This is a genomic window from Escherichia sp. WS3063, from assembly GCF_046486595.1.
Lineage (GTDB): Bacteria > Pseudomonadota > Gammaproteobacteria > Enterobacterales > Enterobacteriaceae > Escherichia > Escherichia coli.
Genome location: NZ_JBJQKY010000033.1, coordinates 1 through 54,814, shown reverse-complemented (window position 1 = coordinate 54,814; position 54,814 = coordinate 1). Strand labels below are relative to the sequence as shown.

Annotated in this window: 66 protein-coding genes, 2 tRNA genes and 2 pseudogenes; 47 read left to right on the top strand and 23 right to left on the bottom strand. The window is 49.7% G+C overall.

From position 1 onward, the window contains the following. Positions 1-97: hypothetical protein (locus tag ACJHYW_RS22550; protein WP_223963258.1), on the top strand; the 97-nt coding region annotated here is incomplete at its 5' end. Positions 98-151: 54 nt separating this feature from the next. On the opposite strand, the gene adhE is transcribed toward ACJHYW_RS22550, so the two are convergent. After that, positions 152-2,827 (bottom strand): bifunctional acetaldehyde-CoA/alcohol dehydrogenase, encoded by a 2,676-nt coding sequence (gene adhE, locus ACJHYW_RS22545; protein WP_000301638.1) that lies wholly within the window; start codon positions 2,825-2,827, stop codon positions 152-154. 392 nt (positions 2,828-3,219) lie between these two features. Here adhE and ychE (ACJHYW_RS22540) point away from each other — a divergent pair, with 392 nt between their 5' ends. Both ychE (ACJHYW_RS22540) and ychE (ACJHYW_RS22535) read left to right on the top strand, forming a co-directional pair. Continuing rightward, entirely contained in the window at positions 3,220-3,273 is a 54-nt protein-coding gene (ychE, locus tag ACJHYW_RS22540; protein WP_212735952.1) for a hypothetical protein, read from the top strand. 30 nt (positions 3,274-3,303) lie between these two features. Beyond that, entirely contained in the window at positions 3,304-3,951 is a 648-nt protein-coding gene (gene ychE / locus ACJHYW_RS22535) for an NAAT family transporter YchE (RefSeq protein WP_000616773.1), read from the top strand. Positions 3,952-4,108: 157 nt separating this feature from the next. Here ychE (ACJHYW_RS22535) and ACJHYW_RS22530 read toward each other — a convergent pair whose 3' ends face one another. Continuing rightward, on the bottom strand, positions 4,109-4,270 hold the full coding sequence (locus tag ACJHYW_RS22530) for a hypothetical protein (protein WP_000051908.1): 162 nt from the start codon (positions 4,268-4,270) through the stop codon (positions 4,109-4,111). Between the two features lie 418 nt (positions 4,271-4,688). Here ACJHYW_RS22530 and oppA point away from each other — a divergent pair, with 418 nt between their 5' ends. The 5 genes from oppA to oppF all read left to right on the top strand — a co-directional run bounded on the left by oppA (position 4,689) and on the right by oppF (position 10,275). After that, positions 4,689-6,320 (top strand): oligopeptide ABC transporter substrate-binding protein OppA, encoded by a 1,632-nt coding sequence (gene oppA / locus ACJHYW_RS22525; RefSeq protein WP_000182039.1) that lies wholly within the window; start codon positions 4,689-4,691, stop codon positions 6,318-6,320. Positions 6,321-6,405: 85 nt separating this feature from the next. Further along, positions 6,406-7,326, top strand: coding sequence for an oligopeptide ABC transporter permease OppB (oppB, locus tag ACJHYW_RS22520; protein ID WP_000911112.1), 921 nt, complete (start codon positions 6,406-6,408; stop codon positions 7,324-7,326). A gap of 14 nt (positions 7,327-7,340) precedes the next feature. After that, positions 7,341-8,249: an oligopeptide ABC transporter permease OppC gene (oppC, locus tag ACJHYW_RS22515; protein WP_000979659.1), complete on the top strand. Its 909-nt coding sequence runs from the start codon at positions 7,341-7,343 to the stop codon at positions 8,247-8,249. 11 nt (positions 8,250-8,260) lie between these two features. Then, on the top strand, positions 8,261-9,274 hold the full coding sequence (gene oppD, locus ACJHYW_RS22510; RefSeq protein ID WP_000110954.1) for a murein tripeptide/oligopeptide ABC transporter ATP-binding protein OppD: 1,014 nt from the start codon (positions 8,261-8,263) through the stop codon (positions 9,272-9,274). Further along, entirely contained in the window at positions 9,271-10,275 is a 1,005-nt protein-coding gene (gene oppF, locus ACJHYW_RS22505; protein WP_000994905.1) for a murein tripeptide/oligopeptide ABC transporter ATP-binding protein OppF, read from the top strand. The genes oppD and oppF overlap by 4 nt, the downstream gene beginning before the upstream one ends. A 52-nt stretch (positions 10,276-10,327) precedes the next feature. Here oppF and ACJHYW_RS22500 read toward each other — a convergent pair whose 3' ends face one another. Both ACJHYW_RS22500 and cls read right to left on the bottom strand, forming a co-directional pair. Next, a complete protein-coding gene (locus ACJHYW_RS22500; protein ID WP_000366959.1) occupies positions 10,328-10,657 on the bottom strand; it encodes an HI1450 family dsDNA-mimic protein in 330 nt (109 codons plus the stop codon). Between the two features lie 34 nt (positions 10,658-10,691). Beyond that, positions 10,692-12,152, bottom strand: coding sequence for a cardiolipin synthase (gene cls / locus ACJHYW_RS22495; RefSeq protein ID WP_000214516.1), 1,461 nt, complete (start codon positions 12,150-12,152; stop codon positions 10,692-10,694). A 142-nt stretch (positions 12,153-12,294) separates the two neighbouring features. Here cls and ACJHYW_RS22490 point away from each other — a divergent pair, with 142 nt between their 5' ends. Then, positions 12,295-12,468, top strand: coding sequence for a YciY family protein (locus tag ACJHYW_RS22490; protein WP_001309467.1), 174 nt, complete (start codon positions 12,295-12,297; stop codon positions 12,466-12,468). Positions 12,469-12,522: 54 nt separating this feature from the next. Here ACJHYW_RS22490 and kch read toward each other — a convergent pair whose 3' ends face one another. Further along, the gene (kch, locus tag ACJHYW_RS22485) at positions 12,523-13,776 is read right to left on the bottom strand and encodes a voltage-gated potassium channel protein (RefSeq protein WP_001361665.1); all 1,254 of its coding nucleotides are present in this window, start codon (positions 13,774-13,776) and stop codon (positions 12,523-12,525) included. Positions 13,777-14,075: 299 nt separating this feature from the next. Beyond that, positions 14,076-14,372: a YciI family protein gene (locus tag ACJHYW_RS22480; RefSeq protein ID WP_000967595.1), complete on the bottom strand. Its 297-nt coding sequence runs from the start codon at positions 14,370-14,372 to the stop codon at positions 14,076-14,078. 223 nt (positions 14,373-14,595) lie between these two features. Here ACJHYW_RS22480 and tonB point away from each other — a divergent pair, with 223 nt between their 5' ends. After that, positions 14,596-15,312: a TonB system transport protein TonB gene (gene tonB, locus ACJHYW_RS22475; protein ID WP_001357407.1), complete on the top strand. Its 717-nt coding sequence runs from the start codon at positions 14,596-14,598 to the stop codon at positions 15,310-15,312. A gap of 39 nt (positions 15,313-15,351) precedes the next feature. On the opposite strand, the gene yciA is transcribed toward tonB, so the two are convergent. The 4 genes and pseudogenes from yciA to ACJHYW_RS22455 all read right to left on the bottom strand — a co-directional run. After that, positions 15,352-15,750: an acyl-CoA thioester hydrolase YciA gene (gene yciA / locus ACJHYW_RS22470; RefSeq protein ID WP_000108160.1), complete on the bottom strand. Its 399-nt coding sequence runs from the start codon at positions 15,748-15,750 to the stop codon at positions 15,352-15,354. A 104-nt stretch (positions 15,751-15,854) separates the two neighbouring features. Continuing rightward, on the bottom strand, positions 15,855-16,394 hold the full coding sequence (locus tag ACJHYW_RS22465; protein WP_000808667.1) for a septation protein A: 540 nt from the start codon (positions 16,392-16,394) through the stop codon (positions 15,855-15,857). Positions 16,395-16,423: 29 nt separating this feature from the next. Next, entirely contained in the window at positions 16,424-17,167 is a 744-nt protein-coding gene (locus tag ACJHYW_RS22460; RefSeq protein WP_000028541.1) for a YciC family protein, read from the bottom strand. A 27-nt stretch (positions 17,168-17,194) separates the two neighbouring features. Then, a pseudogene (locus tag ACJHYW_RS22455) lies at positions 17,195-17,284 on the bottom strand (YkgJ family cysteine cluster protein); the annotation flags it as partial. A gap of 239 nt (positions 17,285-17,523) precedes the next feature. On the opposite strand from ACJHYW_RS22455, the gene ompW reads away from it, so the two are divergent. Beyond that, positions 17,524-18,162, top strand: a complete 639-nt coding sequence (gene ompW / locus ACJHYW_RS22450) for an outer membrane protein OmpW (protein WP_175097753.1) — start codon at positions 17,524-17,526, stop codon at positions 18,160-18,162. Between the two features lie 45 nt (positions 18,163-18,207). Here ompW and ACJHYW_RS22445 read toward each other — a convergent pair whose 3' ends face one another. The 9 genes from ACJHYW_RS22445 to ACJHYW_RS22405 form a co-directional block, all read right to left on the bottom strand. Further along, positions 18,208-19,338, bottom strand: a complete 1,131-nt coding sequence (locus ACJHYW_RS22445; RefSeq protein ID WP_000113696.1) for a phage integrase Arm DNA-binding domain-containing protein — start codon at positions 19,336-19,338, stop codon at positions 18,208-18,210. Further along, on the bottom strand, positions 19,316-19,564 hold the full coding sequence (locus ACJHYW_RS22440; protein WP_000113189.1) for an excisionase: 249 nt from the start codon (positions 19,562-19,564) through the stop codon (positions 19,316-19,318). Before ACJHYW_RS22440 ends, ACJHYW_RS22445 begins: the two co-directional genes overlap by 23 nt. Positions 19,565-19,628: 64 nt before the next feature. Next, entirely contained in the window at positions 19,629-22,100 is a 2,472-nt protein-coding gene (locus tag ACJHYW_RS22435; RefSeq protein WP_096001830.1) for an exonuclease, read from the bottom strand. A 95-nt stretch (positions 22,101-22,195) separates the two neighbouring features. Beyond that, on the bottom strand, positions 22,196-22,384 hold the full coding sequence (locus ACJHYW_RS22430; RefSeq protein ID WP_000199480.1) for a DUF1482 family protein: 189 nt from the start codon (positions 22,382-22,384) through the stop codon (positions 22,196-22,198). Further along, complete coding sequence (gene dicB, locus ACJHYW_RS22425; protein WP_000449172.1) at positions 22,381-22,569, bottom strand: cell division inhibition protein DicB; 189 nt, start codon at positions 22,567-22,569, stop codon at positions 22,381-22,383. The genes ACJHYW_RS22430 and dicB overlap by 4 nt, the downstream gene beginning before the upstream one ends. 567 nt (positions 22,570-23,136) lie before the next feature. Then, positions 23,137-23,355: a protein YdfC gene (gene ydfC / locus ACJHYW_RS22420; RefSeq protein ID WP_001171942.1), complete on the bottom strand. Its 219-nt coding sequence runs from the start codon at positions 23,353-23,355 to the stop codon at positions 23,137-23,139. A gap of 29 nt (positions 23,356-23,384) precedes the next feature. Then, the gene (ydfB, locus tag ACJHYW_RS22415) at positions 23,385-23,513 is read right to left on the bottom strand and encodes a protein YdfB (protein ID WP_000344928.1); all 129 of its coding nucleotides are present in this window, start codon (positions 23,511-23,513) and stop codon (positions 23,385-23,387) included. Position 23,514: 1 nt separating this feature from the next. Continuing rightward, positions 23,515-23,670 (bottom strand): DUF1391 family protein, encoded by a 156-nt coding sequence (locus ACJHYW_RS22410; RefSeq protein ID WP_000379575.1) that lies wholly within the window; start codon positions 23,668-23,670, stop codon positions 23,515-23,517. 265 nt (positions 23,671-23,935) lie between these two features. Then, positions 23,936-24,355, bottom strand: a complete 420-nt coding sequence (locus ACJHYW_RS22405) for a hypothetical protein (protein WP_000362153.1) — start codon at positions 24,353-24,355, stop codon at positions 23,936-23,938. 100 nt (positions 24,356-24,455) lie between these two features. Here ACJHYW_RS22405 and ACJHYW_RS22400 point away from each other — a divergent pair, with 100 nt between their 5' ends. From ACJHYW_RS22400 to ACJHYW_RS22340, 13 genes are all read left to right on the top strand, one after another. Next, positions 24,456-24,737 (top strand): transcriptional regulator, encoded by a 282-nt coding sequence (locus ACJHYW_RS22400; RefSeq protein WP_000391950.1) that lies wholly within the window; start codon positions 24,456-24,458, stop codon positions 24,735-24,737. Next, entirely contained in the window at positions 24,721-25,146 is a 426-nt protein-coding gene (locus ACJHYW_RS22395; RefSeq protein WP_000693888.1) for a toxin YdaT family protein, read from the top strand. Before ACJHYW_RS22400 ends, ACJHYW_RS22395 begins: the two co-directional genes overlap by 17 nt. Positions 25,147-25,168: 22 nt before the next feature. Further along, positions 25,169-26,131, top strand: coding sequence for a helix-turn-helix domain-containing protein (locus ACJHYW_RS22390; protein ID WP_000095673.1), 963 nt, complete (start codon positions 25,169-25,171; stop codon positions 26,129-26,131). Positions 26,132-26,171: 40 nt separating this feature from the next. Continuing rightward, positions 26,172-26,582 carry a DUF977 family protein gene (locus ACJHYW_RS22385; protein ID WP_096001831.1) on the top strand — a complete coding sequence of 137 codons (411 nt, stop codon included), beginning with the start codon at positions 26,172-26,174 and terminating at the stop codon, positions 26,580-26,582. Positions 26,583-27,158: 576 nt separating this feature from the next. Then, on the top strand, positions 27,159-29,270 hold the full coding sequence (locus ACJHYW_RS22380; protein ID WP_021548141.1) for an ATP-binding protein: 2,112 nt from the start codon (positions 27,159-27,161) through the stop codon (positions 29,268-29,270). Further along, positions 29,263-30,360, top strand: coding sequence for a DNA cytosine methyltransferase (locus ACJHYW_RS22375; RefSeq protein ID WP_024190764.1), 1,098 nt, complete (start codon positions 29,263-29,265; stop codon positions 30,358-30,360). The genes ACJHYW_RS22380 and ACJHYW_RS22375 overlap by 8 nt, the downstream gene beginning before the upstream one ends. A 115-nt stretch (positions 30,361-30,475) precedes the next feature. Continuing rightward, positions 30,476-30,754, top strand: coding sequence for a hypothetical protein (locus tag ACJHYW_RS22370; RefSeq protein WP_033868694.1), 279 nt, complete (start codon positions 30,476-30,478; stop codon positions 30,752-30,754). Position 30,755: 1 nt separating this feature from the next. After that, positions 30,756-31,802, top strand: a complete 1,047-nt coding sequence (locus tag ACJHYW_RS22365; RefSeq protein ID WP_096001832.1) for a DUF968 domain-containing protein — start codon at positions 30,756-30,758, stop codon at positions 31,800-31,802. 12 nt (positions 31,803-31,814) lie between these two features. Next, entirely contained in the window at positions 31,815-32,189 is a 375-nt protein-coding gene (locus tag ACJHYW_RS22360) for a RusA family crossover junction endodeoxyribonuclease (RefSeq protein WP_000904113.1), read from the top strand. Then, positions 32,186-33,007: an antitermination protein gene (locus ACJHYW_RS22355; protein WP_033868696.1), complete on the top strand. Its 822-nt coding sequence runs from the start codon at positions 32,186-32,188 to the stop codon at positions 33,005-33,007. Before ACJHYW_RS22360 ends, ACJHYW_RS22355 begins: the two co-directional genes overlap by 4 nt. 143 nt (positions 33,008-33,150) lie before the next feature. Next, positions 33,151-33,226 (top strand) — tRNA-Ile (locus ACJHYW_RS22350). Positions 33,227-33,326: 100 nt separating this feature from the next. Then, positions 33,327-33,403 (top strand) — tRNA-Arg (locus tag ACJHYW_RS22345). Positions 33,404-33,902: 499 nt separating this feature from the next. Then, complete coding sequence (locus tag ACJHYW_RS22340; protein WP_000562553.1) at positions 33,903-34,034, top strand: DUF3927 family protein; 132 nt, start codon at positions 33,903-33,905, stop codon at positions 34,032-34,034. Positions 34,035-34,118: 84 nt separating this feature from the next. Here ACJHYW_RS22340 and ACJHYW_RS22335 read toward each other — a convergent pair. Continuing rightward, a pseudogene (locus tag ACJHYW_RS22335) lies at positions 34,119-34,244 on the bottom strand (hypothetical protein); the annotation flags it as partial. A gap of 70 nt (positions 34,245-34,314) precedes the next feature. Then, positions 34,315-34,650 carry an anti-adapter protein IraM gene (locus tag ACJHYW_RS22330; protein ID WP_000871291.1) on the bottom strand — a complete coding sequence of 112 codons (336 nt, stop codon included), beginning with the start codon at positions 34,648-34,650 and terminating at the stop codon, positions 34,315-34,317. Between the two features lie 260 nt (positions 34,651-34,910). Here ACJHYW_RS22330 and ACJHYW_RS22325 point away from each other — a divergent pair, with 260 nt between their 5' ends. The 5 genes from ACJHYW_RS22325 to ACJHYW_RS22305 all read left to right on the top strand — a co-directional run bounded on the left by ACJHYW_RS22325 (position 34,911) and on the right by ACJHYW_RS22305 (position 38,845). Next, positions 34,911-36,764: an SASA family carbohydrate esterase gene (locus ACJHYW_RS22325; protein WP_033868697.1), complete on the top strand. Its 1,854-nt coding sequence runs from the start codon at positions 34,911-34,913 to the stop codon at positions 36,762-36,764. A 150-nt stretch (positions 36,765-36,914) separates the two neighbouring features. Beyond that, positions 36,915-37,130 (top strand): class II holin family protein, encoded by a 216-nt coding sequence (locus ACJHYW_RS22320; protein ID WP_000284510.1) that lies wholly within the window; start codon positions 36,915-36,917, stop codon positions 37,128-37,130. Positions 37,131-37,134: 4 nt separating this feature from the next. Next, positions 37,135-37,485, top strand: coding sequence for a YdfR family protein (locus ACJHYW_RS22315; protein ID WP_000193305.1), 351 nt, complete (start codon positions 37,135-37,137; stop codon positions 37,483-37,485). Positions 37,486-37,548: 63 nt separating this feature from the next. After that, positions 37,549-38,082 carry a lysozyme gene (locus tag ACJHYW_RS22310; protein WP_000992072.1) on the top strand — a complete coding sequence of 178 codons (534 nt, stop codon included), beginning with the start codon at positions 37,549-37,551 and terminating at the stop codon, positions 38,080-38,082. Positions 38,083-38,380: 298 nt separating this feature from the next. Then, the gene (locus tag ACJHYW_RS22305; protein ID WP_001082537.1) at positions 38,381-38,845 is read left to right on the top strand and encodes a lysis protein; all 465 of its coding nucleotides are present in this window, start codon (positions 38,381-38,383) and stop codon (positions 38,843-38,845) included. 307 nt (positions 38,846-39,152) lie between these two features. Here ACJHYW_RS22305 and ACJHYW_RS22300 read toward each other — a convergent pair whose 3' ends face one another. Further along, positions 39,153-39,563: a DUF1398 domain-containing protein gene (locus ACJHYW_RS22300; protein ID WP_000079508.1), complete on the bottom strand. Its 411-nt coding sequence runs from the start codon at positions 39,561-39,563 to the stop codon at positions 39,153-39,155. Between the two features lie 57 nt (positions 39,564-39,620). Further along, entirely contained in the window at positions 39,621-39,854 is a 234-nt protein-coding gene (locus ACJHYW_RS22295) for a YlcI/YnfO family protein (protein WP_001331705.1), read from the bottom strand. A gap of 387 nt (positions 39,855-40,241) precedes the next feature. Here ACJHYW_RS22295 and ACJHYW_RS22290 point away from each other — a divergent pair, with 387 nt between their 5' ends. From ACJHYW_RS22290 to ACJHYW_RS22205, 18 genes are all read left to right on the top strand, one after another. Then, complete coding sequence (locus ACJHYW_RS22290) at positions 40,242-40,790, top strand: terminase small subunit (protein WP_000867568.1); 549 nt, start codon at positions 40,242-40,244, stop codon at positions 40,788-40,790. Then, positions 40,762-42,690, top strand: coding sequence for a phage terminase large subunit family protein (locus ACJHYW_RS22285; RefSeq protein ID WP_033868701.1), 1,929 nt, complete (start codon positions 40,762-40,764; stop codon positions 42,688-42,690). Before ACJHYW_RS22290 ends, ACJHYW_RS22285 begins: the two co-directional genes overlap by 29 nt. Beyond that, entirely contained in the window at positions 42,674-42,880 is a 207-nt protein-coding gene (locus ACJHYW_RS22280; protein ID WP_000259002.1) for a phage head-tail joining protein, read from the top strand. The genes ACJHYW_RS22285 and ACJHYW_RS22280 overlap by 17 nt, the downstream gene beginning before the upstream one ends. After that, positions 42,877-44,469: a phage portal protein gene (locus ACJHYW_RS22275; RefSeq protein ID WP_014639157.1), complete on the top strand. Its 1,593-nt coding sequence runs from the start codon at positions 42,877-42,879 to the stop codon at positions 44,467-44,469. The genes ACJHYW_RS22280 and ACJHYW_RS22275 overlap by 4 nt, the downstream gene beginning before the upstream one ends. Then, positions 44,459-45,964: a S49 family peptidase gene (locus tag ACJHYW_RS22270; protein ID WP_001253990.1), complete on the top strand. Its 1,506-nt coding sequence runs from the start codon at positions 44,459-44,461 to the stop codon at positions 45,962-45,964. Before ACJHYW_RS22275 ends, ACJHYW_RS22270 begins: the two co-directional genes overlap by 11 nt. Positions 45,965-46,000: 36 nt before the next feature. After that, a complete protein-coding gene (locus ACJHYW_RS22265) occupies positions 46,001-46,348 on the top strand; it encodes a head decoration protein (RefSeq protein WP_000256823.1) in 348 nt (115 codons plus the stop codon). 57 nt (positions 46,349-46,405) lie between these two features. Further along, positions 46,406-47,434, top strand: coding sequence for a major capsid protein (locus ACJHYW_RS22260; protein ID WP_000522599.1), 1,029 nt, complete (start codon positions 46,406-46,408; stop codon positions 47,432-47,434). Positions 47,435-47,485: 51 nt separating this feature from the next. After that, on the top strand, positions 47,486-47,869 hold the full coding sequence (gpFI, locus tag ACJHYW_RS22255) for a DNA-packaging protein FI (protein WP_000201501.1): 384 nt from the start codon (positions 47,486-47,488) through the stop codon (positions 47,867-47,869). Then, on the top strand, positions 47,862-48,215 hold the full coding sequence (locus ACJHYW_RS22250) for a head-tail joining protein (RefSeq protein ID WP_001204533.1): 354 nt from the start codon (positions 47,862-47,864) through the stop codon (positions 48,213-48,215). Before gpFI ends, ACJHYW_RS22250 begins: the two co-directional genes overlap by 8 nt. Before the next feature lie 15 nt (positions 48,216-48,230). Beyond that, complete coding sequence (locus ACJHYW_RS22245) at positions 48,231-48,806, top strand: phage tail protein (protein ID WP_000975009.1); 576 nt, start codon at positions 48,231-48,233, stop codon at positions 48,804-48,806. Continuing rightward, the gene (locus ACJHYW_RS22240) at positions 48,803-49,198 is read left to right on the top strand and encodes a phage minor tail U family protein (RefSeq protein ID WP_000683079.1); all 396 of its coding nucleotides are present in this window, start codon (positions 48,803-48,805) and stop codon (positions 49,196-49,198) included. The genes ACJHYW_RS22245 and ACJHYW_RS22240 overlap by 4 nt, the downstream gene beginning before the upstream one ends. Before the next feature lie 7 nt (positions 49,199-49,205). Continuing rightward, positions 49,206-49,958 carry a phage tail protein gene (locus ACJHYW_RS22235; RefSeq protein ID WP_000235045.1) on the top strand — a complete coding sequence of 251 codons (753 nt, stop codon included), beginning with the start codon at positions 49,206-49,208 and terminating at the stop codon, positions 49,956-49,958. A gap of 13 nt (positions 49,959-49,971) precedes the next feature. After that, on the top strand, positions 49,972-50,403 hold the full coding sequence (gene gpG, locus ACJHYW_RS22230) for a phage tail assembly chaperone G (protein WP_000479111.1): 432 nt from the start codon (positions 49,972-49,974) through the stop codon (positions 50,401-50,403). 26 nt (positions 50,404-50,429) lie between these two features. After that, complete coding sequence (locus ACJHYW_RS22225) at positions 50,430-50,843, top strand: phage tail assembly protein T (RefSeq protein WP_000533402.1); 414 nt, start codon at positions 50,430-50,432, stop codon at positions 50,841-50,843. Then, the gene (locus tag ACJHYW_RS22220; RefSeq protein WP_033868704.1) at positions 50,824-53,394 is read left to right on the top strand and encodes a phage tail tape measure protein; all 2,571 of its coding nucleotides are present in this window, start codon (positions 50,824-50,826) and stop codon (positions 53,392-53,394) included. Before ACJHYW_RS22225 ends, ACJHYW_RS22220 begins: the two co-directional genes overlap by 20 nt. After that, positions 53,394-53,723 (top strand): phage tail protein, encoded by a 330-nt coding sequence (locus ACJHYW_RS22215; RefSeq protein ID WP_000847345.1) that lies wholly within the window; start codon positions 53,394-53,396, stop codon positions 53,721-53,723. The genes ACJHYW_RS22220 and ACJHYW_RS22215 overlap by 1 nt, the downstream gene beginning before the upstream one ends. Continuing rightward, complete coding sequence (locus ACJHYW_RS22210) at positions 53,723-54,421, top strand: phage minor tail protein L (RefSeq protein ID WP_001152612.1); 699 nt, start codon at positions 53,723-53,725, stop codon at positions 54,419-54,421. The genes ACJHYW_RS22215 and ACJHYW_RS22210 overlap by 1 nt, the downstream gene beginning before the upstream one ends. Before the next feature lie 4 nt (positions 54,422-54,425). Further along, positions 54,426-54,814, top strand: a 389-nt coding sequence (locus ACJHYW_RS22205) for a C40 family peptidase (RefSeq protein ID WP_410233381.1), incomplete at its 3' end; no start/stop codon positions are given.

Below are 54,814 nucleotides of genomic sequence, written 5' to 3'. Positions count from 1 at the left end.
ATTACCGACAAGAAGGGAAAGGGCCTTCCCGAGAGTGGTAAAGGAGAGGCCCTGGAAATACCCCACAGCCCCGAAAAAGAGCCAGTCAGTTGCTTAACTGACTGGCATTACCCCAGAAGGGACCGTTTATGTTGCCAGACAGCGCTACTGATTAAGCGGATTTCTTCGCTTTTTTCTCAGCTTTAGCCGGAGCGGCTTCTTTTTTCGCTGCAGTTTCACCTTCTACATAATCACGACCGTAGTAGGTATCCAGCAGAATCTGTTTCAGCTCGGAGATCAGTGGGTAACGCGGGTTAGCGCCGGTGCACTGGTCATCGAATGCATCTTCAGACAGTTTATCCACATTCGCCAGGAAGTCTGCTTCCTGAACGCCAGCTTCACGGATAGATTTCGGAATACCCAGTTCAGCTTTCAGCGTTTCCAGCCATGCCAGCAGTTTCTCGATCTTAGCAGCAGTACGGTCGCCCGGTGCGCTCAGACCCAGGTGGTCAGCAATTTCAGCATAACGACGGCGAGCCTGCGGACGGTCATACTGGCTGAATGCAGTCTGCTTGGTCGGGTTGTCGTTCGCGTTGTAGCGAATAACGTTACAAATCAGCAGGGCGTTTGCCAGACCGTGCGGAATATGGAACTGGGAACCCAGTTTGTGCGCCATTGAGTGACATACACCCAGGAAGGCGTTCGCAAACGCGATACCCGCGATAGTTGCTGCACTGTGAACACGTTCACGCGCTACCGGATTTTTAGATCCTTCGTGGTAGGACGCTGGCAGATATTCTTTCAGCAGTTTCAGCGCCTGCAGAGCCTGACCATCAGAGAACTCAGATGCCAGTACAGAAACATAAGCTTCCATGGCGTGAGTTACTGCGTCCAGACCACCGAAAGCACACAGAGACTTCGGCATGTCCATAACCAGGTTGGCATCGACAATCGCCATATCCGGGGTCAGCGCATAGTCTGCCAGCGGATATTTCTGACCAGTAGCGTCGTCAGTTACAACCGCAAATGGAGTGACTTCAGAACCTGTACCAGAAGTGGTGGTGACAGCGATCATTTTCGCTTTCACGCCCATTTTCGGGAACTTGTAGATACGTTTACGGATATCCATAAAGCGCAGCGCCAGTTCTTCGAAGTGAGTTTCCGGATGTTCGTACATGACCCACATGATCTTCGCGGCGTCCATCGGGGAACCACCACCCAGCGCGATAATCACGTCTGGTTTGAAGGAGTTTGCCAGTTCTGCACCTTTACGAACGATGCTCAGGGTCGGGTCAGCTTCTACTTCGAAGAAGACTTCAGTTTCAACGCCTGCTGCTTTCAGTACGGAAGTGATCTGATCAGCATAACCATTGTTGAACAGGAAGCGGTCAGTCACGATGAGCGCACGTTTGTGGCCATCAGTAATCACTTCATCCAGCGCGATTGGCAGAGAGCCACGGCGGAAGTAGATAGATTTCGGAAGTTTGTGCCACAACATGTTTTCAGCTCGCTTAGCAACGGTTTTCTTGTTGATCAGGTGTTTCGGACCAACGTTTTCAGAGATGGAGTTACCACCCCAGGAACCACAACCCAGAGTTAGGGAAGGTGCGAGTTTGAAGTTATACAGGTCACCGATACCACCCTGAGAAGCCGGGGTGTTAATCAGGATACGAGCCGTTTTCATTTTCTGACCGAAGTAAGAAACGCGAGCCGGTTGGTTATCCTGGTCAGTGTACAGGCAAGAGGTATGACCGATACCGCCCATAGCTACCAGTTTCTCTGCTTTTTCTACCGCGTCTTCGAAATCTTTAGCGCGGTACATTGCCAGAGTTGGGGACAGTTTTTCATGTGCGAACGGTTCGCTTTCATCAACAACGGTCACTTCACCGATCAGAATCTTGGTGTTTTCTGGTACAGAGAAGCCTGCCAGTTCAGCAATTTTATGGGCTGGCTGACCAACGATAGCCGCGTTCAGCGCACCGTTTTTCAGGATAACGTCCTGAACAGCTTTCAGCTCTTTACCCTGCAACAGATAGCCACCGTGGGTTGCGAAACGTTCACGTACTGCGTCATAAACAGAGTCAACAACAACAACAGACTGTTCAGAAGCACAGATTACGCCGTTGTCGAAGGTTTTGGACATCAGTACAGATGCAACTGCACGTTTGATATCAGCAGTTTCATCGATAACAACTGGAGTGTTGCCCGCGCCTACGCCGATAGCTGGTTTACCGGAGCTGTATGCGGCTTTAACCATGCCCGGACCACCAGTCGCGAGGATCAGGTTGATGTCTGGGTGGTGCATCAGTGCGTTAGACAGTTCAACAGAAGGTTGATCGATCCAGCCGATCAGATCTTTCGGAGCACCGGCAGCGATAGCAGCCTGCAGAACGATATCAGCTGCTTTGTTGGTTGCATCTTTTGCACGCGGGTGCGGGGAGAAGATAATGGCGTTACGGGTCTTCAGGCTGATCAGCGATTTGAAGATAGCAGTTGAAGTCGGGTTAGTGGTCGGAACGATACCGCAAATAATACCGATTGGTTCAGCGATAGTGATGGTACCAAAAGTGTCGTCTTCAGACAGAACACCACAGGTTTTTTCATCTTTATAGGCGTTGTAGATATATTCAGAAGCAAAGTGGTTTTTGATCACTTTATCTTCGACGATACCCATGCCGGATTCGGCAACGGCCATTTTCGCGAGTGGGATTCGAGCATCTGCAGCAGCCAGAGCGGCGGCGCGGAAGATTTTGTCTACTTGCTCTTGAGTGAAACTGGCATATTCACGCTGGGCTTTTTTTACACGCTCTACGAGTGCGTTAAGTTCAGCGACATTAGTAACAGCCATAATGCTCTCCTGATAATGTTAAACTTTTTTAGTAAATCATCTGCTCGAATACGAGAGTATAGTCAGTGCGGTGATGATTTGCTTAACCGATGGAAATCAAAAGCTTACTCGCGCTCACACTCACTGTGATTTACTAAAAGAGTTTAAACATTAGAGTTATTATCTCTAATGCGTCACTTCCAGGTGGCGTAAGCAAGATTACTCACTTCTGGGTACTGATTACGTGATCCAAATCAAAATTTTGCAAAGCTGACACCTTTCAGCATGGCTTTTCGCCATTATAGCTAACAGTTAATAAATTGTAGTATGATTTGTTGGCTACATTAGCATGTTTTGCACAACTAGATAACAATAACGAATGATAGCAATTTTAAGTAGTTAGGAGGTGAAAAATGCTGTCAAAAGGCGTATTGTCAGTGCGTCTTTTCAACCTTATTTATGGCTAACATTATCCGGCTTTTGCTTCGGAGCTAACCGTGATTCAGACCCTTTTTGATTTTCCCGTTTACTTCAAATTTTTCATCGGGTTATTTGCGCTGGTCAACCCGGTAGGGATTATTCCCGTCTTTATCAGCATGACCAGTTATCAGACAGCGGCAGCGCGAAACAAAACGAACCTTACAGCCAACCTGTCTGTGGCCATTATCTTGTGGATCTCGCTTTTTCTCGGCGACACGATTCTACAACTTTTTGGTATATCAATTGATTCATTCCGTATCGCCGGTGGCATCCTGGTGGTGACAATAGCGATGTCGATGATCAGCGGCAAGCTTGGTGAGGATAAACAGAACAAGCAAGAAAAATCAGAAACCGCGGTACGTGAAAGCATTGGTGTGGTGCCATTGGCGTTGCCGTTGATGGCGGGGCCAGGGGCGATCAGTTCTACCATCGTCTGGGGTACGCGTTATCACAGCATTAGCTATCTGTTTGGTTTCTTTGTGGCTATTGCATTGTTCGCTTTATGTTGCTGGGGATTGTTCCGCATGGCACCGTGGCTTGTACGAGTTTTACGCCAGACCGGCATCAACGTGATTACGCGTATTATGGGGCTATTGCTGATGGCATTGGGGATTGAATTTATCGTTACTGGTATTAAGGGGATTTTCCCCGGCCTGCTTAATTAATTCCTTTCAAATGAAACGGAGCTGCCATGCTCCGTTTACTTCGTCATTATTTTTACTTTGTTCCCGCGCAGTTATCAAAAGCAAAAGGAATAGGTAAAAATATTCTTCTCAAATTACAGTTAGTTATAAGGATTTCCCTAACTGCTTCTCCTCACCATCATGTTATTTTCGCCACATCATAATCCTGGGCTTGCTGAAGAATAATTGAAATGATATTAGTAATTCCACTGCCTTTGGTAGAGGAAAGTGCTAAATAATAATCAATTGTTAAATCATTGTGCATTTCACTACTGGAACTGTAATCAGAAAAGAGAGACATGCTTAACCAACCTCTATTTGATTGAATTGAAAGATGTTTGTTAAGGCATGGATGCAAGCTATAGATTCTGATACGGTCAATAAAAGAGAATTGCTTAACAATTTTGCAAAATGTATTGGCGAGTAAGAACCGCATTTGGTACTTTCCGGGCAACCGCCAGGCGATTCTTTATTGGTAATGAGAATAATTAACAATTAAAGATCGTCGCGAAAGAATAATGTGTCTCGACAGGGGAGACACAGTACGAATCGACATAAGGTGATCGTCTGAATCACCAGAATAAATAAAGTCGGTGATAGTAATACGTAACGATAAAGTAACCTGACAGCAGAAAGTCTCCGAGCCTGTGCAGGGTCCCAATCCGGGATTACACATGCTGGTTAATACCAGTAATTATAATGAGGGAGTCCAAAAAACAATGACCAACATCACCAAGAGAAGTTTAGTAGCAGCTGGCGTTCTGGCTGCGCTTATGGCAGGGAATGTCGCGCTGGCAGCTGATGTACCCGCAGGCGTCACACTGGCGGAAAAACAAACGCTGGTACGTAACAATGGTTCAGAAGTTCAGTCATTAGATCCGCACAAAATTGAAGGTGTTCCGGAGTCTAATATCAGCCGAGACCTGTTTGAAGGCTTACTGGTCAGCGATCTTGACGGCCATCCGGCACCTGGCGTCGCTGAATCCTGGGATAATAAAGACGCGAAAGTCTGGACCTTCCATTTGCGTAAAGATGCGAAATGGTCTGATGGCACGCCAGTCACAGCCCAAGACTTTGTGTATAGCTGGCAACGTTCTGTTGATCCGAACACCGCTTCTCCGTATGCCAGTTATCTGCAATATGGGCATATCGCCGGTATTGATGAAATTCTTGAAGGGAAAAAACCGATTACCGATCTCGGCGTGAAAGCTATTGATGATCACACATTAGAAGTCACCTTAAGTGAACCTGTTCCGTACTTCTATAAATTACTTGTTCACCCATCAACTTCACCGGTGCCAAAAGCCGCTATCGAGAAATTCGGCGAAAAATGGACCCAGCCTGGTAATATCGTCACCAACGGTGCCTATACCTTAAAAGATTGGGTCGTAAACGAACGAATCGTTCTTGAACGCAGCCCGACCTACTGGAACAACGCGAAAACCGTTATTAACCAGGTAACCTATTTGCCTATTGCTTCTGAAGTTACCGATGTCAATCGCTACCGTAGTGGTGAAATCGACATGACTTATAACAACATGCCGATCGAATTGTTCCAGAAGCTGAAAAAAGAGATCCCGGACGAAGTTCACGTTGATCCATACCTGTGCACTTACTATTACGAAATTAACAACCAGAAACCGCCATTTAATGACGTGCGTGTGCGTACCGCACTGAAATTGGGTATGGACCGCGATATCATTGTTAATAAAGTGAAAGCGCAGGGCGACATGCCCGCCTATGGTTACACTCCACCATATACTGATGGCGCAAAATTGACTCAGCCGGAATGGTTTGGCTGGAGCCAGGAAAAACGTAACGAAGAAGCGAAAAAACTGCTGGCTGAAGCGGGTTATACCGCAGACAAACCGTTGACCATCAACCTGTTGTATAACACCTCCGATCTGCATAAAAAGCTGGCGATTGCTGCCTCTTCATTGTGGAAGAAAAACATTGGTGTAAACGTCAAACTGGTTAACCAGGAGTGGAAAACGTTCCTCGACACCCGTCACCAGGGCACTTTTGATGTGGCCCGTGCAGGCTGGTGTGCAGACTACAACGAACCAACTTCCTTCCTGAACACCATGCTGTCGAACAGCTCGATGAATACCGCGCATTATAAGAGCCCGGCCTTTGACAGCATTATGGCGGAAACGCTGAAAGCGACTGACGAGGCGCAGCGCACAGCTCTGTACACTAAAGCAGAACAACAGCTGGATAAGGATTCGGCCATTGTTCCTGTTTATTACTACGTGAATGCGCGTTTGGTGAAACCGTGGGTTGGTGGCTATACCGGCAAAGATCCGCTGGATAATACCTACACCCGGAATATGTACATTGTGAAGCACTAATGGCAATACGTGGGGCAGGCGTGTCCTGCTCCACGGTGTCTGATTTTTATCGCATTACAGAAGGCACAGGCCAGAAGGTAGGGCAATGTTAAAATTTATTCTACGTCGCTGTCTGGAAGCGATTCCGACGCTATTTATTCTTATTACTATTTCGTTCTTTATGATGCGCCTCGCGCCGGGCAGTCCTTTTACCGGCGAACGTACTTTACCACCGGAAGTGATGGCCAATATCGAAGCGAAATATCATCTAAATGATCCGATCATGACACAGTATTTCAGCTACCTGAAACAACTGGCGCATGGCGATTTCGGTCCATCGTTTAAATATAAAGATTATTCGGTCAATGACCTGGTTGCATCCAGTTTTCCCGTTTCTGCCAAACTGGGAGCCGCAGCATTTTTTCTTGCGGTAATACTGGGTGTTAGTGCTGGCGTTATTGCCGCATTAAAGCAAAACACCAAATGGGACTATACCGTGATGGGGCTGGCAATGACCGGGGTTGTTATCCCCAGTTTTGTGGTTGCGCCATTATTAGTCATGATATTTGCGATCATTTTGCATTGGCTGCCGGGCGGTGGCTGGAATGGTGGAGCGCTTAAATTCATGATATTGCCAATGGTGGCGTTATCACTCGCCTATATCGCCAGTATTGCGCGTATTACCCGTGGCTCTATGATTGAGGTTTTACACTCCAACTTTATTCGTACTGCCCGGGCGAAAGGGTTACCTATGCGGCGGATCATTTTACGCCACGCATTAAAACCTGCTCTGTTACCCGTGCTCTCCTATATGGGGCCCGCATTTGTCGGCATTATTACCGGTTCTATGGTTATCGAAACCATTTATGGTTTGCCGGGGATTGGGCAATTGTTCGTTAATGGCGCATTGAACCGTGACTATTCCTTAGTGTTAAGTCTGACCATTCTGGTTGGCGCGTTAACCATTTTGTTTAATGCCATTGTCGATGTGCTATATGCGGTTATCGACCCGAAAATCCGTTACTGATACTGGAGCTCGCGATGATGTTAAGTAAGAAAAACAGCGAGACGCTGGAAAATTTCAGTGAAAAGCTGGAGGTCGAAGGGCGCAGCTTGTGGCAGGACGCACGTCGACGTTTTATGCATAACCGTGCGGCGGTTGCCAGTCTGATAGTGCTGGTGCTGATCGCGTTATTTGTCATCCTGGCACCGATGCTTTCGCAGTTTGCCTATGACGATACTGACTGGGCGATGATGTCCAGCGCCCCGGATATGGAGTCCGGTCACTACTTTGGTACTGACTCATCTGGTCGCGACCTGCTTGTGCGCGTTGCGATTGGCGGGCGTATCTCACTCATGGTCGGTGTTGCTGCGGCACTGGTGGCAGTGGTCGTGGGGACACTTTATGGTTCGCTTTCCGGTTATCTGGGCGGTAAAGTGGATTCGGTAATGATGCGTCTGCTGGAAATCCTCAACTCCTTCCCATTCATGTTCTTCGTCATTTTGCTGGTGACCTTTTTCGGTCAAAACATCCTGCTGATTTTCGTGGCGATTGGCATGGTTTCCTGGCTGGATATGGCTCGTATTGTGCGTGGGCAAACCCTGAGTCTGAAGCGCAAAGAGTTTATTGAGGCGGCACAAGTTGGCGGTGTATCGACGCCGGGCATTGTTATTCGCCACATTGTGCCGAACGTACTCGGTGTGGTGGTGGTCTACGCATCGCTATTGGTGCCCAGCATGATCCTCTTTGAATCTTTCCTTAGCTTCCTGGGGTTGGGGACGCAAGAGCCGTTAAGCAGCTGGGGCGCATTGCTGAGTGATGGCGCGAACTCGATGGAAGTCTCTCCATGGTTACTGTTGTTCCCAGCGGGATTCCTCGTGGTGACGCTATTTTGTTTCAACTTTATCGGCGATGGCTTGCGTGATGCCCTCGACCCGAAAGATCGTTAAGGAGTGCAGCCATGAGCGTAATTGAAACTGCAACTGTGCCGCTCGCACAACAACAGGCTGACGCACTGCTGAACGTGAAAGATTTGCGTGTCACCTTTAGTACCCCGGACGGCGACGTCACGGCGGTCAATGATTTGAATTTTTCCCTACGTGCCGGAGAAACGCTGGGCATCGTAGGTGAGTCTGGTTCGGGCAAATCGCAAACCGCATTTGCGTTGATGGGCCTGTTGGCTGCCAACGGACGTATTGGCGGATCGGCAACCTTCAATGGGCGTGAAATCCTCAATTTGCCAGAGCGTGAACTCAATAAACTGCGAGCTGAACAAATCTCAATGATTTTTCAGGACCCAATGACTTCGTTGAATCCCTATATGCGCGTCGGTGAGCAGTTGATGGAAGTGCTGATGCTGCATAAGAACATGAGCAAAGCTGAGGCGTTTGAAGAGTCGGTGCGGATGCTCGATGCGGTAAAAATGCCGGAAGCGCGTAAACGCATGAAAATGTACCCGCACGAATTTTCTGGCGGCATGCGTCAGCGAGTTATGATTGCGATGGCATTGCTATGTCGACCTAAGCTGCTGATTGCGGATGAACCCACTACTGCGCTGGACGTCACCGTACAGGCGCAGATCATGACGCTATTGAATGAACTGAAGCGGGAATTTAATACCGCCATCATTATGATTACCCACGATCTTGGCGTGGTGGCGGGGATCTGCGACAAAGTGCTGGTAATGTACGCCGGGCGCACGATGGAATATGGCAACGCGCGCGATGTCTTTTATCAACCCGTTCATCCTTATTCTATCGGTTTGCTCAACGCGGTGCCGCGTCTCGATGCGGAAGGTGAAACAATGTTGACTATTCCGGGTAATCCGCCAAACCTGCTGCGATTACCGAAAGGTTGCCCGTTCCAGCCACGTTGTCCGCATGCGATGGAAATTTGTAGTAGCGCACCGCCGCTGGAAGAGTTTACGCCTGGCCGTCTGCGTGCTTGCTTTAAACCGGTGGAGGAACTGTTATGAATGCTGTAACCGAAGGAAGAAAAGTCCTCCTCGAAATCGCCGATCTGAAAGTGCATTTTGAAATCAAAGATGGCAAGCAGTGGTTCTGGCAACCGCCGAAAACGCTCAAAGCCGTCGATGGTGTCACGCTTCGCCTGTATGAAGGGGAAACATTAGGTGTGGTAGGGGAATCGGGATGCGGTAAGTCCACCTTTGCTCGCGCCATCATCGGTTTGGTCAAGGCGACCGACGGTCATGTTGCCTGGTTAGGTAAAGAGTTGCTGGGCATGAAGCCCGATGAATGGCGTGCCGTTCGCAGTGATATTCAGATGATTTTCCAGGATCCGTTGGCATCGCTGAACCCGCGTATGACCATCGGCGAGATCATCGCTGAACCACTGCGTACTTATCATCCGAAAATGTCACGCCAGGAAGTTCGCGAGCGCGTGAAGGCGATGATGCTGAAAGTCGGGTTATTGCCTAACCTGATTAACCGCTATCCGCATGAGTTCTCTGGTGGGCAGTGCCAGCGTATCGGGATTGCACGTGCACTTATTCTTGAACCGAAGCTGATTATCTGTGATGAGCCGGTGTCGGCGCTGGATGTGTCAATTCAGGCGCAGGTGGTCAACCTGCTCCAGCAGTTACAACGTGAGATGGGATTGTCATTAATTTTTATCGCTCACGACCTGGCCGTGGTAAAACACATTTCCGATCGTGTGTTAGTGATGTATCTCGGCCATGCGGTAGAACTGGGGACCTATGATGAGGTCTACCACAATCCACTACATCCTTACACCAGGGCATTGATGTCGGCAGTCCCCATACCTGATCCGGATCTGGAGAAGAACAAAACCATCCAGTTACTGGAAGGGGAATTACCGTCGCCGATCAACCCGCCTTCCGGTTGTGTTTTCCGTACCCGTTGTCCGATTGCCGGTCCGGAGTGTGCCAAAACACGTCCTGTGCTGGAGGGGAGTTTCAGACACGCCGTGTCTTGCCTGAAAGTCGATCCGCTTTAAACACAATAAGGGCTGACAGTTGTCAGCCCTTTTTCACTCCAAAAGCGATTATTTATTCCCGCCAGATGATATGGCAAAGTTTGTGATCTTTTTCGCGGCATAGCAGAATGCGGGCGAAAACATCGTTGATTTCACCATCTTCACTGTCCGCCAGACCAATCACCACTTCGGCAAAAAAGTCCGGGTTCAAATCGAAATCAACATGTTCCTGCCAGTCTTCTGCCGGATCGAATAACTCCGCGCCGCCGCGCTCTTCAAACTGAAGATTGAACAGCAGAACATCAGCTGGATCGAGATTGTCGGCAGCCAGTTCGAGAAAAATATCGTAGGCCTGCTCAAGCGTTTCATCTTCAGTCAGGCGATTGTTTAGATCCATATCCATAGTCACTACCTGTTTAACCTCTGTTGGCGACGTTTTACAGCAACGGGCTGAAGAAGTAAAACAGTCGCTCGGCGACACGTTGCCATAATGGACGTTTTAGCCATAAACGGGCATCGAGCAGACGAGAACGCGAAATATAATCGTCCTGAACGGCGGCGAGGTCTGCACCAAAACCTTTATCGTCGATTGCCAGGGTAATCTCGAAATTTAGCCACAGACTACGCATATCAAGGTTAACGGTGCCAACCAGACTTAGTTCACCATCGACCAGCACGCTCTTGGTATGCAGTAACCCGCCTTCAAACTGATAAATTTTAACCCCAGCGGCCAGCAGTTCCGTAAAGAATGCGCGACTGGCCCAGCCGACCAGCATCGAGTCATTTTTTCGCGGAAGGATAATACTGACATCCACCCCGCGCTGTGCCGCCGTGCAAATCGCATGAAGTAAATCATCGCTTGGCACAAAATAGGGCGTTGTCATGATCAAATATTCACGAGCCGAATAAGCAGCAGTCAATAATGCCTGGTGAATGAGATCTTCCGGAAAGCCGGGGCCAGAAGCAATTGTGTGAATGGTGTGACCGCTGGCCTGCTCAAACGGCATAATATTGACATCTGGTGGCGGCGGCAGAATACGTTTTCCGGTTTCAATCTCCCAGTCGCAGGAATAAATAATCCCCATCGCGGTGGCGATGGGGCCTTCCATACGCGCCATCAGATCAATCCATTGCCCTACGCCCGCATCTTGTTTGAAGTAGCGAGGGTCGACCATATTCATGCTGCCGGTGTACGCGATGTAATTATCGATCATGATCATCTTGCGATGTTGGCGCAGGTCCATACGGCGTAAAAACACACGCATCAGATTGACCTTTAAGGCTTCGACCACTTCAATACCGGCATTACGCATTAGCTCGGGCCACGGGCTGCGGAAAAAAGCCACACTCCCGGCGGAGTCGAGCATCAATCGGCAATGAATACCACGCCGTGCAGCGGCCATTAATGATTCAGCCACCTGGTCCGCCATGCCGCCGGGCTGCCAGATATAAAACACCATCTCAATATTATGGCGCGCGAGCTGGATGTCGCGGATTAACGCCTGCATCACATCATCTGACTCGGTCATCAGTTGCAGCTGATTCCCTTTGACCCCAGCGATCCCCTGACGACGCTCGCAAAGCTTGAATAATGGCGCAGCGACACTGCTATTTTCCTCGGCGAAGATATGCTTACAGGCTTTAAGGTCGTTAAGCCACTTTGCGGTGGAAGGCCACATCGCTCTGGCGCGCTCAGCGCGGCGTTTGCCTAAATGGAGCTCGCCAACAGCAAGATAGGCAATAATTCCGACTAACGGCAGAATGTAAATAATCAACAGCCAGGCCATCGCGGAGGGAACTGCGCGTCGTTTCATTAGAATGCGTAAAGTTACGCCTGCAATGAGCAACCAGTATCCCAGAATGGCCAACCAACTCACCAACGTATAAACGGTTGTCATAGATTAGAAATCCTTTTGAAAGCGCATTGTTATGAGTTTACGCATATGGATTCATCTGGCAAATAAAAACGCGGGAAAAGCACTGGTCAGCGTCGGGGGTGGGGGTATAATGACCATTCTGTTATTGCATAGAGTAGTTAACATGAAGCGGAGTAGAACGGAAGTGGGGCGCTGGCGCATGCAGCGTCAGGCTAGCCGACGTAAATCGCGTTGGCTTGAGGGGCAGTCGCGCCGAAATATGCGTATCCACAGCATCAGGAAGTGCATTCTAAACAAACAGCGTAACTCGTTATTGTTTGCGATCTACAATATCTAAATGTTCTGGGCACCATTGCGGTGCCCAATAAGTTTACTTTTCCGTCTTTAAACTCTATCTTTGCGCCGATTCTTTACTTTCAGCTTTCGTTTCTTGTTCATCGTTATCGCTGAAAATGCCATGACCGGAGTTCAACAACATTGAAACGAGCATATCATTATTAATCTCTTCACCATTTAAAACTCGCGCCAGAATTTCGCTGCCAAACAGTTGTGGTGAGAGAATGATATCCGGATGTACCATCTTAATCTTATTCAGGTTTTTGCTATCACTGACGGCGAGAACTGTTTTGACATCACTGCTCATATCTTTTGCTGAGAGTACAACAAACGCGTTATCTGCATCGTTATCACTCAGCGCCAGAATGGCCCGGCAACGATCGATTCCCGCTTTCTTTAACACTGAACTGTCATTACTGTCACCGGGGATAACATCGGCGTTATCGCCTAAGCGTTGCTCAAGTTGCTTGATATCATCTTCAGGCAAGTTGCTGATAACCGTTACGTTTTGTCCGCGTTGATTCAGTTGCAGAATCGTATTGATGGCGAGAATCGAATGTCCGCAAACAATAAAATGATCTTTACGATGCATTGTATGATTGTTTCCTTTTACAAGTTTGTTGAATCCCCCGCGGATAAGCGGACCAAAAATTGAGGTCATAGAGGTGGCAAAAACGGTAATGCCGGAAATAATGACCGAAATAGTGAACAATCGTGCTGATTCAGAAACAGGGACAATATCGCCATAGCCGACGGTTGACATGGTTTCTATCGAAAAATAGAACGCGGTCATCAAACTTTCTATTCGCGGATTAAAACCTTCGCTTAAATAAAGCGCACCGTAGGTGGAGTAAAACAGTAACGTCGTGAAACTAATAAATGCGAAAATTGTGCCGGCTGCGGCGCTACTGTGGGAGAAGTCTTTGCGCAGTATCAGCAAAAACACCAGCGTAAAAATGCAAAATCCAATACTAAATTTCAGCCAGGGATAAAAATGCAGAGTGTAAATTAGCGCTATCAACAACAAAATGATACTGATTGCCCATGCGAGCTTTGCCCGGAACAGTAAGCCAATGGAGTTCAGGACAAGAAATACGCCGAGCATAAATAGTGGGGCGTTTGCCAGCAAGGAGAGATCCAGCTCTGAAAATGCTTTGATATGGAAAATATCAAGCAAATTGACTGACATACCATAGATTGTTTTAAAAATAAGCAATCCATTTAAAAAGACGGCCAGCGCGAGAATGTCGTGCCGTAGGGTCACCCATAACTTTGTTGCTGTTTGTTTGAATGTAGTCCAGTGACTCACTGATACCTCTGTAACCACAATTTTGTTTAATTATCTCAACGTGCACATTTTCTGAACATACATGCAGCGCGTGAATGTGTTAAACAATAGTAGATGACTTTATCCGCAGTAATCAAAGGTTTTGAGTGAGCAACTCTGCGTCAGGAAAGGGCATTTTCCTGAATATGTTCACATCATATAAAGAAATACAGATAAAGTTATTATCTGCTTGTGGTGGTGAATGCACTGACCGACCTATAAGGAAAGGCCAAACAAGAACACGGTTGCAAAAACCGTGCCCTTAAATATTGAATTTCTATTCAGAACACTTTCTTAAATGGTTTCACTGAAACGTGTTCATAGACTCCTGCCGCTACGTACGGGTCAGCATCGGCCCAGGCCTGAGCTGCTTCCAGCGACTCAAATTCAGCAATAACGGTTGAGCCAGTAAATCCCGCAGCCCCTGGATCGTTACTGTCTACTGCTGGCATTGGACCGGCGGTCAACAAACGACCTTCATCATGCAGTAACTGTAAACGTGCTAAATGTGCCGGACGAACGGAAAGGCGTTTTTCGAGGCTATCAGCTTTGTCTTGAGCGTAAATAACATACAACACAGGCACAACTCCTTGTTCGGGAAAGTTGTAAAGTACGTTATTTGAAAGGGCGAAGATCTGCAACGGAAAGATGATGTCTTTGTTAATACCATGCATAAAGTAAGGTCAATTACGCCAAAAATGACATTTTCACTGATCCTGATCGTCTTGCCTTATTGAATATGATTGCTATTTGCATTTAAAATCGGGGCCTGGTTTTTCTACTGAAATGATTATGACTTCAATGACCCTTGATTTACCTCGCCGCTTCCCCTGGCCGACGTTACTTTCGGTCTGCATTCATGGTGCTGTTGTGGCGGGTTTGCTCTATACCTCGGTACATCAGGTTATTGAACTACCTGCGCCCGCGCAGCCGATTTCTGTCACGATGGTTGCGCCAGCGGATCTCGAACCGCCACAAGCCGTTCAACCACCACCGGAGCCGGTGGTAGAGCCAGAACCGGAACCTGAGCCGATCCCTGAACCGCCAAAAGAAGCTCCGGTGGTCATTGAAAAGCCGAAGCCGAAACCTAAGCCAAAACCGAAGCCGGTGAAAAAGGTGGAGCAGCCAAAACGCGATGTCAAACCCGTAGAGTCGCGTCCGGCATCACCGTTTGAAAATACGGCACCCGCGCGCCCGACATCAAGTACGGCAACGGCTGCAACCAGCAAGCCGGTTACCAGTGTGGCTTCAGGACCACGCGCATTAAGCCGTAATCAGCCGCAGTATCCGGCACGAGCACAGGCATTGCGCATTGAAGGGCAGGTTAAAGTTAAATTTGATGTCACGCCAGATGGTCGCGTGGATAACGTACAAATCCTCTCAGCCAAGCCTGCAAACATGTTTGAGCGTGAGGTGAAAAATGCGATGCGCAGATGGCGTTATGAGCCGGGTAAGCCAGGCAGTGGGATTGTGGTGAATATCCTGTTTAAAATTAACGGCACTACCGAAATTCAGTAAGCATAAAGTCAAAAGCCTCCGACCGGAGGCTTTTGATTATTACTCAACAGGTAAGGCGCGAGGTTTTCCTTCAGGATCAACCGCGACATACTTAAATAATGCTTCTGTCGCTTTATAGCGTTGCCCGATGGGTTCAGACGCGACTTTTTTCACCCACACTTCAATATTAATGCTAACCGATGTCGTCCCTTTCTGGACACAGCGTGCATAGCAGCACACCACATCGCCGACCGCAACCGGCCGCAAGAAAGTCATTCCTTCAACCCGCACAGTCACTACGCGACCGTGGGCAATTTCTTTCGCCAGAATAGCGCCGCCAATATCCATTTGTGACATTAACCAACCACCAAAGATGTCACCATTGGCATTGGTATCGGCGGGCATGGCTAAAGTACGTAAAACAAGATCGCCCTGAGGGACGTTATGTGTTGTAGACATGGTAAAACCGACTTAAAAGGAAAATCACAGGCGCGATGCTACTATGATTTTCCTGAGGAGAACAGAGGAGATACAGCGCCAGCCCCGAAGGACTGGCAGTCTGGTTAGGATTTATCTTCCTGCGGCATGTGGCGGTAGATATAGATACCGCTTAACAATGTGAAGATTAAGGTAAGGGCGGTCAGGCCAAAGACTTTAAAGTTGACCCAAATATTTTGCGGCAGCCAGAATGCGATGTAGATGTTTGCCAGACCGCAAAGGATAAAGAAAACAGCCCAGGCCAGATTCAGCTTCGACCATACCGGTTGCGGCAGGGTGAGTTCTTTACCCAGCATCCGCTGAATTAGCGGCTTTTTCATCACCCATTGGCTGACTAACAGGGCACCTGCAAACAGGGCATAAATGACAGTAACCTTCCATTTAATAAACTCATCATTGTGGAAGAACAGGGTCAAGCCACCGAAGACGACCACCAGAACAAAAGTGATCAGGGCCATCTTCTCAACCTTACGAAAGCGAACCCAGCTATATATAAGCACAATCGCCGTGGCGACGATCAGCGCCGCAGTAGCCGCATAGATGTCATAAATCTTGTAAAACGCGAAAAAGACAACCAGCGGTAAAAAATCAAGAAACTGCTTCATTTTACGATTCCGTAATCAAATGCTTAAGGTTATTGGCGAATCAACATATACAGGCGGAACAGATAGATGAGCAATACGGCTGAAATCAGGTTGCTCAAGGTGTTCGCCAGTACGGCACCAATTTCCGGGGTTAATGCGGCAAAAGAAGAGGCAAAAAGCAGCAACAGTGTTTTTGCCAGCAACCAGCTCAGTACTGCGGGTGCCACCAGACGCATATTCGCCCATGTCAGCCGCATACTGCTACGCATCGAGGCAAAAATGCCCATTTTGTCCTGTACCAACATCACCGGTGCCAGAGCCAGTAAAATGGCCATGATAATTCCCGGAACGACCACCAGCATGATGCCAATCTGTACTAAAAGGGTAGTCAGAAAAATCAGAATAAATAACTTTGGCAATATCGGCGCACTGGCACCAATAGCTCGAAGCGCACTGACTCTCTGACCCGCAGACACCAGCTGGATAATTAATATTACGCCTCCGGCGAGAATGGCGTTACCGATTAATCCTGAAAAAGTGGACGCCGCTGAAGCCTGCAGCAAAATTTGTTGCTGTTCAGGTGACATATTCTGAACCAGGTCGAACAACCCACTACTGCCGCTAACGGGCACGCCGTCATTGAGCTGCGCAAGCTGTGCATCACTGGGTGAGAAAACATGCCCTAACACCACTGTGATAAACGCACATAGCAACGATACCAACAGAATGGTCATAAATTGATTACGGAAGAAATTTCCGGTGTCACGGTATACGGACTGCGCCGTGATAGACATGCACTCTCCTTGAGTTTTATGCAGGTGTTAATTAGCGGGCAATTGTACCCTGGTTAAGCCTCGGGTGGCAGCATCAGGTCTTGTATGGAAAAGCATATCTTTGTAAAGCGGAGGTAATAGCTGGCCTTCAGGCGTGGGCAAACCGCGGCAAGTGGCGAACGAGTTAATATTTGCGTAGCGAAAATATTTAAAAATTGATTTAAATCACATTAACCAGGATTCTCAATGCAACTTCTAAATTAATCCAGATCAATAAAGGGTGAATTACCATATGTAATGTGATCTGTGTAGGATCATTTGTTACCCCAATGTGGGTATATTCGTCACGTTTTTATAACCATAACGACGGAGCGGATATGAAAAAGTTAACAGTGGCGGCTTTGGCAGTAACAACTCTTCTCTCTGGCAGTGCCTTTGCGCATGAAGCAGGCGAATTTTTTATGCGTGCAGGTTCTGCAACCGTACGTCCAACAGAAGGTGCTGGTGGTACGTTAGGAAGTCTGGGTGGATTCAGCGTGACCAATAACACGCAACTGGGCCTGACGTTTACTTATATGGCGACCGATAACATTGGTGTGGAATTGCTGGCAGCGACGCCGTTCCGCCATAAAATCGGCACCCGGGCGACCGGCGATATTGCAACCGTTCATCATCTGCCGCCAACACTGATGGCGCAGTGGTATTTTGGTGATGCCAGCAGCAAATTCCGTCCTTACGTTGGGGCAGGTATTAACTACACCACCTTCTTTGATAATGGATTTAACGATGATGGCAAAGAGGCGGGGCTTTCCGATCTCAGTCTGAAAGATTCCTGGGGAGCTGCCGGGCAGGTGGGGGTGGATTATCTGATTAACCGTGACTGGTTGGTTAACATGTCAGTGTGGTACATGGATATCGATACCACGGCTAAGTACAAATCTGGTGTTACTACCGTAAAAGACTCGGTACGACTGGATCCGTGGGTGTTTATGTTCTCCGCAGGATATCGTTTTTAATTTTCTCTGCAAAACCTCTGCAAAACCCCTCTGCAAAACTGGTCATCAAATGACCAGTTTTTTCCATTCCTTACCGCGTGCGTCGTTGTAAATATCGGTCATTTTTTGATTCGAATGGCCCAGCAAAATTTTGGTATCAACCCCCTGCTCTCTGAACAATCGCTCTGATAAAGATCTCTGCTCATGGAAAGAGGGTGGGGTGCCATTAGCACGCCAGTTGTAATCCACAGAATCCCGGGCTTTTTTAAATGCAACGGTTAATGTTGCTGGCTTAACCATCCCGCCGCGCTTAGCTGTCCCTTTCGCGTGATGGTGGTGCAATAGCCACGGACTAAGAACGCAATCGCGGCAGGATGACACCACATCATCCAGGGTGAGATTTAATTTATCGCAACGCAGAGCCAGAGGGATGGCAATCCGGGTTCCTGTTTTTTGCTGTTCGACATGAAGATAACCATCCCGGATATCCGAAAATTGCATTTTGCAAATATCTGAAAGGCGCTGGCCTGTCATCAGTGCCAGCAGCATACCGCGCTGTAAAAAGTAACCATCCTTTTCCGCTGCGTTATAAATCATCATCCACTCATCAAAAGTCAGTCGCTGTCTTGATATCCGCACCTGCGGTTTTTTTGCCGATTCTGCAGGGTTAAAGCCTGGCGGGACATCGCCCGTTTGCTGAGCTTCCCGGAAAACATCGATCAGTACCTTCCTGAAAATTTGTCCCATTCTGTTATGTCCTCTGGCCTTGTACTCTTCCAGTACTGATACCACATCTTTTACGGTTATGGCATCTAACGGTCTGGTGCCAAAACGTTCATCAAATACCCTGAGAGGGGCCGCTTTCTGTTTCAGCGTGTTGAGTTTGATCTCGCCGTTTTCATATCTTTCCTGTTGAATTTTTCTGTAATTATTCAGAAAAATGGTAACGGTTGATGAACCGCCGGTATCACTAATAATTTTCTCCTGCAGACTGAGCATTTGTTCCATTTGCTGCCGGGCAATACGGCTGTTCGCTTCTGCTGCAATAGTTTCTGCCAGTTTCTGGTCAATACTGCCGAGACCGTGATTTTTGCCTGTTATGGGATGCCTGTAACGCCAGTAAACTTTGTTATTTCTTTTGTCAAAATACGGAGATAATCCCGGAACATTGGTTTTATATTTTCGCGGGCGCGCCATCTTCCAGTATCCTCTTCAAAGCAGGGTGATCTGTGGCGATCACCTCCGGCTTGTTTACCATTCCGACAAAGCGAGCTTGCGGATCCACTCGCCAGCGTCTTCCAACTTTTTTGGGGAGAGGAAATATCATTCCGGCTTTAGCGTATTTACTTAACGTACTCGGAGTTGGGACCGGTTCACTGAATTCCTCTTTTGCCCACTCAGTGAGCAGAATAAGTCTTGCCATGAGCGTCGTTCGCTAATCATGGTCGCCGCCACTATAGCTGGTGGGCAACGACCGGGGTTGAACATTAAAAATCAGCCTGATTCGGGATCAGTTTTTGCCAGATAACTGAAACGTATTTTGCCTGGTAACGGGCGTCATCAAGTGCATTATGGCGCTCACCTTCGAATGGAATAGCCGTTCTGGCATCGAAGTCTATGGCTTTCCCCAGCTCAACGATTGTGCGTACATCGCGATCGTTGTAGTAACGCCACGGGCAGGGGATCCCCTGCCGTTCGTATGAACGGCGCAAAATCGTGTTGTCGAAGTTGGCTCCATTTCCCCAGACCTGAACAAAAAATTCACCGGAGTTTTCGTCGATAAATTCCCGCAATTGTAACAGTGCATCATCTAACGGGATTTCATCGGTCATAATGGCAGATTGCGCTTCGCGTGATTGCTTAAGCCACCATTTAATGGTGTCCCGATCAATGACTCCGCCAGCAGTTTCCAGATCGATAGTCTTACTAAATTCCGGTCCCATATCTCCGGTTTGCGGATCGAAAAATATTGCACCTATTGAGATGATCGGGGCATCAGGATTTTTTCCCATGGTTTCAAGGTCGATCATTAGATGGTCACACGTCCTGCTGGTGGATGTGATAACGTGATGACCGTTCACCGTAATTAAGGGATCTGCCGTCTCGCCAGTTTCACTATCGCTGGCGTGGTCCTGAGCGCTGCCAGCATTCTCCTTGTGTGGATGTTCAGCGCCTTCCATTTTCTCCGGATCATCTTCCTGAACTTCAACCTGATACTCTTCATCGAATGTTTCCTGGTATGTTGCGTCGCCCATCACCGCGCCACAATCAGGGCAGTTGCCGCCGCCGGTCTGACCGCAGGCGGTGCAGACTTTTTCCGGTTCCTGTTGCGCTACTGGTTCAGGCTGTTTCGTTTCTGGCTCGTTTTGTAACGCATTTGGGCTGTTTTGTTCCGCTTTTTGGTAGTTCCGTTCCGATTCATGCTGGTTCTGGTTTACAGAATCGCGGGTCTGGATCCCCTTAACCCATTTCGGATCATTCGGGTCGCTAATCCCTGCAACAAATTCTCCGCGAGAGGCAGCAAGCAACTTATCGGCGTCAGGCTGGCTGATATTGGCTGCCTGCATAATTTTGTTTACTTCGTCAGCGGTAACTTTTACCGGCTCTGGTTGTGCGGTCGTGTCAGATGCACCAGTATTTTGTTGTGAACCTGAGTATGTACCGTTTTTGCGGGCGAAATATTCTTCTTTCGTGATTTCAGTAGCCCCTGCAGCCAGTGCCTTATCCAGACCAGAAAGTTTGTTTGCGCGACCGTATTTTTCGCTATCCTTGTCGGTGAAGAGGAAGTAGAACGGCCCTTCACGCTCTACAGATGGTTCGACTTCCACTTTGCATTCGGTTTTTTCGTTGTCCGGAATTGCCGTTTCCACTGCATCAGTTTCTGGTACTGGCGACGAGAGAGTATCAGTTGCGCTCTGATTTCTTCCTTCATCTTCAAACACGCCCTTTGTAGTCAGGTATTCAGTAATGTATTTGTTCAGTGCCACAGGGTCTTTGTGAATGTCGATCGGACGTTCACGGACAAGGCCAAAAATAGTCTGGCGGTCGTAGCGAAGGGCATCAGGCTGTTTGCGCATTGATGCCGAGATACGCTTCCAGTCTTCGCGGTCGTTGTCGATAACTTCATTTTTTGCCCAGCGATGGATGCTGCCGTCAATGTTTCCGGCATCCACATCACCAGGCCAGAGAGCGTAGGCCAGTTCGTCATCCAGTGTTTTCCATGTCTGCTTGTATTCGCGATGAGTGGCAGCAATGACCGGGCTGATTTTTCCTGTTGAATTTTCAGTGTTCTGTTGATTGGCTCTGGCGCGGGCGAGATCAACAACAGACGTGTATTTTCCAGTCTCTTTGCGCTCTGCGTCCTGCCGTTTTTTCCAGTTACGTAATTCAGCCTGAATTTCGGGCCATTTGGCACCCGGATTACATTTGTGTTTAACCCATCCGATAGCGAACAGTTTGCGTTCCGGATACATAGCGTTAATTTCAGGCGTTTTCATCAGTGCTTCAACGATATGCCCGTCAAAGGTAGCAACGTCTTCCTGCAGTAATTCCTGCGCGTCAATCGCCATATCAACGGTGATGTTTTCACATGTACCGAACTTAACCAGGACCGCGTTCTGTACTTCAAGGGACAGCTTGTCAAAATTGACGTTCATCGGATCGGATTCTGGTTCGACCGGAATAAAGGAAGCGGATTCCTCATCCCAGCGGTTTTCCTGCATATATTCAGCATCCCAGGAATCGAGGGCAGGGCGGGGTATACCGGGTTTATCCTCGCAGACAAGAAATTTATAAGCGCAGTCCTGAGCAGCCGGATAATGTTCCAGGAATTGCCAGTGAAATTTTGCGCGGGCGCGACGTTCATCACCGGCTTCAATGGCAGTGGCTACAGCGACGGCACCTTCTTCCTTTATTGCCTGTTCGTCCGGAATGGCGGCGCAAATAAAGACTTTACTCATTTTGTTTTAACCTCATTACAGATTTCAGGGTGAACGAATCCCTGCCATTGCTGGCATTTTTAATCCGTTGGTATGGCGTTAATATGGCTGGCGGGTTATCCAGCCGGTATTTCGTTATTCAGGTTCAGCGATACTTTTTTTAACGGGAGGCATTCACCGGGGATTTTTTGTTCGTCCCTTACCTGAATGCAGGATGACTTACTGTCATAAATTCCGGTAATCACATTTTGTGGCTCACCCGTTATAAGAAAAACGGTCATCACCAGTGCAAATGCTGAAGTCACTGCTGTTCTCCGATAATACCAAGTTCAAGAAGGGCAATTCTGGAAAGTATGGAATTATCATTGAGAAGATAAGGTTCATATTTTCTCATCTTAATGGCATCTTCCGTAAACTCCCGGTTACTGAGCAGAACACCAATATCAAAACAACCTTCAGACGTATTAACGTTTGGTAATAACGTTTCCATTATCGCGTCCTCAACAATGAATTTTGTGATGCAGTGCCTGGTGCCTCCAGGTGACGTTAACCAGTTAACAATTAACGCCGGATACAGAGAGTCCACCCATAACACTGTTTTTGGTTTTAACTGTTCCGCGTGCGCTGAGCCGCATTCACCGCATCACAAAATTCACTTTAAAAAGGGCGGCAGAGCAGTCACGGAGTAAAACTGATACCGCCAAACGTCACCAGAAAATTGATAACAGAGGGCGTTGCAGCGGGGTTGTCGCTTAAGCGTATGGTCAACCTGGCAACCCGGTGTCCTCAACGGGGAAGGAATAACCCCGCCATACTTACCGCCGCGCCATTTCGCGGGTTGCCACAACCGGAAGCGCACGGTCGACGAAAATTTAACGACAGGCTATCTATGAACCAGCTACCTCGCCGTGCGCTTTCGCGTTATGGTCTGACTTTTCAGGGAAATATCCTTTCAGTAAACTGTCAGTGCCGGATGCTCACCCGTGTCCGGCGCACGCACTCCACCTCACCCGTGGAGAACTCCTTAATTACCAACCTTAGCTTCGTTGGTTAGCTATTAACGCGGGTATGTAATCATTCTGGCAATGCTTAATGCCGCTGCTTTTTCCAGATTGGTGATATCCTGCTCCAGAGCGGACAGATTTTCAGCCTGCTTAGCCCTGGCTTCATTAGCCCATTTCAGATCCTGCGCTGCATTAATTTTCTGGCGCATCCACTCATAAAGTTCATCATCGGTATAGTCTGGCGCGATTATGACGGGTTCTCGTTTCTGCATACTGATTCCTCGCGGTGCTACTTCGCTTATCAGCCGTTAGATTTTGCCGAGCTGGAAAGCGCCTGTTTAAACTCACTGAAGCTGAGAGCTTCTTCGCCTTCGGCAAGGTCTTCGAAGTATTCTTCGTAAGCCTTTTCCATGATTGTGTCGAAATCCATATCACTCACCTGAGTTTCTTTCCAGCCAGCGACGGGCACCATTTTCGGTTTTAAACGTTTTGCTTTTGGTATACGTCATCGCGGTGAACGTGCCGTCCTGGTTGGGAAACACGCCGTACACCAGAGATTCGTTGTTGCCAAGATCGATAGTATCCATGCTGACCTCATTTCCCCTTAACGCCGGGGTAGCGGAACAAAAACCTGCTGCATAGTTATTAAAGTTGAACCCTGCCGTCATGTTCTTACGCCTCGGGCTGGCTACTTAACCCCTGACCACTGCCTGGTAACTCGAAGTATTGCCCTGCATTCTGTGGGGCGGGGTGGGTTGGTATGAAAAGAAGGATACCCATAGGTATTTAAAAAGTAAATACCCATGGGTAAATTTTTGCGGTGTCTTAACTGGTGACTAGTTGTTTGGTGAGCTATGATGCGTTTTGTGCTTTCTTTTTACGGATTTCTTCGTAGATCATATTGTAATACTGTTTTTTCTCTTCAAGAGTTTTTAATAATTTATCCGCTTCACTTTCTGGCAGTTCGTCTAAGAGATCTAAAAAAATACGTTGTCGTGGCGTTAGAACCCTTGTTTCATAACTGGAGGCTGTGTTCGTTGATGATGAAACGATACCATCCATCCATCCCCGGGGTAACCCAAAGGACTCTTCGATAATCTCCACCATATCATCAGCGATCCGTTTTTTTCCCTTTTTCCCCTCTGGGTACAACATTCTTGATACATAAGAAGGCTCGCGCCCGATCTTTCTGGCCACGTTAACCGCTTTACCATCGCATTTCTCATCACGAATTTTGATGAGTTGCTGTCGTCTAAATTCATATTTGTCCATAGGTAAATAATAGATGCGATTACCGCAAGGTAAACAACCTGTGGGTATTGACTTTTGTTTACCTGTGGGTATTCTTTGCTGTGTTTACTAAGGAGTAGCTATGGAAGAATTAAGAATATTTCTCAATTCTCTTTCGTCAGATGAACAGCGTATGTTTGCATGCGAGTGTGGTACCAGCATCGGTTATCTAAGAAAGGCATTGAGTAAAGGTCAAGTGTTAGGGGCATCGTTATGTGTCCTTATTGAGCGAGCCAGTAATGGTGAAGTTACACGTCAGCAACTAAGGCCTTTTGATTGGATGAATATTTGGCCCGAGCTGGAAGATACCAAAACGTTAACACAACCACTTTCTAGGAGCTTGATTCATGAAAATCAAGCATGAACACATCCGCATGGCGATGAATGCCTGGGCGCGTCCTGATGGCGAAAAAGTTCCAGCAGCTGGAATAACCCAGGCTTATTTTGAGTTGGGTATGACGTTCCCAGAACTGTATGACGACAGCCATCCGGAAGCCCTGGCTCGCAATACCCAGAAAATTTTCCGCTGGGTAGAGAAAGACACCCCTGATGCTGTTGAAAAAATGCAGGCTCTGTTACCGGCGATCGAAAAGGCGATGCCGCCTTTGCTGGTGGCCCGTATGCGCAGCCACAGTTCTGAATATTACCGTGAGATCGTCGAACGGAGGGATCGGCTGGTGAAGGATGTCGATGATTTTGTTGCGTCAGCGGTTGTTTTGTATGACCAGATGAATCGCGGCGGCCCGGCAGGGAATGCTGTGGTGATGCACTAAAAGCACGGTGTTCGGGGGTTTTATGAGCAGCAAGCTTCATGGTCTTGTCTGGGAAGGGTGCGCCTTCACCGGCATGATCTTATCCAGGGTGGCGGTTATGGCCCGTCTTGCAGACTACAGCAATGACGAGGGCGTGTCATGGCCTGCCATTGAAACTATCCGGCGTCAGATCGGTGCAAGAAGTGAATCCACAGTGAAATCGGCTATTGCAGAACTGGCGAAAGAGGGCTGGCTGACGAAGGAAGAGCGTAAGGTCGGTGGGCGTAATGTAAGCAATATCTATCGGCTTAATGTGGAAAAACTCGAAGCAGCTGCGGCGGCGGCGCGTGAGTCATATAAACCGAAAAGAAAAATTAGCCCGGCAAAAAATGACCCGTTAACAGTTGACCCGTCAAATATTGACCCCTCAACGGTTGACCCGTCAAATTTTGATGGATCAACTGTTGATAAAAAACTGCCGATTAGGGGGGCGATGATTGACCCCGATCCGTCAGTATTAAAACCTGATCCGTCAGATAAAAGATCTTCTTGTCCGGACGCTTCGCAACCGGACCCGCAGACGGCTGAACAGGATTTTTTAACCCGACACCCTGACGCGGTTGTGTTCAGTGCGAAAAAACGCCAGTGGGGAAGTCAGGAAGATTTGGTGTGCGCACAGTGGATCTGGGGACGAATCGTGAGTCTTTACGAGCAGGCGGCCAGCTATGATGGCGAGATCACTAGACCGAAAGAACCCAACTGGACAGCATGGGCCAATGACGTTCGCACAATGCGGATGCTGGATGGCAGAACTCACAGACAAATTTGTGAAATGTTTGGGCGTCTCCAGCGGGATTCGTTCTGGGTAAAAAACATCATGAGTCCGGCAAAACTCCGGGAAAAATGGGATGAACTGGTTATCCGCCTGGGGCGTTCGCCTGCGCAGCGTTGCGTGAATCACATTTCTGAACCGGACACTGAAATTCCGCCGGGCTTCAGGGGGTAAGTGTTAATTTCTGGTCATGAGGTAATTTTCAGGAGGGCTTGTGGCAAAAGTTTTTACACAAGAAGAGCGGGAAAAAATTAAAGGGCAGGTTCTTGAACTCGTACGCCAGAGTGGGCGTGAGACGTTACGACAACTGGAAGCTAAAACTGGGGCAACAAGATATCTGATGAGCGTTCTGGCCAGAGAGCTGGTTGCCAGTGGCGATGTATACAACTCTGGTTACGGGTTATTCCCGCCTGAACAGGCGCGTAAGGACTGGCAAAATGCCCGTAAAAAGCTCTCAAGGGCAAAGCTGAAGAAACCATCTGCGGTTGATCCGGACCTTATCTGGTCATTACCTGATGGAGAAATACGTCGTTATGACAGGCGTCAGAACATAATCTGTAGCGAGTGCCGGAAGAGCGAAGTTATGCAGCGCGTGCTGGCGTTCTATCGGCGACGTTTTAGGTAGCGTTACATTGAGCAAACGGTGCAGAATTGAAATAATAGCAATTCGGAAGTATGCCGCTACGATGATGGTTGAAAGCATAGGTAAGTTGACTGGGAAGGTTGTTACTGCAGTGAGCTCAGTCCGTGTATATAACCCATCATTGCCTGAAGGTGAGCAACAATCAGGTGCAACCGAAGTTAACGGCAAGAAGCTATGGCTGATAATGGTTATGCAAATGCCAAACCGTTAGTGATTTCCGGAGAAACAATGTGGAAGGATATGGCAAAGGTAAAAAGTGTCTGTGAAAGATGCAAAATATCTAAACCATACATACAACCTCCTACCATGTAATAGTGTCGATGCCATTTCAATACACGGTAGCTCAGGAGAGGGACGAAAACAGCGGATACCCATTTATCAGTACTGGTTTCTCAATCCTCAGGTTTACCCAAAACTCAACACTAATCCAGCTGGTTATGTGAACCAGGTAAATTCTTTTGGTGTGAACCTCTTGAAGATGAAAGTTTTTTTGCTATGTTAGTCAAACATAAACTTCCCCTTTTTGAGCAAAAAATACTCTTTTAGAAGGATATTTAAATGGCGCGTCAATATGAAATGCAGATATCAAGGATGACAGTAGATAAATTAGGTGTGAAATTATATGACAGGGCTTATGCTGTTATAGCCGAATTAGTATCTAACAGTTACGATGCAGATGCGACTAATGTCACTATAAAAGCACCTATGGGCCAATACTTGGCTGTTAGACAGGATGGTGTTGTCAGGTCAAAAAATGTCACAATAGAAGTAGAAGATAATGGCGTCGGAATGGCGCCTGATGAACTACAGAACTTTTATTTGGTTGTTGGCAAAGAAAGACGTAAGGATCCAAAAAGAGGTGAAACCTCGAAGGTGTTTCACCGCAAAGTCATGGGACGGAAAGGCGTTGGGAAATTAGCACCTTTTGGTGTTTGTAAAAGGGTCGAGATTATAAGTGCCGGTGGGGAAAAAATCAGTCGTGATGGAAAGGAAGGGTATGAGGTTGCTCATATTCAGCTAGATAAAGAAAAAATAATGGATGATACTGCAGTGTCTTATAAACCGGAAACTGGGGATTTAGACGGCACACTAAGTGACAGGACCTATACTAAAATAATATTAAGTGATTTTGAATATAGAAAAATTAGCGAAATAAAAGATTTATCTCGGCAGCTTTCACAACGTTTTGGAGTGAAGAGTAAAAACTGGAATATTAAACTGATTGATACTTCGAAAACAAAGTCTAATCCTGACTATGAAGTTGAGGTCGGAGAGTTTACTGTTCCTGTTATGCCTAACTCTAAAATTGAATTTCGTTCCATGAGTGGAAGTATTGCGACAGATTCTTGTACGGATTTAAGTGATTATACGGCTTTTAATCCTGACGGCACGCGTTCATCAATTGTTAAGGCCGGTTTTGAACATGAAGGGAAAGCTTACCCGATATTAGGTTGGATTGCATACGCGAAAGAGCCTTATAAGGACGAGTTAATGGCAGGTGTTAGAATTTATTGCCGAGGTAAGTTTGCTGCGCAAACAGCAGTTTTTAATAGAAAAGCTGGTTTTACTGGAGAGCACTCTATACGTTCATATTTGGTAGGTGAGTTGCATGCTGACTGGTTAGACGAAAAAGAAGATCTTATCCAAACTGATAGAAGGGATATTCTATGGTCTGATGATTTAGGAACGCAATTTCAGAATTGGGGGCAAGAAGTTATTTTACTTGTGGGTAAAATAACTCGCGACCCCCTTAGAAATAATATGATGAATCAATTCTTCGAATTAGCGCAAGTGGAGGATAAGGTCGAGCAAGCATACCCTGGAGCCGGTCAAAAGGATATGCGAGCACAGGCTAAAAAAATAGCCAAGTTGTTGGGTAAATCTTTACGAGGTGATGAATTACATGATCCTGATGCACTCGAGAATTTAGTGCAGTTAAGTATTATGTTAGCACCATTACAATCCTTAGATGAGAAGTTAATAGAAGCTTCCAGTAAAGCGGATACACCGCTCAATGTTCTCAACGATATTTTAGCAACGGCTCAACTAGCTGAAACCGTTAGTTTTGGTCAAAAGGTCAAAAAGCGTCTTCAGATTATTGAGCGTCTCGAGTCTTTAAAAGACGCAAAGGATACAGCAGAAGATGAGTTACAAGATCTAATTGCATCCGCTCCGTGGCTAGTTAACCCTCAATGGGTCCCAGTTACAGCAAATAAAACGTTGTCCACGCTTAAAAGGGAATTTCAAAAATTTTATAAAAAGAAAACTGGTGAGGAGATATTTCTTATAGATTTTGATAAAAAAAATAAAAGACCAGACTTTGTATTGTTTAGTCAGGATGGAAAATTACAAATAATTGAAATAAAAAAGCCACATCATTATATTTCCAATGATGAAATGGATCGTATTATTAATTACTTCGAAACATTCGAGGAGTTTTTGAACGATGAGAGACATAATGATTTTAAATCAATAGCATCTGATTTTCACGTTACGCTGGTAAGTGATGGGGAGCGCTTGAGTGGGGCACGTCGTAAAGCTTATACTGCATACATCGAAGAAAAACGCCTAACACCCGTTGATTGGGCAGGGTTCTTGCTGAGGACAACTCAAACTCACCAAGAATTCTTGGATGAGGCAGAACAGTTGAAGTTGGGAAATAATGAGTGAGAAAACAGTGACCAGTTTGAATGCAGTTGACCTATTTAGCGGTGGTGGGGGACTAACCATGGGACTAAAAATGGCCGGGTTTGATGTCAAAGCTGCCGTTGAACTGGACGCACATGCCGCCGCTACTTTCCAAGCAAATCATCGTGAGACAAAACTCTTTGTTCAAGATATTCGGTTTGTAAAGGGGAGTGATATCCTAAATCTTATCCCTGAGCAACATTTAGATCTTTTATCTGCGTGCCCGCCATGTCAAGGATTTACTAGTCTCACTGCCAAGTATAAAAGGGAGGACCCTCGTAATTTATTGATTAACGAGATGTTACGGTTGGTTGAAGAAACCAATCCATCAGCAATCATGATGGAAAATGTTCCTGGATTAGCTTCCCGGGGAAATCATCTTCTTTCGCCAGTAATTGAGAGATTGAAAAAACTTGGTTACATAGTTAATTATGGAGTTTTGCAAGTAGCTGACTTTGGTGTACCACAGTTCAGAAAAAGGCTTGTTCTGTTGGCAGGAAAAGGATTTGCCATCCCATTGCCTGATGGATCACACTCTAAGGATGGAAGAGAGAAACCCAAATGGGTAACTGTTAAAGAAGCTATTGGAGATATGCCAAAACCCTTAACTCTTTCACAGGCTAAGAAGCAAGGGAAGTTTCCATTGTCGAGTTGGCATATTGTTAGGGATTTGTCTGAGATCAATATAAAGCGGTTACAAGCGGCTGTTCCAGGGATGTCTTGGGAGTGTATTCCCGAAGAACTCCGTCCAGATTGCCATAAAGGCGACTATAAAGGATTTAGTAATGTTTATGGTCGTATGCTTTGGGATGACGTATCGCCTACGATTACAGGTGGGTGCACAACTTTAAGCCGTGGGCGATATGGACATCCTGAGGATACGCGTACTATTTCTGTTCGAGAAGCTGCTAGACTACAGACTTTTCCTGATAACTATGTGTTTGATACAGCTTTGATGGATAAAGTATGCGTCATAATAGGAAATGCACTTCCATGCAAGTTTGCAGAGTATTTGGCTAACCACTGTAAAAATTATATTAATAAAGCAAGAACAGCTGGATTAATACCATAATTCTATATGTACAAAAAACCCGCTTCGGCGGGTTTTGTTTTTTCCTGGCATTCTGGTTTACAATTCGCACGCCAGCCTGAACAACTGGCACCTGCTGCGCCAGCAGAGACAACCGATGGCGCACGATACCAAATTACACAATTCTGATGATTCTGCCGTCTTTGCCAGCAGGCACGGGCGGCGTTCCCGCACTTTCAAATCTGACTGGTTCCAGCATCCCCCATGCACTGAAGAACAGGCCGAGTGGCTAATTCAGTGCTACCGCAGACACGGATACGAGATTAAGAAAGCCCTCAGCCTCGATTATCGTCACTGGATAATCTACGTCAGACTCCCTTATTCCGAACGCCCACCGCGTCCGTCCCGCACATTCCAGCAACGCATCTGGAGGTAACGTGCGGGTATTACTTCGACCTGTTCTGGTACCGGAACTCGGGCTGGTGATCGTTAAGCCGGGCCGTGAATCCATGCCGGTATTCCACAATACCCGGGTACTGGTGGAGCCGGAACCGAAAAGCATGCGTAATCTGTCGTCCGGGGTCGTTCCTGCCGTTCGCCAGCCGCTGGCGGAGGATAAATCATTACTGCTATTTTTCAGCGACGAACGAGTGATTCGTGCTGCTGGTGGCGCTGGCGCATTGTCTGACTGGTTACTGCGCCATGTTAAATCCTGCCAGTGGCCACACGGCGATTATCACCACAGTGAAACCGTCATTCACCGTTATGGTACCGGCGCAATGGTGTTGTGCTGGCACTGCGACAACCAGCTGCGCGACCAGACCTCCGAATCACTCGGGCAACTTGCTCACCAAAACCTGTCTGCATGGATGATTGACGTCATACTCCATGCAATGAATGGCTCGCAGGAACGGGAATTATCGCTGGCTGAATTATCCTGGTGGGCGGTCCGCAATCAGGTGGCGGACGCGCTACCGGAAGCGGTATTACGTCGTTCGCTGGGGTTGCGTGCGGAAAAAATCCGCTCAATGTACCGTGAAAGCGACATCGTACCGGGAGAGCAGACCGCCACCAGCATACTGAAGCAGCGCACAAAAAATCTTGCGCCGCTGCCTCACGCCCACCAGCAAAACCCGCCACAGGAAGAGACGGTGGTCAGCATTGCCGTTGATCCTGAGTCTCCGGAATCTTTCATGAAACGACCTAAACGTCGCCGCTGGGTTAACGAGAAATACACACGCTGGGTGAAGACACAGCCGTGTGCGTGTTGTGGTAAGCCAGCCGACGATCCCCATCACCTGATTGGTCATGGTCAGGGCGGAATGGGGACAAAATCTCACGATATTTTCACGCTACCGCTGTGTCGGGAGCATCACAACGAGCTTCATGCGGATCCTCTGGCGTTCGAAGAAAAGCATGGTTCTCAGGTTGATTTAATTTTTCGTTTTCTTGATCACGCCTTTGCAACTGGCGTGCTTGGGTAAAAGAGGTGACTGATGCTCATAGATTTGGTTTTACCTTACCCGCCGACGGTGAACACTTACTGGCGACGCCGTGGCAGCACATATTTTATCTCGGAGGAGGGAAAGCGTTATCGCCGGGCTGTGGCGCTTATTGTTCGCCAGCAGCGGCTGAAATTAAGCCTGTCCGGAAGGCTGGCGATAAAGGTGATTGCAGAGCCACCGGATAAGCGTCGTCGCGACCTGGACAATATCCTGAAAGCACCGCTGGATGCGCTGACGCATGCGGGAGTGTTAATGGACGATGAGCAGTTTGATGAAATCAATATCGTTCGTGGTCAGCCAGTATCTGGTGGACGTCTGGGGGTGAAGATTTACCCCATAATGCTTGAAGGGCAGGTCAAAAAATGAAACTGGAAGATTTACCGAAATACTACTCCCCAAAATCCCCTGGCCTGACCGATGCATCGGCCTCAACGTCAAAAGATGCGCTGAGTATCACTGATGTGATGGCCGCGCAGGGCATGACACAGAATCGGGCTGAGATGGGGTTTTCTGCGTTCCTGGGGAAAATGGGCATCAGTATGAATGACAGGGCGCGGGCAACAGAATTACTGGCAGATTATGCACTCAGTCGGTGCGATCGTGTGGCGGCGTTGAGAAAACTTCCGGCAGAAATAAAACCGGTAGTGATGCGCATTATGGCTTCGTATGCGTTTGAAGATTATGCCCGTAGCGCGGCGAGCAAAAAACAGTGCCCCTGCTGTCACGGAAAAAAATTTATTGAAAGCGAGGTTTTTACAAACAAGATCCAGTATCCGGATGGTAAGCCACCAGTGTGGGCAAAGTGCACAAAAGGCGTGTATCCGTCTTACTGGGAAGAATGGAAAAAAGTCAGGGAGGTGGTAAAAGTTGCCTGTCCGGAGTGTGGCGGAAAGGGTGAGGTTTCCACCGCCTGTAAGGATTGCCGTGGGCGTGGTGTCGCCCTTTACCGTGAAGAGTCGGTAAAACGTGGTATGCCTGTTATCAGAGACTGCCAGCGTTGTGGTGGTCGTGGCTATGAAAGACTACCATCAACGGAGGCATTTAATGCTATATGCGAGGTGACAAACCAGATAACACGCGCGTCATGGGAAAAAACAGTTAAGAAATTCTATGATGCGCTGGTGACCCGGTTTGATATTGAAGAAGCATGGGCTGAGCGGCAGTTAAAAAAGGTAACTAGGTAACAAGGTTGATTTTTCCGGAATCTGTGGTAAATTCGTCATAACGATGGGCTTTTTATGCCTGACGTTAGAAGAGTTTCAACAACCCGCCGCCGAGTGGGTTTTTTATTGTGGAATTAATTACGGACCGTTATTATTCTGCTCCCGGCCCTTTAGCTCAGTGGTGAGAGCGAGCGACTCATAATCGCCAGGTCGCTGGTTCAAATCCAGCAAGGGCCACCATCACAAACCGCCATTAGCTTATCAGGAAGAGCAGACGACACGATAACAGGGTTGTTGGTGCGGGGGCGGGTCCCCGATGGCGGTCCATTATCGGTATTCAGCGTTGTTAGCTCAGCCGGACAGAGCAATTGCCTTCTAAGCAATCGGTCACTGGTTCGAATCCAGTACAGCGCGCCATATTCATTCTTCCAGATTCCTTCCGGCAGAGCCTTATACTGAAATATACCTGGCTCAGGATATTGTTGAAAATATTATATGTTTGTCAAAAATAAAAGTTCTGTTAAGTGTTGATTGAGTGTTTGTTATACGGTCTAATGGTTTTTTCAGCATTAAATATTTATCATTCATATGGTGTGGGTAGAGTGAATATTGATGAGGCGTCGGGGTGTTTCATCCTTAGGCAGCGTATTGATATAGTCAATGCAGCACGAGCAAAGGCCTTCAGCCGTTTGACAGTTTTGTTCTGTACTCCTGATCGTCTTTCGGGAAGAGACGTTATTATTCTGAATAGTGATGCTATACAGAGGGTTTGCGATGAGTTCATGGTGGCTAATTCAGAATTATTTGCTCTTGTTCAGGAGTACAACAGAATAGCCAGGACCTGTGGTATGGATGAACTTCGGATTACTCATCTGGGGTAGATACATATCTGGATTATCACCGGTTACGGTAAAAAGTGATTGCTTACTGTTTTTGTGAATGGCATTGCAGCAGCCGGATAATGTCAGTGCTGGCTGACGGTGTGCTGGTGGCGGGTGTGGTGGTTGTTGCTTTCCCGTTGCTGAAAAAGAAAACGCCAGACTGTTAGCCGGGTATCAGTTAGCGGGAGAAATTTTTAAATACTTCACAATTCAGGCGGTTGATTGTTGTCTGGTTTGCGGGGAGTTTGTTAAAAGAAACTGGCATGGTGAATCCCCCTGTGCGGAGGGGCAATCAGCGAGTAGGTATATGGGATAATCGCGGATTCAGGTGCTGGTACTGAATTCACCGGGAGGCACCCGGCACCATGCAATGGCACATAGCGCCACTCTCCAGCCCCTCTCCGGAGGGGCTGTTTATATTGATTTTGTCAGATGTGAGTAAACTCCTTATGGACTTTGTTGTTTTAGTCCATAAGGACATATTTGCAGAGTGCAACGGTTATTAAAGCATTCATTCAATACGTTATCTGTATTTGTAGGGCATTCCTGGCTGTTTTTGATTAAATTCCAGAATGTTTTATTGAATGGTACTACGTTGTAAATGGTTACAGGTAGCACTTTGTTATTGAGCATGATGCCTGTGTGAGTCAGTGTAAATATACTTTCAGGAGGTAAGAAAGCATCCGATTGATACCAGATTATTAATTTTATTTTACTCCATATGACTGAAAAAGATATTCCGCATGATGGCTGGATAACTGTATCAATCACAATCCACTTCATTTAGTTTCCTTGTTTATGCCTTGCTGGTGATGTTCTGAAAAGTATAAATGATATTTTTGATTGTAAACCATAGAGCAGAATTATTTTTCTGATGTTGTTTATTGTTTATTTAAATGCAGGGTGGTTTATATCTCGTCTTGTAGTTTATCCATGCATATCTGCTTGATGATGAGGTTTTTATTTAAGGTATGGTTTTGTGTTTTTTCTGTATTACATGTCAGGTATTTTAAAGAATCATTTTTCAGATGGTGGAAAGAACCATGGCATTTAAACACTATGATGTTGTCAGGGCGGCGTCGCCGTCAGATCTTGCGGAAAAGCTGACACATAAACTGAAAGAGGGCTGGCAGCCGTTTGGTAGTCCGGTGGCCATAACCCCTTATACCCTGATGCAGGCGATTGCAGCAGAAGGTGATGTGGTCGTCAGTGGTGCAACTGAGCCGGAGTGGTACTACGTCATCGTACTGGCCGGGCAATCCAATGCCATGGCTTACGGTGAAGGGCTTCCGCTTCCGGATTCATACGATGCGCCCCATCCGCGCATTAAGCAACTGGCCCGTCGTAACACAGTGACTCCCGGTGGTGAAGTATGCGTATTTAACGACATCATTCCTGCTGACCATTGTCTGCATGATGTTCAGGATATGAGTACGATTAACCATCCCCGGGCTGACCTGAGCAAAGGGCAGTACGGCTGTGTCGGACAGGGCTTACATATTGCCAAAAAACTGCTTCCGTATATCCCTAATAATGCGGGGATCCTGCTGGTACCATGCTGTCGTGGTGGTTCGGCATTCACCCAGGGCACGGAGGGGACATTCAGCGAGTCCACGGGAGCCAGTCAGGATTCGGCTCGCTGGGGAGTGGGTAAGCCGTTATATCAGGATCTGCTTTTCCGCACGAAGGCAGCATTGCAGAAAAACCCGAAAAACGTTTTGCTGGCGATATGCTGGATGCAGGGGGAATTCGATATGACGAATGCCAGTTACGCCCAGCAGCCAGCAGCATTTCTTGCAATGGTACAGCAGTTCCGTGCTGACCTTGCCGGGCTGGCAGCGCAGTGTCACGGTGGAAGTCCGGCATCAGTCCCCTGGATTTGTGGCGACACGACATACGCGTGGAAACAAGAACACGGTACGCAATATGAAGTGGTATATGGTGCATATAAAGGTAAAGAATCCCAGCAGATTTATTTTGTTCCCTTTATGACCGATGGTAGCGGAGTTAATACACCGACAAACAACCCGTCAGAAGATCCTGATATTGCCGGGTCTGGTTATTACGGTTCGGCATCCCGAACGAACAAAAACTGGGTATCATCAAATCGCCCGACGCATTTCAGCTCATGGGCGCGTCGTGGCATTATTCCCGATCGTATGGCAACTGCTATTCTGAACGTAGCCGGTCGCACCTTAGCCTTCATTAGTGGTAAGGCACCGGAAATCAAACCCTCGCCCGGCGGCGACACGCCATCGGGGCCGTCTGAAGATGCATCCGTACGCACAATCTCCCTGTTGCCGACAGCCGGAGATGCTGCTGCGCAGGGCTGGAGCATTAAGAATGGCGGAATTCAGTTGTCAGATGGTGTATTTAAGATCACCAAGCAGAGCAATAAAGCCTGGTCCCTGACGCGCCCGGTGGATGACGCAGTCTCCCTGCTGACACGGGGTGGCAGACTGAGCTGTAAGTTTCGACTGTCAGGCGCACTGACCAACAACCAGTTCGGTCTGGGAATTTATCTGTATACCGATGTAGCGTTACCTGACGTCGTGGCGATGACCGGGACTGGTAACCCGTTCCTGATGTCGTTCTTCACCCAGACCACAGACGGCAAACTGAATCTGATGCATCACAAGAAAGCCGGAAACACAAAGTTGGGCGAGTTCGGGAATTACAGTAACGACTGGCAGACGCTGGAGCTGGTGTTCACCGCCGGCAGTGCCACGGTTACTCCGAAACTGAATGGAGTGGCTGGCCCGGCATTCCAGGTCATAAAAGACAGTCTGACACTGGGGCTGAATGCGCTGACGCTGACGGATATTACCAAAAATGCAGCGTATGGCGTTGAGATAGAAAGTCTGGTGCTGGAGATAAATGCACCGGCATCATCATAAAAAGTGAGCCAGTCAAATGGAAGGTATCGTTAAACTCACCGGTAGTGTCAGTGGGTCGTCTGAGATGCCTGCATGAGTTATCAGAGCCATCAGTACTTAACTGGTGGCTTTTTTTATTGTTGTCAGCTTCCGGATAACGGGAGACGGGGTATGTACCAGATGGAAAAAATCACAACAGGTGTGTCATACACCACGTCAGCGGTGGGAACGGGCTACTGGTTCCTGCAGTTGCTGGACAGGGTTTCCCCGTCTCAGTGGGCGGCAATAGGCGTGCTGGGGAGTCTGCTGTTTGGGCTGCTGACATATCTGACTAACCTGTATTTCAAAATCAGAGAGGACCGTCGTAAGGCTGCACGGGGAGAGTAATTCAATGACTCAAAACTATAAACTGATTGTGAAAGGGATCCGCAATTTTGAGAATAAAGTTACGGTAACTTTAGCGTTACGGGACAAAAAACGCTTTGACGGTGAAATTTTTGACCTGGACATCTCGCTGGACCGTGTTGAAGGTGCCGCGCTGGAGTTTTATGAGGCAGCAGCCAGAAGGAGCATCAGACAGGTCTTCCTGGATGTTGCTGCCGGGTTATGTGAAGGGGATGAGCAGTCGCCGGAAAAGCGCCCCGTAATTTTAGAGGCGCAGAATGTATGGATAACCTACAAAGGAAAGCTACCGGGAAGAATTACTGGTTCTCTGAAGACTCCTCCGGAATCACAACCTTAAGTCACTGACCGGAACAGATAAACCTGTCCGTGGGCAGAAACCGATAAATCCTGATAAATATCCATGAACGCAAAAATCAGATACGGCCTGTCGGCTGCCGTTCTGGCGCTGATTGCCGCTGGTGCGCCTGCGCCTGACATTCTCGACCAGTTTCTGGATGAAAAGGAAGGTAACCACACCACGGCATACCGTGATGGCGCGGGTATCTGGACCATCTGCCGCGGTGCCATCCTGGTGGATGGCAAACCTGTCGTTCCGGGCATGAAGTTGTCGAAGGAAAAATGCGACCGGGTTAACGCCATTGAGCGTGATAAGGCGCTGGCATGGGTGGAGAAAAACATCAGAGTGCCATTGAGTGAACCCCAGAAAGCGGGGATCGCGTCATTCTGTCCGTACAACATTGGCCCCGGTAAGTGTTTTCCGTCGACGTTTTATAAACGAATTAATGCAGGTGATCGCAGGGGAGCGTGTGAGGCGATTCGCTGGTGGATTAAGGACGGTGGCAGAGACTGCCGTATTCGTTCAAACAACTGCTACGGTCAGGTATCCCGTCGTGACCAGGAGAGCGCGCTGGCGTGCTGGGGTATCGACAGATAAGCAGAATATTTTGCTGAAAAATAAGGCATGGCCACGCGGGCGGATAACATGAAATCCTGCGAAGTGGCGAAACGTAAGTGAATAAAAGTAAAAACCCCGTTTGTTGGCACCAAGCGGGGTTTTGTGTTTCCTGACTCCGGAAAAGTCAAAGGAGAAAGTGTGTTTGATTTTAGCAAACTGATTCGGGAGATTCGAGTGATGGCTGAAAAATTATCCACCTGGAAGTTCATTCTTATCTGGCTGGTGTTTGTGATTATGGCCTCCGGTTATTTCATCGGTCAGATACGCTGGTGGTGAAATGAACCGCGTACTGTGCGTGGTCATCATTGCCCTGCTGGTGGCCTGTGGTGCGCTTAGTCTGGGGCTGAATCATTACCGTGATAACGCCATTACCTACAAAGCCCAGCGCGACAAAAATGTCAGAGAACTGAAGCTGGCGAACGCGGCAATTACTGACATGCAGATGCGTCAGCGTGATGTTGCTGCGCTCGATGCAAAATACACGAAGGAGTTAGCTGATGCGAAAGCTGAAAATGATGCTCTGCGTGATGATGTTGCCGCTGGTCGTCGTCGGTTGCACATCAAAGCAGTCTGTCAGTCAGTGCGTGAAGCCACCACCGCCTCCGGCGTGGATAATGCAGCCTCCCCCCGACTGGCAGACACCGCTGAACGGGATTATTTCACCCTCAGAGCGCGACTGATAATAATGCAAAAACAACTTGAAGGGGCACAGCTATACATTCGAGAGCAATGCCTCAGATAAAAACCGGCCAAGGATAATCCGCTGAAGATTCGCCGGTGGCTAAAGTGTGCCAAGAGTTCAATTTACGCAATTACTCCTGTCGATGCTATGCACCGTCTTTGTGAAGTCAATGGATACCTGATTTATTTCTGTGCGCTGTATCGTCGCTGTACTCTTGCATTAATTATGACTGTAGCCTGACGGGGAACTCCTTCTGCACAAGTGTGGGGGAATAATCAAAAACGATGCACACCGGGGTTACCGGGTACACATATTTCATCATGCCAGCGAGTCCGGTTCTGGTACGGAAGAAACCGGACGTTATGATTTAGTGCGGAAATATTTGTGTAGTGTTCTGAATGTTCTCAGTAAAGAGTAATGAATTATCAAAGGTATAGTAATATCTTTTGTTTTCGTGGATATTTGTAATCCATCTGAAAACCCCTGCTGTAGCAAGATTTTTCCTGTATTCGTAAAATGATAACTCTCCTGATTTGAATCCTTTTAAGGTGGCTTCTATAAGGCATTTATTTTTTGAAAATCTTACATTTACAACCTTACCCTGTCCTTTTATTAAAACCGTATTATCGTTTTCAAGAACAAGATGAATATTCTCTGTGGCTAAATAGTAAATGTAATGTGAGACATTGTGACGTTTTAGTTCAGAATAAAACCAGTGATAGTTTAAATTATTTCGCACTTTATCGAATATTTGTTTAAAAATGGCAACCTGAGCCATTGTAGTACCTTCCATGTGATATGAGGGGGCGTAGTCTGCACGATTATCTAAATTGCTTCAATCTGGTCTGACCTGTTTTCTGAGCAATTCAGTAATGTCACTCTTTTCTTTGTTTGCTTCAGGCGAAACTCTTTTTTCTGAGCACAGTCTCCGGCGGCAGGCTTCAATGACCCAGGCTGAGAAATTCCCGGACCCTTTTTGAACAAGAGCGATGTTAATTTGTTCAATCATTTGGTTAGGAAAGCGGATGTTGCGGGTTGTTGTTCTGCGGGTTCTGTTCTTCGTTGACATGAGGTTGCCCTGTATTCAGTGTCGCTGATTTGTATTGTCTGAAGTTGTTTTTACGTTAGGTTGATGCAGATCAATTAATACGATACCTGCGTCATAATTGATTATTTGACGTGGTTTGATGGCCTCCACGCACGTTGTGATATGTAGATGATAATCATTATCGCTTTACGGGTCCTTTCCGGTGATCCGACAGGTTACGGGGCGGCGACCTCGCGGTTTTTCACTATTTATGAAAATTTTTCAGGGAAAATCGTGTCGGTACTTCTCGAATATAACTTTTTGTTTTTTTTAATATTACATCCGTAAAGGTCCGACATGAAAGTGTCCGAAAATGCCTTTTTCTGGCGTTTTCATGTCGGGCCTTGTATTTGATAATGGGTTGTTTTCATGAAGGTTAATAAAAAGAGGCTTGCCGAAATTTTCAACGTGGACCCGCGGACGATTGAACGCTGGCAGTCTCAGGGACTCCCTTGCGCCTCCAAAGGTAGTAAGGGCATTGAATCTGTATTTGATACTGCCATGGCAATTCAGTGGTATGCGCAGAGGGAAACTGATATCGAAAACGAAAAGCTCCGCAAAGAACTGGACGATTTGCGTGCGGCAGCGGAGTCAGATTTACAACCCGGCACCATTGACTATGAACGCTACCGGCTCACAAAAGCGCAGGCAGATGCGCAGGAACTGAAAAATGCCCGTGAAGACGGAGTAGTGCTGGAAACTGAACTGTTTACCTTCATTCTGCAACGTGTGGCACAGGAGATTTCGGGGATACTTGTGCGTGTGCCGTTGACATTACAGCGTAAATATCCGGACATTTCACCATCACACCTTGATGTGGTGAAAACTGAAATCGCGAAAGCCTCCAATGTTGCAGCTAAGGCCGGTGAAAACGTGGGCGGGTGGATCGATGATTTCAGACGCGCAGAAGGCAGCTAATGCAGCCGGTGCGATAGCTACAGGGCTTTTATCTCTCATTATTCCTGTTCCACTGACGACAGTTCAGTGGGCCAATAAACATTATTACCTTCCTAAAGAGTCGTCTTATACCCCCGGGCGGTGGGAAACACTGCCGTTTCAGGTTGGCATCATGAACTGTATGGGCAACGATCTGATTCGCACGGTTAACCTGATTAAATCTGCCCGTGTTGGTTATACAAAGATGTTGCTGGGAGTGGAGGCTTATTTTATTGAGCATAAATCACGCAACAGCCTTCTTTTTCAGCCCACGGACTCAGCTGCTGAAGATTTTATGAAATCTCATGTTGAGCCAACGATAAGGGATGTTCCTGCATTGCTGGAGCTGGCTCCATGGTTCGGAAGAAAACACCGCGATAATACGCTCACCCTGAAGCGTTTTTCCTCCGGTGTGGGGTTCTGGTGTCTGGGTGGTGCGGCAGCAAAAAACTACCGTGAAAAATCCGTGGATGTGGTCTGTTATGACGAGCTTTCCTCGTTCGAACCGGATGTTGAAAAAGAGGGTTCGCCAACCCTGCTGGGGGATAAACGTATTGAGGGCTCTGTATGGCCAAAATCCATTCGCGGCTCGACGCCTAAAATCAAAGGCTCCTGCCAGATCGAAAAAGCCGCTAACGAGTCGGCACACTTCATGCGTTTTTATGTGCCCTGTCCGCACTGTGGGGAGGAGCAGTATCTGAAATTTGGCGATGATGCCTCGCCTTTCGGTCTTAAGTGGGAGAAGAATAAACCAGAAAGTGTTTTCTACCTTTGTGAGCATCATGGCTGTGTGATCCATCAGTCTGAGCTTGACCAGAGTAACGGGCGGTGGATCTGTGAAAACACGGGCATGTGGACCCGTGACGGCCTGATGTTTTTCAGCGCCCGGTGTGATGAAATTCCGCCGCCGCGTTCCATCACTTTCCATATCTGGACGGCGTACAGTCCGTTCACCACCTGGGTACAGATTGTCTATGACTGGCTGGATGCACTGAAAGATCCCAACGGCCTGAAAACCTTTGTGAACACCACGCTGGGCGAGACCTGGGAAGAGGCCGTGGGCGAAAAACTCGATCACCAGGTACTGATGGATAAGGTTGTGCGTTACACGGCGGCGGTGCCTGCCCGGGTGGTTTATCTGACGGCGGGCATTGACTCGCAGCGAAACCGTTTCGAGATGTATGTCTGGGGATGGGCTCCGGGAGAGGAAGCCTTTCTGGTGGATAAAATCATCATTATGGGGCGTCCCGATGAGGAAGAGACGCTGTTACGTTTGGATGCGGCGATCAACAAAAAATACCGCCATGCAGACGGAACCGAAATGACTATTTCCCGTGTCTGCTGGGACATCGGGGGGATCGATGGCGAAATCGTTTATCAGAGGTCAAAAAAACACGGTGTTTTCCGGGTGCTGCCGGTAAAAGGCGCATCTGTCTATGGCAAGCCGGTGATCACCATGCCAAAAACCCGCAATCAGCGGGGCGTGTATCTGTGTGAAGTGGGGACGGACACCGCAAAAGAAATTCTCTATGCCCGTATGAAAGCCGATCCCACGCCTGTGGATGAAGCCACGTCGTATGCCATCCGTTTTCCTGATGATCCGGAGATTTTTTCGCAGACAGAGGCGCAGCAACTGGTCGCGGAAGAGCTTGTGGAGAAGTGGGAAAAAGGAAAGATGCGTCTGCTGTGGGATAACAAAAAGCGGCGTAACGAAGCGCTGGACTGCCTGGTGTATGCCTACGCGGCATTACGTGTGTCCGTGCAACGCTGGCAGCTTGATCTGGCTGTACTGGCAAAATCCCGGGAAGAAGAGACGACCCGGCCAACCCTTAAAGAACTGGCAGCGAAGCTGTCCGGAGGAGTGAATGGTTACAGTCGCTGAACTGCAGGCGCTGCGTCAGGCGCGCCTTGATTTATTAACCGGTAAACGGGTGGTGTCTGTCCAGAAAGATGGTCGCAGAATTGAATATACGGCGGCTTCTCTGGATGAGCTTAACCGGGCGATCAATGATGCGGAGTCGGTACTGGGGACAACCCGGCGTCGCCGTCGTCCGCTGGGAGTGAGGTTATGAAACGAACGCCTGTCCTGATTGATGTGAACGGCGTTCCGCTTCGTGATAGTCTCAGCTACAACGGGGGCGGTGCAGGATTTGGCGGGCAAATGGCTGAGTGGTTGCCACCGGCGCAGAGTGCCGATGCGGCCCTGCTGCCCGCGTTGCGTCTGGGGAATGCCCGGGCAGATGATCTGGTGCGCAATAACGGAATAGCGGCTAATGCGGTGGCTCTGCATAAGGATCACATTGTCGGGCATATGTTTCTGATCAGCTACCGTCCGAACTGGCGCTGGCTGGGGATGCGGGAGACCGCAGCAAAAAGCTTTGTCGATGAGGTGGAGGCGGCCTGGTCGGAATACGCCGAAGGGATGTTTGGCGAGATCGACGTGGAAGGAAAACGCACCTTCACGGAATTTATCCGTGAAGGTGTGGGCGTTCATGCGTTTAACGGCGAAATCTTTGTGCAGCCGGTCTGGGATACGGAAACCACGCAGTTATTCCGTACGCGTTTTAAAGCCGTGAGTCCGAAACGGGTGGACACGCCTGGACACGGTATGGGGAACCGTTTTCTGCGGGCCGGTGTGGAGGTCGATCGATATGGCCGTGCCGTCGCGTACCATATCTGTGAGGATGATTTTCCGTTCTCTGGTAGTGGACGATGGGAACGGATCCCGCGTGAACTTCCCACCGGGCGTCCGGCCATGCTGCATATTTTCGAGCCGGTGGAGGACGGGCAGACCCGTGGGGCTAATCAGTTTTACAGCGTCATGGAACGGCTGAAGATGCTCGATTCCCTGCAGGCAACACAGCTTCAGTCGGCCATAGTGAAGGCGATGTATGCAGCGACGATTGAAAGTGAACTTGATACCGAAAAGGCCTTTGAATATATCGCCGGCGCGCCACAGGAGCAGAAGGATAATCCGCTTATTAATATTCTGGAGAAGTTCTCCAGCTGGTATGACACGAATAACGTGACACTGGGCGGTGTCAAAATTCCGCACCTTTTCCCTGGTGATGATCTGAAACTACAGACTGCGCAGGATTCAGACAATGGATTTTCTGCGCTTGAACAGGCGCTGCTGCGGTATATCGCCGCCGGTCTTGGCGTTTCCTACGAACAGTTGTCCCGTGATTACTCGAAGGTCAGTTACTCAAGTGCCCGCGCCTCCGCCAATGAGTCGTGGCGCTATTTTATGGGGCGGCGAAAATTTATTGCGGCCCGGCTGGCCACGCAGATGTTTTCCTGCTGGCTGGAAGAGGCACTTCTTCGGGGGATTATTCGTCCGCCACGGGCACGTTTTGATTTTTATCAGGCGCGATCAGCCTGGTCACGGGCAGAGTGGATTGGTGCCGGAAGAATGGCCATTGACGGGCTCAAGGAAGTCCAGGAATCAGTGATGCGCATTGAGGCCGGACTGAGCACGTATGAGAAAGAGCTGGCGCTGATGGGCGAGGATTATCAGGACATTTTCCGCCAGCAGGTCAGGGAATCTGCTGAGCGGCAAAAAGCCGGACTCTCACGTCCGGTGTGGATAGCGCAGGCGTATCAGCAGCAGATAGCGGAGAGTCGCAGGCCGGAAGAGGAGACAACACCACGTGAGACGTAATCTTTCACACATTATTGCCGCAGCATTCAATGAACCGCTGCTTCTGGAGCCCGCCTATGCGCGGGTTTTCTTTTGCGCGCTCGGGCGCGAGATGGGGGCAGCAAGTCTTTCGGTACCACAACAGCAGGTACAGCTTGATGCTCCCGGAATGCTGGCTGAAACGGACGAGTATATGGCCGGAGGTAAACGACCGGCCCGTGTTTACCGGGTGGTGAACGGTATTGCTGTACTGCCGGTGACCGGCACGCTGGTGCACCGGCTGGGTGGTATGCGGCCATTTTCCGGAATGACAGGCTATGACGGCATTGTCGCCTGTCTTCAGCAGGCAATGGCGGATAGCCAGGTGCGGGGCGTACTGCTGGACATTGACAGTCCGGGCGGGCAGGCCGCCGGCGCGTTTGACTGCGCTGACATGATTTACCGCCTCCGTCAGCAGAAGCCGGTCTGGGCACTGTGCAATGACACGGCCTGTTCTGCAGCCATGCTGCTGGCGTCTGCCTGCTCCCGACGGCTGGTTACCCAGACATCCCGTATCGGCTCCATTGGCGTGATGATGAGCCATGTCAGCTATGCCGGTCATCTGGCGCAGGCCGGTGTGGATATCACGCTGATTTACTCAGGGGCGCACAAGGTGGATGGCAATCAGTTTGAAGCGTTGCCGGCAGAGGTTCGCCAGGACATGCAGCAGCGGATTGATGCGGCGCGCCGGATGTTTGCCGAAAAAGTGGCGATGTTTACCGGTCTGTCTGTTGATGCAGTCACGGGAACAGAGGCCGCCGTTTTTGAAGGTCAGTCCGGCATTGAGGCCGGGCTGGCGGATGAATTAATCAATGCGTCGGATGCCATCAGTGTGATGGCCACGGCGCTGAACAGTAATGTCAGAGGAGGCACTATGCCGCAATTAACTGCAACGGAAGCCGCCGTGCAGGAGAACCAGCGAGTGATGGGGATCCTGACATGCCAGGAAGCGAAAGGACGTGAACAGCTTGCCACGATGCTGGCAGGGCAACAGGGCATGAGCGTTGAACAGGCCCGGGCGATTCTGGCCGCGGCGGCACCGCAGCAGCCGGTGGCATCCGCGCAGAGTGAAGCCGATCGCATTATGGCGTGTGAAGAAGCGAACGGTCGTGAACAACTGGCGGCAACGCTGGCGGCGATGCCGGAGATGACGGTGGAAAAAGCCCGCCCGATCCTGGCGGCTGCACCACTGGCGGATGCCGGGCCCTCACTTCGTGATCAGATCATGGCCCTGGATGAGGCAAAAGGGGCAGAAGCGCAGGCTGAAAAACTGGCGGCCTGCCCGGGAATGACCGTGGAGAACGCCCGGGCTGTGCTGGCTGCGGGATCAGGTAAGGCCGAACCGGTCTCTGCATCCACAACCGCCCTGTTTGAACATTTCATGGCGAATCATTCACCGGCAGCGGTGCGGGGTGGCGTGTCACAGACGTCAGCAGACGGTGATGCGGACGTGAAAATGCTCATGGCCATGCCATGAAGTCAGTGCTGACCATCAATATGAGGTTTTAACAAAATGGTGACGAAAACCATCACTGAACAGCGTGCGGAAGTACGTATTTTTGCCGGTAATGATCCGGCTCATACCGCCACAGGCAGCAGCGGGATTTCTTCTGCAACACCGGCTCTGACGCCCCTGATGCTGGATGAAGCCACCGGGAAACTGGTGGTCTGGGATGGACAGAAAGCCGGTAGTGCGGTTGGCATACTGGTACTGCCGCTTGAAGGCACAGAGACGGTGCTGACCTATTACAAGTCGGGGACCTTTGCGACGGAGGCAATCCGCTGGCCTGACAGTGTGGATGAACACAAAAAGGCAAATGCCTTTGCCGGCACAGCCCTGAGTCACGCGGCTCTGCCGTAACACGTTATCAGGCCACCATGGTGGCCTGACTGATTTCTGAATGAAAGGAACTGATTTATGGGATTGTTTACGACCCGCCAGTTACTCGGTTATACCGAACAAAAAGTTAAATTCCGTGCGCTATTTCTGGAGCTGTTTTTCCGCCGTACGGTGAATTTCCACACCGAAGAGGTGATGCTGGACAAAATTACCGGAAAAACGCCGGTGGCGGCCTATGTCTCCCCGATCGTTGAAGGAAAAGTGCTGCGCCATCGTGGTGGTGAAACCCGCGTGTTGCGTCCGGGCTACGTCAAGCCGAAACACGAATTTAATTACCAGCAGGCGGTTGAGCGCCTTCCCGGTGAAGATCCGGCTCAGCTGAACGACCCGGCCTACCGTCGTCTGCGTATCATTACCGATAACCTCAAACAGGAAGAGCACGCTATTGTCCAGGTGGAAGAAATGCAGGCGGTGAATGCCGTGCTGTATGGCAAATACACCATGGAAGGGGAACAGTTTGACACGGTCGAGGTGGATTTCGGACGCTCTGAAGGAAATAACATTGAGCAGGCCGACGGTAAAAAATGGTCTGAGCAGGACCGTGATACGTTTGATCCGACGCATGATATTGACCTTTACTGCGATCAGGCCAGCGGTCTTGTGAATATTGCCATTATGGACGGTACGGTCTGGCGTCTGCTGAATGGCTTTAAGCTGTTCCGCGAAAAACTGGATACCCGTCGCGGCTCAAATTCACAACTCGAAACGGCAGTGAAAGACCTGGGGGCGGTGGTGTCTTTCAAAGGGTATTACGGTGATCTGGCCATTGTGGTGGCGAAAACGTCTTATGTGGCAGACGACGGTACCGAAAAACGTTATCTGCCGGAGGGCACACTGGTCCTGGGGAATACGGCAGCAGAGGGCATTCGTTGCTATGGTGCCATTCAGGATGCGCAGGCGTTGTCCGAAGGTGTGGTGGCCTCTTCCCGTTATCCGAAACACTGGCTGACTGTGGGCGATCCGGCCCGTGAATTCACCATGACGCAGTCCGCACCGCTGATGGTGCTGCCGGATCCGGATGAGTTTGTGGTGGTGCAGGTGAAATAATCCGTGAGCGGGGGCGAAATGCCCCCGTGTCTTTTTTCACAGGAGGCTGAGATGGCAACAAAAGAAGAAAATCTGAATCGTCTTCGTCAACTGGCTGGCCTGCTGGGGCGCGAGGCGGATATGTCGGGGAGTGCTGCGGATATTGCTCAACGTGTGTCTGAGTGGGAAGAGGAGCTTGCTGTTTCCCCGGAGGGCATTATGCACTCTGATGAGAGCGGGGCTGATCAAAATCACACAGACGATGGTGAGCAGTTGAACAACACGGATGCTCCGGATGATGTTAAAGCCGTCCGGGTACGGAAGTGCCTGCAAGTAATGGGGTATTGCCCGGAGACAGGTCGTCCCGTTGAGCTGGCGTTACGGGGTATGCGTGTTCTGGTGCCATCATCACTGGCAACGGCCATGATACAGCACGGAACGGCTGAATATGCGTGATTTTCAGAATGCCTTTGATGCTGCCCTTGCCGGGGTGGACAGTACGATCGTTGAAGTGATGGGGATCCGTGCGCAGTTCACCTCCGGAGCACAACGTGGCGGCGAAGTTCAGGGGGTTTTTGACGATCCGGAGTCGCTGGGTTTTGCCGGTGGCGGGGTCCGTATTGAAGGAAGCAGCCCGTCATTATTTGTGCGGACGGATACGGTGCGTGCCGTGCGGCGTGGTGACACGCTGACCATTAACGGCGAGATGTTCTGGGTGGATCGTGTTTCTCCGGATGACGGGGGAAGCTGTTATCTCTGGCTCAACCGTGGGCAACCACCCGCTGTTAACCGGCGACGATAAACGCAGGGTGAAATTATGGCGATAAAAGGGCTTGATCAGGCGATTGATAATCTGAGCCGGGTTCGTAAAAACGCCATTCCGGCTGCTTCTGCAATGACCATTAACCGCGTGGCCACAACGGCGATTAATCAGTCTTCGTCACAGGTTGCCCGGGAAACCAGGGTGAGACGGAAACTGGTAAAGGAACGGTCCAGACTGAAACGGGCGACGGTCAGAAATCCGAATGCCAGAATTATCGTTAACCGCGGTGATCTCCCTGTGATTAAGCTGGGGATCAGAATGCTGGGGCGTCGTCCGAACAGCATACTCAAAGCCGGTCAGCATCGTTATCAGCGGGCATTTATCCAGCGATTAAATAATGGGCGCTGGCATGTTATGCAACGTCTTCCCCAGGCCAGATATGAGGAGGGCAATGACGACAAGGGAAGGAAAAAGCGTAATCGCCTTCCCATTCAGGTGGTGAAAATCCCGATGGCGGCCCCACTGAAACAGGCATTTGATGAGAATGTTGACCGTATCCGGCGTGAACGCCTGCCCGGAGAACTGGCATCCGCGCTGAAACAACAACTGAGGATTGCGATAAAACGATGAAACACACTGATATCCGTGCTGCAGTGCTGGATGCACTCGAGCAGCATGAACACGGGGCGACGCTGTTTGATGGTCGCCCCGTTGTTTTTGACGAAGAGGATTTTCCTGCGATCGCGGTTTATCTGACGGATGCAGAGTATACCGGTGAAGAGCTGGATGCAGATACCTGGCGGGCCACACTGCATATTGAGGTGTTTTTACCGGCACAGGTACCGGATTCAGAGCTTGATCAGTGGATGGAAAGCCGGATTTATCCGGCGATGACTGCGATCCCGGCACTGGCAGGACTGATTACCACGATGGTTACGCAGGGCTATGAGTATCGTCGTGATGACGATATGGCGTTATGGAGCTCTGCGGATCTGACTTATTCCATTACATACGAGATGTGAGGACGATATGGCAACACCAAATCCCCTGGAGCCAGTAAAAGGTGCCGGTACCACTCTGTGGGTTTACAACGGCAAGGGTGATGCTTATGCAAACCCGTTGTCAGACGCTGACTGGCAGCGACTGGCTAAGGTGAAGGATCTGACGCCGGGCGAGATGACGGCAGAATCCTACGATGATAACTACCTGGATGATGAAGACGCAGACTGGACCGCGACCGGGCAGGGGCAGAAATCTGCAGGTGATACCAGTTTTACGCTGGCCTGGAAACCGGGAGAGGAAGGTCAGAAAGGGCTTATAGGCTGGTTTGAAAGCGGCGATGTCCGGGCCTATAAAATCCGTTTTCCGAATGGCACGGTGGATGTGTTTCGTGGCTGGGTCAGCAGTATCGGTAAGGCCGTGACGGCGAAAGAAGTGATCACCCGCACGGTGAAAGTCACTAACGTGGGTAAACCTTCTGTAGCGGAAGAACGCAGCAAAATTACGCCGGTCAGTGCGATTAAGGTGACGCCGACATCCGGTACGGTGGCAAAAGGGAAAACAACCACCCTGACGGTTTCTTTTGAGCCGGAAAGTGCAACCGACAAGACGTTCAGAGCGGTTTCCGCCGATCCGTCGAAAGCCACCATTAGTGTGAAAGATATGACAATTACGGTAAACGGCATGGCGACAGGTAAGGTGCAGATCCCTGTGGTGAGCGGAAATGGTCAGTTCGCCGCAGTGGCTGAAGTCACCGTTACTGAAGCGGGCGCTGCAGGGTAAACGGAGGTAATACATGTTTCTGAAAACAGAACAATTTGAATATAACGGTGTGTCTGTCACGCTTTCCGAATTGTCTGCGCTGCAGCGTATCGAGCATCTTGCCCTCCTGAAACGGCGTGCAGAACAGGCAGAATCCAGCGGCAACCTGCAGGTAAGCGTGGAAGATCTCGTCAGAACCGGCGCGTTTCTGGTGGCGATGTCCCTGTGGCATAACCATCCGCAGAAAACGGGGTCACCGTCAATGAATGAGGCCGTGATGAAGATAGAGCAGGAAGTGCTCACCACCTGGCCTGCCGATGCCATTGCCCGGGCGGAAGACGTGGTGTTGTGCCTGTCCGGGATGATCGAAGCTGTTCGTCCGGATACTGATATTACTGAAGTGGCGAAAAATAACACGCTGACTGATGATGATTTTTCTGCGGGAAAGTCTTCGACGGCGAGCTGAACTTTGCCCTCAGACTGGCGCGTGAGATGGGGAGACCCGACTGGCGCGCCATGCTTGCCGGGATGACATCCACCGAATATGCCGACTGGCACCGTTTTTACCGCACGCATTATTTTCAGGATACCCAGCTGGATATGCATTTTTCCGGGCTGACGTACGCTGTACTCAGCCTGTTTTTTTGCGATCCGGATATGCATCCCTCTGATTTCAGTCTGCTTGTCCCCCGGCATGAGGAAGAGCAGGTGGAGAGGCCGGATGAGGACAAAATGCTGATGCAGAAAGCGGCAGGACTTGCCGGAGGCGTCCGGTTCGGTGGGGACGGAGGGCGCGATATTTTATCGTCTGCGGATGTGGCGGATGTCATGGTGGATGATGCCGCATTAATGATGGCTTCAGCGGGGATTCCGGGAGGTGTGAGATATGTCCCAGCCGGTTGGTGATCTTGTTATTGACCTTAGTCTGGATGCTGTCCGTTTCGATGAGCAGATGAGCCGGGTAAGGCGTCATTTTTCAGGTCTGGATACCGACGCCAGAAAAACCGCCAGTGCTGTTGAACAGGGCCTGAGCCGCCAGGCGCTGGCTGCACAAAAAGCCGGGATTTCCGTCGGGCAGTATAAAGCGGCCATGCGAACCCTGCCCGCACAGTTTACGGATATCGCCACGCAGCTTGCCGGTGGTCAGAATCCCTGGTTGATCCTGCTGCAACAGGGCGGTCAGGTGAAGGACTCCTTCGGCGGGATGATCCCCATGTTCAGGGGGCTTGCCGGTGCGATCACCCTGCCGATGGTCGGGGTCACCTCGCTGGCGGTGGCGACAGGTGCGCTGGCGTACGCCTGGTACCAGGGCGACGCCACGCTTTCAGAATTTAATAAAACGCTGGTCCTTTCCGGCAATCAGGCCGGACTGACTGCCGATCGTATGCTGACGCTCTCAAGAGCCGGGCAGGCAGCAGGGCTGACGTTTAACCAGGCGAGAGAGTCACTGGCAGCCCTGGTGAATGCCGGTGTGCGTGGTGGTGAACAGTTTGATGCCATCAACCAGAGTGTCGCGCGTTTTGCGTCTGCATCCGGAGTGGAGGTAGATAAAGTCGCTGAAGCCTTCGGGAAGCTGACCACTGACCCGAGGTCGGGACTGATGGCGATGGCGCGCCAGTTCCGTAACGTGACGGCAGAGCAGATTGCGTATGTTGCACAACTGCAGCGTTCCGGAGACGAGGCCGGGGCCTTACAGGCGGCGAACGATATCGCCACGAAAGGCTTTGATGAGCAGACCCGTCGCCTGAAAGAAAACATGGGAACACTGGAGACCTGGGCGGATAAAACAGGGAAGGCATTCAAATCGATGTGGGATGCCATTCTGGATATCGGTCGTCCGGAATTCTCAGCGGATATGCTCGCCAGTGCACAGAAGGCATTTGATGAGGCGGATAAAAAATGGCAGTGGTACCAGAGTCGGAGCCAGCGCCGCGGTAAAACCTCCTCTTTCCGGGCCAACCTTCAGGGCGCATGGGATGACCGGGAAAATGCCCGTCTGGGTCTGGCAGCGGCAACGCTGCAGTCGGATATGGAAAAAGCCGGTGAACTGGCGGCAAGGGACAGGGCTGAGCGTGAGTCGTCACAGCTGAAGTATACCGGAGAGGCGCAGAAGGCGTATGAGCGCCTGCTGACGCCACTGGAGAAATATACCGCCCGGCAGGAAGAGCTGAATAAGGCCCTGAAAGACGGGAAAATCCTGCAGGCGGATTACAACACGCTGATGGCGTCGGCAAAAAAGGATTATGAGTCGACGCAGAAAAAGCCGTCCGGTGTGAAGGTGTCTGCCGGTGAGCGCCAGGAAGACCAGGCGCATGCAGCCCTGCTGGCGCTTGAAACTGAGCTCAGGACGCTGGAGAAGCACAGCGGTGCGAATGAAAAAATCAGCCAGCAGCGCCGTGATTTATGGAAAGCGGAAAATCAGTATGTGGTCCTGAAAGAGGCCGCCACGAAACGGCAGTTATCTGAGCAGGAAAAATCCCTGCTGGCTCATGAGAAAGAGACGCTGGAGTACAAACGCCAGCTGGCTGAGCTGGGCGACAAGATTGAACACCAGAAGCGGCTGAATGAGCTGGCACAGCAGGCGGCGCGGTTTGAACAGCAGCAAAGCGCGAAGCAGGCGGCAATCAGCGCAAAAGCCCGCGGCCTCACCGACCGTCAGGCGCAGCGGGAGTCGGAAGAGCAGCGCCTTCGTGAGGTGTACGGTGATAATCCGGCTGCGCTGGCGAAGGCCACATCGGCACTGAAGAACACCTGGTCTGCGGAGGAGCAGCTTCGTGGAAGCTGGATGGCCGGGATGAAGTCCGGCTGGGGCGAGTGGGCGGAAAGTGCGACGGACAGTTTTTCGCAGGTTAAAAACGCGGCCACGCAGACCTTTGATGGTATTGCACAGAATATGGCGGCGATGCTGACCGGCAGTGAACAGAACTGGCGCAGCTTCACCCGTTCCGTGCTGTCCATGATGACAGAAATTCTGCTTAAGCAGGCAATGGTGGGGATTGTCGGGAGTATCGGCAGCGCCATTGGCGGGGCTGTTGGTGGCGGCGCATCCGCGTCAGGCGGTACAGCCATTCAGGCCGCTGCGGCGAAATTCCATTTTGCAACCGGAGGATTTACGGGAACCGGCGGCAAATATGAGCCAGCGGGGATTGTTCATCGTGGTGAATTTGTCTTCACGAAGGAGGCAACCAGCCGGATTGGTGTCGGCAACCTGTACCGCCTGATGCGGGGCTATGCGGAAGGTGGTTATGTGGGCGGTGCCGGAAGTCCGGCGCAGATGCGGCGGGCTGAAGGCATTAATTTTAATCAGAACAATCACGTGGTGATTCAGAACGACGGTACGAATGGTCTGCCAGGTCCACAGATGATGAAGGCAGTGTATGACATGGCCCGCAAGGGTGCCCGTGATGAAATTCAGGCACAGATGCGCGATGGTGGTCTGTTCTCCGGAGGTGGATGATGAAGACCTTCCGCTGGAAAGTGAAACCCGGTATGGATGTGGCTTCGGCCCCTTCTGTAAGAAAGGTGCGCTTTGGTGATGGCTATTCCCAGCGAGCGCCTGCCGGGCTGAATGCCAACCTGAAAACGTACAGCGTGACGCTTTCTGTCCCCCGTGAGGAGGCCACGGTACTGGAGTCGTTTCTGGAAGAGCACGGGGGCTGGAAAGCCTTTCTGTGGACGCCGCCTTATGAGTGGCGGCAGATAAAGGTGACCTGCGCAAAATGGTCGTCGCGGGTCAGTATGCTGCGTGTTGAGTTCAGCGCAGAGTTTGAACAGGTGGTGAACTGATGCAGGATATCCGGCAGGAAACACTGAATGAATGCACCCGTGCGGAGCAGTCGGCCAGCGTGGTGCTCTGGGAAATCGACCTGACAGAGGTCGGTGGAGAACGTTATTTTTTCTGTAATGAGCAGAACGAAAAAGGTGAGCCGGTCACCTGGCAGGGGCGACAGTATCAGCCGTATCCCATTCAGGGGAGTGGTTTTGAACTGAATGGCAAAGGCACCAGTACGCGCCCCACGCTGACGGTTTCTAACCTGTACGGTATGGTCACCGGGATGGCGGAAGATCTGCAGAGTCTGGTCGGCGGAACGGTGGTCCGGCGTAAGGTTTACGCCCGTTTTCTGGATGCGGTGAACTTCGTCAACGGAAACAGTGACGCCGATCCGGAGCAGGAGGTGATCAGCCGCTGGCGCATCGAGCAGTGCAGCGAACTGAGCGCGGTGAGTGCCTCCTTTGTACTGTCCACGCCGACGGAAACGGATGGCGCTGTTTTTCCGGGGCGTATCATGCTGGCCAACACCTGCACCTGGACCTATCGCGGTGATGAGTGCGGTTATCACGGTCCGGCAGTCGCGGATGAATATGACCAGCCGACGTCCGATATCACGAAGGATAAATGCAGCAAATGCCTGAGCGGCTGTAAGTTTCGCAATAACGTCGGCAACTTTGGCGGCTTCCTTTCCATTAACAAACTTTCGCAGTAATCCCATGACAGAGACAGAATCAGCGATTCTGGCGCACGCCCGGCGATGTGCGCCAGCGGAGTCGTGCGGCTTCGTGGTAAGCACGCCGGAGGGGGAAAGATATTTCCCCTGCGTGAATATCTCCGGTGAGCCGGAGGATTATTTCCGGATGGCTCCGGAGGACTGGCTGCAGGCAGAAATGCAGGGTGAGATTGTGGCGCTGGTCCACAGCCACCCCGGTGGTCTGCCCTGGCTGAGTGAGGCTGACCGGCGGCTGCAGGTGCAGAGTGATTTGCCGTGGTGGCTGGTCTGCCGGGGGGCGATTCATAAGTTCCGCTGTGTGCCGCATCTCACCGGGCGGCGCTTTGAGCACGGGGTGACGGACTGTTACACGCTGTTCCGGGATGCTTATCA

Coding starts and splice junctions, on each gene's coding strand:
- ACJHYW_RS22410 (WP_000379575.1), bottom strand. CDS start 23,670: ATGGATACTATCGATCTTGGCAACAACGAATCTCTGGTGTACGGCGTG.
- ACJHYW_RS22295 (WP_001331705.1), bottom strand. CDS start 39,854: ATGTCAACGAAGAACAGAACCCGCAGAACAACAACCCGCAACATCCGC.
- ACJHYW_RS22500 (WP_000366959.1), bottom strand. CDS start 10,657: ATGGATATGGATCTAAACAATCGCCTGACTGAAGATGAAACGCTTGAG.
- ACJHYW_RS22275 (WP_014639157.1), top strand. CDS start 42,877: ATGAAACGAACGCCTGTCCTGATTGATGTGAACGGCGTTCCGCTTCGT.
- tonB (WP_001357407.1), top strand. CDS start 14,596: ATGACCCTTGATTTACCTCGCCGCTTCCCCTGGCCGACGTTACTTTCG.
- yciA (WP_000108160.1), bottom strand. CDS start 15,750: ATGTCTACAACACATAACGTCCCTCAGGGCGATCTTGTTTTACGTACT.
- ydfC (WP_001171942.1), bottom strand. CDS start 23,355: ATGCAGAAACGAGAACCCGTCATAATCGCGCCAGACTATACCGATGAT.
- ACJHYW_RS22330 (WP_000871291.1), bottom strand. CDS start 34,650: ATGAAGTGGATTGTGATTGATACAGTTATCCAGCCATCATGCGGAATA.
- ACJHYW_RS22225 (WP_000533402.1), top strand. CDS start 50,430: ATGGGGAGACCCGACTGGCGCGCCATGCTTGCCGGGATGACATCCACC.
- ACJHYW_RS22300 (WP_000079508.1), bottom strand. CDS start 39,563: ATGGCTCAGGTTGCCATTTTTAAACAAATATTCGATAAAGTGCGAAAT.
- ACJHYW_RS22245 (WP_000975009.1), top strand. CDS start 48,231: ATGGCGATAAAAGGGCTTGATCAGGCGATTGATAATCTGAGCCGGGTT.
- oppF (WP_000994905.1), top strand. CDS start 9,271: ATGAATGCTGTAACCGAAGGAAGAAAAGTCCTCCTCGAAATCGCCGAT.
- ACJHYW_RS22305 (WP_001082537.1), top strand. CDS start 38,381: ATGAACCGCGTACTGTGCGTGGTCATCATTGCCCTGCTGGTGGCCTGT.
- ACJHYW_RS22355 (WP_033868696.1), top strand. CDS start 32,186: ATGAAACTGGAAGATTTACCGAAATACTACTCCCCAAAATCCCCTGGC.
- ACJHYW_RS22530 (WP_000051908.1), bottom strand. CDS start 4,270: ATGTCTCTCTTTTCTGATTACAGTTCCAGTAGTGAAATGCACAATGAT.
- ACJHYW_RS22265 (WP_000256823.1), top strand. CDS start 46,001: ATGGTGACGAAAACCATCACTGAACAGCGTGCGGAAGTACGTATTTTT.
- ACJHYW_RS22380 (WP_021548141.1), top strand. CDS start 27,159: ATGGCGCGTCAATATGAAATGCAGATATCAAGGATGACAGTAGATAAA.
- ACJHYW_RS22220 (WP_033868704.1), top strand. CDS start 50,824: ATGTCCCAGCCGGTTGGTGATCTTGTTATTGACCTTAGTCTGGATGCT.
- ACJHYW_RS22310 (WP_000992072.1), top strand. CDS start 37,549: ATGAACGCAAAAATCAGATACGGCCTGTCGGCTGCCGTTCTGGCGCTG.
- oppA (WP_000182039.1), top strand. CDS start 4,689: ATGACCAACATCACCAAGAGAAGTTTAGTAGCAGCTGGCGTTCTGGCT.
- ACJHYW_RS22395 (WP_000693888.1), top strand. CDS start 24,721: ATGAAAATCAAGCATGAACACATCCGCATGGCGATGAATGCCTGGGCG.
- ACJHYW_RS22235 (WP_000235045.1), top strand. CDS start 49,206: ATGGCAACACCAAATCCCCTGGAGCCAGTAAAAGGTGCCGGTACCACT.
- ACJHYW_RS22405 (WP_000362153.1), bottom strand. CDS start 24,355: ATGGACAAATATGAATTTAGACGACAGCAACTCATCAAAATTCGTGAT.
- gpFI (WP_000201501.1), top strand. CDS start 47,486: ATGGCAACAAAAGAAGAAAATCTGAATCGTCTTCGTCAACTGGCTGGC.
- oppD (WP_000110954.1), top strand. CDS start 8,261: ATGAGCGTAATTGAAACTGCAACTGTGCCGCTCGCACAACAACAGGCT.
- ACJHYW_RS22435 (WP_096001830.1), bottom strand. CDS start 22,100: ATGAGTAAAGTCTTTATTTGCGCCGCCATTCCGGACGAACAGGCAATA.
- ACJHYW_RS22440 (WP_000113189.1), bottom strand. CDS start 19,564: ATGGCAAGACTTATTCTGCTCACTGAGTGGGCAAAAGAGGAATTCAGT.
- ACJHYW_RS22490 (WP_001309467.1), top strand. CDS start 12,295: ATGAAGCGGAGTAGAACGGAAGTGGGGCGCTGGCGCATGCAGCGTCAG.
- ompW (WP_175097753.1), top strand. CDS start 17,524: ATGAAAAAGTTAACAGTGGCGGCTTTGGCAGTAACAACTCTTCTCTCT.
- ACJHYW_RS22325 (WP_033868697.1), top strand. CDS start 34,911: ATGGCATTTAAACACTATGATGTTGTCAGGGCGGCGTCGCCGTCAGAT.
- ACJHYW_RS22285 (WP_033868701.1), top strand. CDS start 40,762: ATGATTTCAGACGCGCAGAAGGCAGCTAATGCAGCCGGTGCGATAGCT.
- ACJHYW_RS22260 (WP_000522599.1), top strand. CDS start 46,406: ATGGGATTGTTTACGACCCGCCAGTTACTCGGTTATACCGAACAAAAA.
- ydfB (WP_000344928.1), bottom strand. CDS start 23,513: ATGGATTTCGACACAATCATGGAAAAGGCTTACGAAGAATACTTCGAA.
- ACJHYW_RS22465 (WP_000808667.1), bottom strand. CDS start 16,394: ATGAAGCAGTTTCTTGATTTTTTACCGCTGGTTGTCTTTTTCGCGTTT.
- ACJHYW_RS22240 (WP_000683079.1), top strand. CDS start 48,803: ATGAAACACACTGATATCCGTGCTGCAGTGCTGGATGCACTCGAGCAG.
- ACJHYW_RS22460 (WP_000028541.1), bottom strand. CDS start 17,167: ATGTCTATCACGGCGCAGTCCGTATACCGTGACACCGGAAATTTCTTC.
- ACJHYW_RS22400 (WP_000391950.1), top strand. CDS start 24,456: ATGGAAGAATTAAGAATATTTCTCAATTCTCTTTCGTCAGATGAACAG.
- ACJHYW_RS22360 (WP_000904113.1), top strand. CDS start 31,815: ATGCTCATAGATTTGGTTTTACCTTACCCGCCGACGGTGAACACTTAC.
- ACJHYW_RS22375 (WP_024190764.1), top strand. CDS start 29,263: ATGAGTGAGAAAACAGTGACCAGTTTGAATGCAGTTGACCTATTTAGC.
- cls (WP_000214516.1), bottom strand. CDS start 12,152: ATGACAACCGTTTATACGTTGGTGAGTTGGTTGGCCATTCTGGGATAC.
- oppB (WP_000911112.1), top strand. CDS start 6,406: ATGTTAAAATTTATTCTACGTCGCTGTCTGGAAGCGATTCCGACGCTA.
- ACJHYW_RS22390 (WP_000095673.1), top strand. CDS start 25,169: ATGAGCAGCAAGCTTCATGGTCTTGTCTGGGAAGGGTGCGCCTTCACC.
- oppC (WP_000979659.1), top strand. CDS start 7,341: ATGATGTTAAGTAAGAAAAACAGCGAGACGCTGGAAAATTTCAGTGAA.
- dicB (WP_000449172.1), bottom strand. CDS start 22,569: ATGGAAACGTTATTACCAAACGTTAATACGTCTGAAGGTTGTTTTGAT.
- ACJHYW_RS22210 (WP_001152612.1), top strand. CDS start 53,723: ATGCAGGATATCCGGCAGGAAACACTGAATGAATGCACCCGTGCGGAG.
- ACJHYW_RS22250 (WP_001204533.1), top strand. CDS start 47,862: ATGCGTGATTTTCAGAATGCCTTTGATGCTGCCCTTGCCGGGGTGGAC.
- ACJHYW_RS22215 (WP_000847345.1), top strand. CDS start 53,394: ATGAAGACCTTCCGCTGGAAAGTGAAACCCGGTATGGATGTGGCTTCG.
- ACJHYW_RS22445 (WP_000113696.1), bottom strand. CDS start 19,338: ATGGCGCGCCCGCGAAAATATAAAACCAATGTTCCGGGATTATCTCCG.
- ACJHYW_RS22315 (WP_000193305.1), top strand. CDS start 37,135: ATGACTCAAAACTATAAACTGATTGTGAAAGGGATCCGCAATTTTGAG.
- ACJHYW_RS22320 (WP_000284510.1), top strand. CDS start 36,915: ATGTACCAGATGGAAAAAATCACAACAGGTGTGTCATACACCACGTCA.
- ACJHYW_RS22280 (WP_000259002.1), top strand. CDS start 42,674: ATGGTTACAGTCGCTGAACTGCAGGCGCTGCGTCAGGCGCGCCTTGAT.
- adhE (WP_000301638.1), bottom strand. CDS start 2,827: ATGGCTGTTACTAATGTCGCTGAACTTAACGCACTCGTAGAGCGTGTA.
- ACJHYW_RS22370 (WP_033868694.1), top strand. CDS start 30,476: ATGGCGCACGATACCAAATTACACAATTCTGATGATTCTGCCGTCTTT.
- gpG (WP_000479111.1), top strand. CDS start 49,972: ATGTTTCTGAAAACAGAACAATTTGAATATAACGGTGTGTCTGTCACG.
- ACJHYW_RS22290 (WP_000867568.1), top strand. CDS start 40,242: ATGAAGGTTAATAAAAAGAGGCTTGCCGAAATTTTCAACGTGGACCCG.